The sequence below is a fragment of the Paenibacillus sp. FSL P4-0338 genome (assembly GCF_038002365.1).
Classification (GTDB): domain Bacteria; phylum Bacillota; class Bacilli; order Paenibacillales; family Paenibacillaceae; genus Paenibacillus_AQ.
Genome location: NZ_JBBOCG010000002.1, coordinates 1,957,336 through 2,015,006, shown reverse-complemented (window position 1 = coordinate 2,015,006; position 57,671 = coordinate 1,957,336). Strand labels below are relative to the sequence as shown.

40 protein-coding genes and 1 other annotated feature (2 of these 41 only partly in view) are annotated in these 57,671 nt (G+C 54.9%); of the genes, 9 read left to right on the top strand and 31 right to left on the bottom strand.

Features of this window, described 5'->3' with window-relative positions; translation table 11 throughout:
• The 6 genes from MKZ07_RS32700 to pheS form a co-directional block, all read right to left on the bottom strand.
• Positions 1–1,401 carry the 5' portion of a helix-turn-helix domain-containing protein gene (locus MKZ07_RS32700; protein ID WP_341029648.1) on the bottom strand. 180 nt of this gene lie to the left of the window's left edge, so the window shows 1,401 of its 1,581 coding nt (coding positions 1–1,401); it begins with the start codon at positions 1,399–1,401; its stop codon lies beyond the left edge, outside the window.
• A gap of 36 nt (positions 1,402–1,437) precedes the next feature.
• Positions 1,438–2,871, bottom strand: a complete 1,434-nt coding sequence (locus MKZ07_RS32695) for a sensor histidine kinase (protein WP_036696696.1) — start codon at positions 2,869–2,871, stop codon at positions 1,438–1,440.
• Entirely contained in the window at positions 2,868–3,857 is a 990-nt protein-coding gene (locus tag MKZ07_RS32690) for a sugar-binding protein (protein ID WP_036696838.1), read from the bottom strand. The genes MKZ07_RS32695 and MKZ07_RS32690 overlap by 4 nt, the downstream gene beginning before the upstream one ends.
• Before the next feature lie 556 nt (positions 3,858–4,413).
• Entirely contained in the window at positions 4,414–6,879 is a 2,466-nt protein-coding gene (locus MKZ07_RS32685; protein WP_341029647.1) for a hypothetical protein, read from the bottom strand.
• A 204-nt stretch (positions 6,880–7,083) separates the two neighbouring features.
• Positions 7,084–9,528, bottom strand: coding sequence for a phenylalanine--tRNA ligase subunit beta (gene pheT, locus MKZ07_RS32680; protein WP_036696693.1), 2,445 nt, complete (start codon positions 9,526–9,528; stop codon positions 7,084–7,086).
• A 350-nt stretch (positions 9,529–9,878) separates the two neighbouring features.
• On the bottom strand, positions 9,879–10,913 hold the full coding sequence (pheS, locus tag MKZ07_RS32675) for a phenylalanine--tRNA ligase subunit alpha (protein WP_036696692.1): 1,035 nt from the start codon (positions 10,911–10,913) through the stop codon (positions 9,879–9,881).
• Between the two features lie 59 nt (positions 10,914–10,972).
• Positions 10,973–11,261 (bottom strand) — a binding site (T-box leader).
• Between the two features lie 209 nt (positions 11,262–11,470).
• Between pheS and MKZ07_RS32670 the strand changes: the two genes are divergently transcribed.
• From MKZ07_RS32670 to MKZ07_RS32650, 5 genes are all read left to right on the top strand, one after another.
• The gene (locus MKZ07_RS32670) at positions 11,471–14,017 is read left to right on the top strand and encodes a hypothetical protein (RefSeq protein ID WP_341029642.1); all 2,547 of its coding nucleotides are present in this window, start codon (positions 11,471–11,473) and stop codon (positions 14,015–14,017) included.
• On the top strand, positions 14,014–15,498 hold the full coding sequence (locus MKZ07_RS32665; RefSeq protein WP_341029640.1) for an efflux RND transporter periplasmic adaptor subunit: 1,485 nt from the start codon (positions 14,014–14,016) through the stop codon (positions 15,496–15,498). The genes MKZ07_RS32670 and MKZ07_RS32665 overlap by 4 nt, the downstream gene beginning before the upstream one ends.
• The gene (locus MKZ07_RS32660) at positions 15,495–16,196 is read left to right on the top strand and encodes an ABC transporter ATP-binding protein (protein ID WP_036696690.1); all 702 of its coding nucleotides are present in this window, start codon (positions 15,495–15,497) and stop codon (positions 16,194–16,196) included. The genes MKZ07_RS32665 and MKZ07_RS32660 overlap by 4 nt, the downstream gene beginning before the upstream one ends.
• Complete coding sequence (locus MKZ07_RS32655) at positions 16,193–17,365, top strand: ABC transporter permease (protein ID WP_341029638.1); 1,173 nt, start codon at positions 16,193–16,195, stop codon at positions 17,363–17,365. Before MKZ07_RS32660 ends, MKZ07_RS32655 begins: the two co-directional genes overlap by 4 nt.
• 530 nt (positions 17,366–17,895) lie before the next feature.
• Complete coding sequence (locus tag MKZ07_RS32650; protein ID WP_341029636.1) at positions 17,896–19,500, top strand: sensor domain-containing diguanylate cyclase; 1,605 nt, start codon at positions 17,896–17,898, stop codon at positions 19,498–19,500.
• Between the two features lie 110 nt (positions 19,501–19,610).
• Here the strand turns inward: MKZ07_RS32650 and pulA are convergent, their stop codons facing one another.
• The 14 genes from pulA to MKZ07_RS32580 form a co-directional block, all read right to left on the bottom strand.
• Complete coding sequence (pulA, locus tag MKZ07_RS32645) at positions 19,611–22,010, bottom strand: type I pullulanase (protein ID WP_341029635.1); 2,400 nt, start codon at positions 22,008–22,010, stop codon at positions 19,611–19,613.
• A 328-nt stretch (positions 22,011–22,338) separates the two neighbouring features.
• Entirely contained in the window at positions 22,339–23,583 is a 1,245-nt protein-coding gene (locus MKZ07_RS32640) for an MFS transporter (RefSeq protein WP_256706995.1), read from the bottom strand.
• A gap of 201 nt (positions 23,584–23,784) precedes the next feature.
• On the bottom strand, positions 23,785–25,497 hold the full coding sequence (gene ptsP / locus MKZ07_RS32635; protein ID WP_341029632.1) for a phosphoenolpyruvate--protein phosphotransferase: 1,713 nt from the start codon (positions 25,495–25,497) through the stop codon (positions 23,785–23,787).
• Positions 25,490–25,765, bottom strand: a complete 276-nt coding sequence (locus MKZ07_RS32630) for an HPr family phosphocarrier protein (RefSeq protein ID WP_036696683.1) — start codon at positions 25,763–25,765, stop codon at positions 25,490–25,492. Before MKZ07_RS32630 ends, ptsP begins: the two co-directional genes overlap by 8 nt.
• A 101-nt stretch (positions 25,766–25,866) precedes the next feature.
• Entirely contained in the window at positions 25,867–27,924 is a 2,058-nt protein-coding gene (gene ptsG, locus MKZ07_RS32625) for a glucose-specific PTS transporter subunit IIBC (protein ID WP_036696680.1), read from the bottom strand.
• Positions 27,925–28,196: 272 nt separating this feature from the next.
• Entirely contained in the window at positions 28,197–29,072 is an 876-nt protein-coding gene (glcT, locus tag MKZ07_RS32620) for a glucose PTS transporter transcription antiterminator GlcT (protein ID WP_036696835.1), read from the bottom strand.
• A 144-nt stretch (positions 29,073–29,216) separates the two neighbouring features.
• Positions 29,217–30,836 carry a hypothetical protein gene (locus MKZ07_RS32615; RefSeq protein ID WP_036696677.1) on the bottom strand — a complete coding sequence of 540 codons (1,620 nt, stop codon included), beginning with the start codon at positions 30,834–30,836 and terminating at the stop codon, positions 29,217–29,219.
• Positions 30,829–31,536 carry an ABC transporter ATP-binding protein gene (locus MKZ07_RS32610; protein ID WP_036696674.1) on the bottom strand — a complete coding sequence of 236 codons (708 nt, stop codon included), beginning with the start codon at positions 31,534–31,536 and terminating at the stop codon, positions 30,829–30,831. Before MKZ07_RS32610 ends, MKZ07_RS32615 begins: the two co-directional genes overlap by 8 nt.
• A gap of 110 nt (positions 31,537–31,646) precedes the next feature.
• Positions 31,647–33,224 carry a flotillin family protein gene (locus MKZ07_RS32605; protein ID WP_442792455.1) on the bottom strand — a complete coding sequence of 526 codons (1,578 nt, stop codon included), beginning with the start codon at positions 33,222–33,224 and terminating at the stop codon, positions 31,647–31,649.
• A gap of 2 nt (positions 33,225–33,226) precedes the next feature.
• Complete coding sequence (locus tag MKZ07_RS32600) at positions 33,227–33,760, bottom strand: hypothetical protein (RefSeq protein ID WP_036696670.1); 534 nt, start codon at positions 33,758–33,760, stop codon at positions 33,227–33,229.
• A gap of 178 nt (positions 33,761–33,938) precedes the next feature.
• Positions 33,939–35,102 carry an iron-containing alcohol dehydrogenase gene (locus tag MKZ07_RS32595; protein ID WP_341029625.1) on the bottom strand — a complete coding sequence of 388 codons (1,164 nt, stop codon included), beginning with the start codon at positions 35,100–35,102 and terminating at the stop codon, positions 33,939–33,941.
• Positions 35,103–35,525: 423 nt separating this feature from the next.
• Positions 35,526–37,109, bottom strand: coding sequence for a UDP-glucose--hexose-1-phosphate uridylyltransferase (locus tag MKZ07_RS32590; RefSeq protein WP_036696665.1), 1,584 nt, complete (start codon positions 37,107–37,109; stop codon positions 35,526–35,528).
• 81 nt (positions 37,110–37,190) lie between these two features.
• The gene (gene galE / locus MKZ07_RS32585; RefSeq protein ID WP_036696662.1) at positions 37,191–38,177 is read right to left on the bottom strand and encodes a UDP-glucose 4-epimerase GalE; all 987 of its coding nucleotides are present in this window, start codon (positions 38,175–38,177) and stop codon (positions 37,191–37,193) included.
• A gap of 1 nt (position 38,178) precedes the next feature.
• The gene (locus MKZ07_RS32580) at positions 38,179–39,357 is read right to left on the bottom strand and encodes a galactokinase (RefSeq protein ID WP_036696660.1); all 1,179 of its coding nucleotides are present in this window, start codon (positions 39,355–39,357) and stop codon (positions 38,179–38,181) included.
• Positions 39,358–39,592: 235 nt separating this feature from the next.
• On the opposite strand from MKZ07_RS32580, the gene MKZ07_RS32575 reads away from it, so the two are divergent.
• Positions 39,593–40,450, top strand: a complete 858-nt coding sequence (locus MKZ07_RS32575; RefSeq protein ID WP_036696657.1) for an AraC family transcriptional regulator — start codon at positions 39,593–39,595, stop codon at positions 40,448–40,450.
• 103 nt (positions 40,451–40,553) lie between these two features.
• Here MKZ07_RS32575 and mgrA read toward each other — a convergent pair whose 3' ends face one another.
• From mgrA to MKZ07_RS32555, 4 genes are all read right to left on the bottom strand, one after another.
• The gene (mgrA, locus tag MKZ07_RS32570) at positions 40,554–41,558 is read right to left on the bottom strand and encodes an L-glyceraldehyde 3-phosphate reductase (RefSeq protein ID WP_341029621.1); all 1,005 of its coding nucleotides are present in this window, start codon (positions 41,556–41,558) and stop codon (positions 40,554–40,556) included.
• Between the two features lie 61 nt (positions 41,559–41,619).
• Complete coding sequence (locus MKZ07_RS32565; RefSeq protein ID WP_036696652.1) at positions 41,620–42,360, bottom strand: NAD-dependent protein deacylase; 741 nt, start codon at positions 42,358–42,360, stop codon at positions 41,620–41,622.
• A 39-nt stretch (positions 42,361–42,399) separates the two neighbouring features.
• Positions 42,400–43,170 (bottom strand): HAD family hydrolase, encoded by a 771-nt coding sequence (locus MKZ07_RS32560; protein WP_036696649.1) that lies wholly within the window; start codon positions 43,168–43,170, stop codon positions 42,400–42,402.
• Positions 43,171–43,218: 48 nt separating this feature from the next.
• Entirely contained in the window at positions 43,219–43,968 is a 750-nt protein-coding gene (locus MKZ07_RS32555) for an alpha/beta hydrolase (protein WP_341029619.1), read from the bottom strand.
• 210 nt (positions 43,969–44,178) lie between these two features.
• Here MKZ07_RS32555 and MKZ07_RS32550 point away from each other — a divergent pair, with 210 nt between their 5' ends.
• A complete protein-coding gene (locus tag MKZ07_RS32550) occupies positions 44,179–45,219 on the top strand; it encodes an acyltransferase family protein (RefSeq protein WP_036696644.1) in 1,041 nt (346 codons plus the stop codon).
• A 260-nt stretch (positions 45,220–45,479) separates the two neighbouring features.
• Positions 45,480–47,165: a dihydroxy-acid dehydratase gene (gene ilvD / locus MKZ07_RS32545; RefSeq protein ID WP_036696641.1), complete on the top strand. Its 1,686-nt coding sequence runs from the start codon at positions 45,480–45,482 to the stop codon at positions 47,163–47,165.
• A gap of 352 nt (positions 47,166–47,517) precedes the next feature.
• Here ilvD and MKZ07_RS32540 read toward each other — a convergent pair whose 3' ends face one another.
• Entirely contained in the window at positions 47,518–48,888 is a 1,371-nt protein-coding gene (locus MKZ07_RS32540; protein WP_341029616.1) for a polysaccharide deacetylase family protein, read from the bottom strand.
• Between the two features lie 223 nt (positions 48,889–49,111).
• Between MKZ07_RS32540 and MKZ07_RS32535 the strand changes: the two genes are divergently transcribed.
• Positions 49,112–50,359, top strand: coding sequence for an AI-2E family transporter (locus MKZ07_RS32535; RefSeq protein WP_076158738.1), 1,248 nt, complete (start codon positions 49,112–49,114; stop codon positions 50,357–50,359).
• On the opposite strand, the gene MKZ07_RS32530 is transcribed toward MKZ07_RS32535, so the two are convergent.
• The 6 genes from MKZ07_RS32530 to MKZ07_RS32505 all read right to left on the bottom strand — a co-directional run.
• Positions 50,308–52,125 (bottom strand): peptidoglycan D,D-transpeptidase FtsI family protein, encoded by a 1,818-nt coding sequence (locus MKZ07_RS32530; protein ID WP_341029614.1) that lies wholly within the window; start codon positions 52,123–52,125, stop codon positions 50,308–50,310. The genes MKZ07_RS32535 and MKZ07_RS32530 overlap by 52 nt on opposite strands.
• Positions 52,126–52,449: 324 nt before the next feature.
• A complete protein-coding gene (locus tag MKZ07_RS32525) occupies positions 52,450–54,519 on the bottom strand; it encodes a methyl-accepting chemotaxis protein (RefSeq protein WP_084648975.1) in 2,070 nt (689 codons plus the stop codon).
• 45 nt (positions 54,520–54,564) lie between these two features.
• The gene (locus MKZ07_RS32520; RefSeq protein WP_036696635.1) at positions 54,565–55,524 is read right to left on the bottom strand and encodes an acetylxylan esterase; all 960 of its coding nucleotides are present in this window, start codon (positions 55,522–55,524) and stop codon (positions 54,565–54,567) included.
• A 27-nt stretch (positions 55,525–55,551) separates the two neighbouring features.
• Positions 55,552–56,577, bottom strand: coding sequence for a glycoside hydrolase family 130 protein (locus MKZ07_RS32515; RefSeq protein WP_036696632.1), 1,026 nt, complete (start codon positions 56,575–56,577; stop codon positions 55,552–55,554).
• Positions 56,578–56,644: 67 nt separating this feature from the next.
• Positions 56,645–57,478, bottom strand: a complete 834-nt coding sequence (locus tag MKZ07_RS32510; protein ID WP_036696629.1) for a carbohydrate ABC transporter permease — start codon at positions 57,476–57,478, stop codon at positions 56,645–56,647.
• Positions 57,479–57,482: 4 nt separating this feature from the next.
• A protein-coding gene (locus MKZ07_RS32505) for a carbohydrate ABC transporter permease (protein ID WP_036696627.1) crosses the window boundary here: on the bottom strand, positions 57,483–57,671 show its end. 693 nt of this gene lie beyond the right edge of the window; the window shows 189 of its 882 coding nt (coding positions 694–882); its start codon lies off the right edge, out of view; the stop codon is at positions 57,483–57,485.

Here is a 57,671-nt window from a genome sequence, read left to right as displayed (position 1 = left end):
GATGTAGTCAATGAAGGTCTCCCCCTCATGCTGACGGAACAATTTGCTGAAATAATGCGGGCTCAGGTTCACGTATTCGGCCGTCTGTTCCATGGAGATATCCTCTTTATACATCTGGCTGATATAGAGCAGCGCCCGCTGATGCACATGGGACCGGTGATGCTCCTGCTCCTCCTCCAGGCCATCGATCAGCCGCTCCAGCCAGGACTCCGCGCTTAACCGCAGAGTGCGCGGATCTTCCGCTGCGTTCAGCGAAGCCAGCAGCTCCGTACCGGCCGTGGAGTGAACGCCTCTGGCCAGGAACAGCAGCAGGCCGGTTACCTCCCCCCGCACGGCAGACAGCGGCTGCTCCCCTACCTGCTCGAAGGAGTCATACAGCAGGCTGAAGCGCTGGACGGCCTCCTGCTTGCTGCGCTGGAGCAGGGCGGTAAGCAGCTTCTTCTCTTCATCCAGAGAAACCGCCGTCTGCCCCGAGCTCTGGATTATATCATCGTAATGATGCACACCGAACGAATGCTGGTGATCCGCACATACCCGTACAGCTTCGCGGTAAGAACGGCTAAGTCCGTCCCAGCCCTCGCGGATCGAGCCGATGCCGATGCCAAGGGGCAGGCCGAAGCGCTCCCCGGCATAGGTGCGGAGCCGCTCTCCCCAGTCCAGCGAGCTGACACGCTGGGAATATCCGGTCCTCCCCGGCGGCAAGGGAATGAACAGCGCCAGCTGATGCCCGGCCAGCGGTCCGGCGAGGCAGCCCAGTCCTGTTTTGGCAAACTGCTTGATTGCTTCATAGATCTCCCGCTTGGACTGCCGGAACGTCTCCCAGCCGCTCTCCCCGTGCCGGGGGAAAGACAGGACCATCGCGTAGCCCTTGCTGAAGTGCAGCTCCAGCAGCCCGGCCAGCTGCTCTGGCTCCAGATCCTGAACATGCTCCAGCATCAGCATCAGGGTCAGCTCATTCTCGGCCAGCGGCAGCAGATGGGCCAGCTTCTCTTGCAGCTCCAGCTGCTCATTCCTGCGCCGCCGCTCCTCCTCGATGACCACCATCAGCTTCCTCAGCACCTCCGCAACCTCTTCCCTCCGGGCCGGCTTCAGCAGATAGTCGCGCACCCCCAGCAGCAACCCCTCCTTGGCATATGCAAAGTAGTCATGCGCCGTAATCATCACAATCTGCGCCGCCGGAAGCTTCTCCCGAATCTGCCGCACCGCCTCCAGCCCCTGAATACCGGGCATCTTAATATCCATGAAAATCATATCCGGCCGGTGCTCCTCCGCCAGCTGAATCGCCTTCCGCCCGTTCCCGGCATGCAGGAATTCGAACGTGTCCGGGATCAGATGCCGGATCATCAGCTCCAGCCCCTCCCGCTCCAGTGCTTCATCATCTGCGATCAGCAGCTTGTACATCGTTATCTTTTCCCCCTTCACTTCAGGTGAGTGCCTCTAGGCCGAGGTCCGGAAGGGCAGCCGGAACAGCACCGCCGTCCCCTGCCCTTCACTGCTGTTGATCTCGATGAGCTGCTGGCCGTCGAAGAATAAATGCAGTCTTTTAAAAACATTATGTGTCCCAAGCCCGGTAGACTGGCCCTTCCCGCTGGAATGCGGCGCCTCCTGCTGAGTCGAGCCCATCAGCCGGGCTACCGTCTCGCGGTTCATGCCCGCCCCGTTATCACTGATCACAATCTCCACCTGCCCGCTGCGGTAACGGATCGATAGCGTAAGTATAGCCCCCTCCTCCATCTGCTCCAGACCATGAACGAAGGCATTCTCGAAGATCGGCTGCAGCGTCAGACACGGCACCATCCCGTCCATCGCCTCCTCATCAATCTCCATCTCAAAAGCAATCCGGTCCCGGAAGCGGGCCCGCTGGATGTTGATATACTCATTCACATGCTCGACCTCCTCGCGCAGCGGAACGGCCTGGTCCAGCTTTTGCAGATTATAGCGGAGCATACGCGAGACCGACACGGTCAGATCACTGGTTCTCGCCGCCCCTTCCAGATACGCAAGCTTGGCGATGGAATTCAGTGTGTTGAACAGGAAATGCGGATTGATCTGGCTCTGCAGCATTTTCAGCTCCAGCTCCTTGACCAGCCGGTCCTTCTCCGCACTCTGAATGTTCTCCTTCATCAGCTCCTGGATATTATCAATCATCCCGTTAAAAGCGCGGCACAGTATGCTGATCTCATCGTTATTGACGCTCTCCGGCGCCTTGGTATCCATCCGTCCCTTCGAGATCTGCTTGGCCGTTGCCACCAGGCGGCGGATCGGTCCGGTAATGCTGCTGGACAGCCAGACCGCCATACAGATACTAAGCAGCGCCGCAGTAATCACCAGCAGACTGCCCATCCGGTTCAGCTTCGCTGTCGTGGACATGATCTCCGCGTAGATCGGCTTATATTGGTCCAGCTCCAGATCAACCAGCTCCTGAGCCTCCTCGCGGATGAACCGCTGCGTCTGCTCCGCTCCGATATAGGCACCTGCCAGCGAATTCGCATCCTGTCCGTCAATCTCCGTAATCATCTGACCCGCCTGCTCCACAAAAGTATCAATAAGGTGGCTGTAGTTCATCAGCGGAAGGCCGCTGCCCCCGATGGTATTCATTCCGTCCAGCCTGCTGCGCAGCTCCAGCACCGCGCCCAGATGCCTTTCCACCTCCGGGAAGCTGTCCGTATCCACCTGCATAATGAAGCGGTTCAAGGAGCGCATATTCTCGCCGACCTCATAGGATACCTCCTTATACAGCATGATCCGGTTCATCATCAGATGGTAGCTCTCCTGCACATTCTTCCCGCTCTGGAACAGTACGAAGGAGACCGAGCTCATCAGCAGCACCAGCAGCGGAATGCAGATCAGCAGCTTCAATCGGATACTCATAGGCTCTCCCCCTCCTGCACATTGGTCTTATCCAGTACCTTCACACCGGTATAGTACCGGAGCTGTAATTCGGCACCATTAAAATGCTCATGGAGCAGCCGGACTGCCATATTCCCCATCAGGTAGGGCTGCTGTGCCACAGTCGCTGTGATCGCTCCCCGGCTGATGGCATCCAGCGTCTCCGCCTGGTTATCGAAGCCGATGATGGTCAGCGGACCGCGCTTCAGGCTCCTCGATGCCTGCAGAACACCGAGCGCGTCCGTTGAACTGGTGCCGACCATCACATCGATCTCCGGATGGTAGCGCAGCATATCTGCCGCCTGCTGGATTGCCTCCATATGCGAGATGTTGGAGCTGCGGACATCGACAATCTCCATGCCGCTATAGTCCTTCACGATATTCTTCAGCCCGTCCAGGCGCTGAAGCTGGTTCTTGGCCAGCTCGCTGCCGATGATCACACCTATTTTGCCCTTTCCGCCAGTCGTCTTCACTACCATGCGCCCCAGCGTCTCACCAGCAGCTACATTGTCGGTCCCCACATAGGCCAGTCTCCGGCTGGCCGGAGCATCCGTGTCAATCGTGATCACCGGAATCCCCCGGTTCACCGCCTTATCAATCACCGGCGTGAACTTCTCGTCGTTGAGCCCCTGCACGATGATCGCATCCGCCTGGGCGGCAATCGCTTTTTCCAGCAGGCTGATCTGCTCCTCCATGTTGTTGCGCACCGGTCCCGTGAATTCGATCTCTATCCCGTATTTCGCTGCGGCCTCCGCCGCCCCCTTCTCGACCATCTCCCAGTACGGGTGGTACCGCTCCTGCTCGATCAGCACAATATGATATCCGGGCTTGTCCGGAATCGGCTCCCCGCTTAATTCCTTAACGATATTGCCCATCCGGGCAGAATGACGCGCGAAGCCTGTAAACAAATATGACAACAATATAAAAAGCACAACAACCCCAGCGCCGCTGACCCATTTCTTATCCATCCCGTTCACCTCAACCAACATCCTACCCCGGGTTGTAACCGGTTGCAATACTTATTATGTCAAAAGCTCTTGTTCTCTTCATTTGCTCATTTAACTAACTTCTGGCGGATTCAGGGGCACTTGTGCTCTTCATCATGAGCTGTTATCGTCAAGTGTTGCACATTTTGCAGGATTTCTAACGGATTGCAGCTTAAGAACGCCGAATGTTGCACATTTTGCAGGAACGTTACTGGTGGAGGGGTCATTGGCATTGAGATGTTGCATTCTAGGCAGGATTTCCCGCAATTAGCTGCTTCAGAGGTACGAATGTTGTATTTAGTGCAGGATTTGTGCAAGATGGTAGCCTAGCTATCTTCTCCACTCAACCCTTCCCATCGCCAACTTTCCTTCCATTTGAAATTACTTCTATCCATTACTTCACTCCAGCCAACTTTAGAACAGCAGCCCTCCCTTGCAGTCCCACTAAGGATGAATCCGTCCCCCGTCCCTGCACAGCAGAAAAAGCCGTTCTAAGCATTCCTGCTTACAACAGCTCTTCCTGTGATGCAACCGCCATTCAACTATCCTGTTCGATCAGTTGAATCCATTCATTATATTCACTCTGTAGCTTGGCATATTCCCCCTGCAGGCTGCGATGCTCCTGGGACAGCTTCTCCAGCTCTCCCTGCTGCAGCTCGAACTGGGCCTGAACCAGCCGCAGCTGGCCTTGGACCATCTCATAGCTCTCGCCGATCTCATCCAGCCGCTGCTCTGCTTCGGTGCGCGAGCGGCTGACTGATTCCGCCTGAGCCTCGGCTTCCCCGGCCTCCTGCTGCCAGATCTCAATCTCCTCGCGCAGCTGTGCTTCCTGCTCGTTCCATTGCTGCTCACGCTGCAGAAGCTCCTCATATTTCTGCTTCCAGGTAGCTTCATACTCCCGGGTCTCGCGGAGTGCTTCCTGCTGCTCCATCGCCGTAGCCGCAGCTTCACGGCCTGCCTCATACAGCTCTTCCAGACGCCGCGCAGCTTCCTCGCCTTCGGCTTCCAGCAGCTCGCAGCGTTCCTTCAGCTGCTCCCCGTCCTGCAGAATCTCGTCGTACTGGGCGATCAGCTCCTCGTAACGGCCGCGCAGCGCAGCCAGTTCCTTGCGGGCTGCCTGTGCCGCCTCCTGCTGAACGGCAAGCTCCTGCTCCGCTTCGGCACGAAGCCGCGCCTCTTGATCAAGCTGCTGAACCATGCCGTCTGCCTGTCCGCGAAGAGTCTCCACTTCGCGCTGCAAGGCTACCGACTTCTCCCCTTCTTCCAGAAGGTTCATCTCCAGCTCGCTGATATCCTCCATATGCTTGTTCGCACGCTCCTGCCAGGACGCCGCTTCCTCTGCCGTACGGTCGAATTCGACCTGTGTCCGGCTGAGCTGATCTGCTGTCTCCTGCAGCGATGTACGCAGTGCTGCCGCTTCTTCCTGCGTCAGCTCATAACGCTGGCGCAGCCCTCCCAGCTCATCGTTCAGCAGATTGCCCAGCTCCTTAGCCGTGTGCAACTCCTCCTGCGCTTCGCTTAGCTTGCCCTCTAGATCCCGCAGTTCGCTGCGGATCTCTACCGCCTCGCTCTGCGATGCCGCAACCTGCTTACGCAGCTCATCCAACTCTTCGTTTAGCAGGTTGCCCAACTCGCTCGCCGTGTGCAGCTCTTCCAGCGCAGCGCTTAGCTTGCCCTCTGCGTCCCGCAGTTCGCTGCGGAGCGTTTCCGCCTCGCTCTGCGCAGCTGCAACCTGCTGGCGCAGCCCTTCCACCTCTTCGTTCAGCAGGGTGCCCAGCTCGTTCGCCGTGTGCAGCTCTTCCAGCGCAACGCTTAGCTTGTCCTCTGCGTCCCGCAGCTTGCTGCGGAGCGCTTCCGCCTCGCTCTGCGAAGCCGCAGCCTGCTTGCGCACTTCCTCCAGCGCCGCACTCTGCTGCTCTCCTTGCTCAGCGGCAAGCTTAAGCTCCTCGCCGAGCTGCTCCTCCCGCTTCAGCACAGCTTCGTACTGCGCCAGCAGCGTCAGCCGCGCATCGCGTTCGCCCTTCAGCCCGGCCTCTGCCGCCCGCAGCCGGGACTGGAGCTGCCCGGTTCCGCCGCGCAGCTCACCAAGCTGCTTCTCCAGCTCCTGAAGCTGCTGCTTGTGCCGGTGCTCCTGCGTCCCCTGGGACTGCCGCAGCTCCTTGTTCTTGGCCAGCTCCTTCTCAAGCGCTTCCCGTTCCACGGTAAGCTCACTCGTAAGCGCAGCCTTGGTATCAGCCAGCTCCTTGCTAAGCGTGGAGCGGATCTCCACGATCTCGCTGCCCATCGTATCCCGCGTCTCATGCAGTTCCTGTTCCAGAGCAGACAACGTCTCTGTCTTCTCGCGGATCAGTGTCTCTCTCAGCTGCTCCAGTTCCTGCTGATGGGCAGACTTCATCTCTTCCAGCTGCTGCAGCCGTATGGCTTCTGCGGCTTCCAGCTCCTGACGCGCTGCCTCACGGCTTACAGCCTGCTCTGCTTCATGACCCTCACGCAGCGCCTTAAGCTCATCCTCGCGCACCTTCAGCTCCTGCACCAGGTGCTCACGGGCTGCGGCCGCCGCCTGCTTCTCTTCCTCCAGCAGCTGGGCATGCAGCTGCCTCTCCTGCTCCTGCTGCTCCAGATGCCTGGAGCGTTCTTCTTCAGCGGCAGCAATCAGCCGCGCCGCCTCTTCCTTCGTAGCCGCTTCCAGCTTCTCATATTCTTCCTGCTGTTCACGCTGCGCTTCCTGAAGGCGTGACACCTCCACGCGAAGCTCAGTGCGTTCACCGGTCAGCATATTCAGCTCATTCTTGAAATCCTGAACCTGGATTGCCTGCTCTGCCATATGTACAGCTGTAAGCACCGCAATCCGCGGCGTATCCAGTCTGGAATGTGATTTCGATATTGCACGCATATGCTCATCGACATGACGGGCGACCTGTTTCATATATTCTGTGCTGCTTCCGACAAGCTTGTAGGAAGTTCCGTATATCTCCACGGCGACACGGGTCCGGTCCATAGCCACAGTTGTGCCCTCCTTTGTATGTGTGCGGATTCTAAGTTGGTTTCTTTGCTCTTGCTCCTATTGTAGCGTGATTTCCTGACCTTTGGCAAAAGCACGCGTCCATTGCATTTATTTGCATGTTCTTCCGCACTTCACATGGGTACAGAAAAGCCGCAGCGAATCTCTGTTTCTAAATGGATTCGCTGCGGCTTTGCACAATTCCTGCTATTTTCTTAATTCTGCACCAAAAGTTTGTTCAAGCGCAGAGACCACTTTGTCATGCACTTCCACAACTTCTTCATCCGTCAGCGTATGCTCGGTATGGCGGTACAACAGTGACAGGGCAACACTCTTCTTGCCTGCCTCCATCTTGCCTCCTGTGTAGATATCGAATACCTGCACATTCTGCAGCAGAGTGCCGCCATGCTCACGGATCGCTGTGATCAGATCGCCTGCCGGAACTGCATCATCCACTACCACCGCAATGTCCCGTTCCATGCCCGGGAAGCGGTGAAGCTCGCTGTACTGCAGCTGAGCGCGCGCCTCATCATAGAGCGGCTGCAGCAGGACTTCAGATACATAGGTATCCTCCAGATCCATCCGGCGCTGCAGCTCGGGATGAAGCTGTCCCATCGAACCGATCTTCACGCGGCCCTCTGCCTGAAGCAGATAGATGGAAGCGGAGCGTCCCGGATGATAGCCTTCAGGCGCGTCCCCTTCATAGACTACGCGATCCGTAAGACCCAGATGCGCAAATACCGTCTCCAGCGCACCCTTAAGGTCGAAGAAGTCCACCGGCTCGGCAGTCACGTTCCACTGCTTGGCTGCACGCGTACCGCTCAGCAGCAGCCCCAGCACCGGCAGCTCGCTCGGCTGGCGGGTAAGTACTTCTTCCTCCGTGAAGAACACATTGCCGATTTCGAACAACGCCAGATCGCCTTGGCGGCGGTTCGTGTTGTAGAGCGCAATGTCCAGCAGCTGCGGCAGCAGGCTAGTACGCAGCACGCTCCGTTCCTCGCTCATCGGCATCGCCAGCTTCACTGACTGCTTGCCTTCCGCCAGCATAGGGAAGAGGTTGCTCTGCTCCGGCTGGATGAAGGAATAGCCCATAACCTCCTGATATCCGCCCAGCGAGAGCAGGCGGCGCAGCTCGCGGCGCAGAGATTGCTGTCTGGTAAGCGCGCCCGGCGTCGTAGTGCCTTCGATCAGGGTGGTCGGAATATTGTCGTAGCCGTACAAGCGGGCGATCTCTTCAATCAGATCCACATCCTGGGTGATATCGCCGCGCCGCGTCGGTACCTGGACCTCAATGATTCCCTGGGCGGCATCACCGCACTTGAAGTGCAGACGTCCGAACAGGGTTTTCACTTCCAGCAGCGACAGATCCGTGCCGAGATAGCGGTTCAGCTTCTCCAGCGATAATTGCAGCACCTTCTCCTGACCAAAGACGCTGCCGGCCTGAACAATCCCTTCATGCACCGTTCCACCGGCATACCGGGCAATCAGTGCAGCCGCACGGTTAAGCGCAGGGATGACCGCATTCGGATCGACTTCCTTCTCGAACCGCTGGGACGCTTCCGAGCGCAGACCAAGCTGACGCGAGGTCTTGCGTACCGTTCCGCCATCGAATTCGGCTGATTCCAGTACGATATTAACGGTGTCAGCGGTAACCTCTGTAGAGAGTCCGCCCATCACTCCAGCCAGGCCAATTGCGCCTGAACCATCGGCAATAACCAGCATCTGCGGCTCCAGCTTGCGCTCTTGTCCGTCAAGGGTAACGAGTCCTTCACCTTCACGGGCAAACCGTACACCGATGGTTCCGCCCTGGAGCTGCCCGCCGTCAAATGCATGCAGCGGCTGTCCATATTCCAGCATCACATAGTTGGTGATGTCTACGATATTGTTAATCGGACGTACCCCGGCTGCCATCAGGCGGTTCTGAATCCACAGCGGGGACGGCGCGGTCTTCACTCCGGCAATATAACGCACGGCATAATGACTGCAGAAAGCCTCGTCCTCAATTGTAACCGTGATGGAGTCCGCTGCCTTGCCGCCCGTTTCCACGAGCTCTGCCGCCGGATCAGCCAGCTTCAGCTCACGGCCCAGCACCGCGCTTACCTCATAAGCGGCACCGATCATGCTCAGGCAGTCGGAACGGTTCGGCGTCAGGTCGAAATCAAGGATTTCGTCATTCAGTCCGAGCACCTTGAGAATATCCTGGCCCACCTCGGTCTGCTCCGGCAGCACGAGAATGCCTTCCTGCAGCTCTTTGGGCAGCAGCTTGTCGTTCAGGCCCAGCTCTTTGGCCGAGCAGATCATCCCCTGCGACAGCACGCCGCGCAGCTTGGCTTTTTTGATCTCCAGGCCCGGCAGCTTGGCGCCCACCAGCGCGACCGGAACCTTCTGGCCCGCTGCGACATTCTTCGCTCCGCAGACGATCTGCAGATCCTCGCCCTGTCCCGCATCGACGATACAGATATTCAGCTTATCGGCGTCCGGGTGCTTTTCTTTGGATTTCACGTAGCCGGTCACAATCCCGGAAATCCCTTTGTTGCGGCGTTCTACTCCGTCAATCTCGATACCGGCGGTGGTGATTTTGTCCGCCAAGCTATCTGCGGTCACCCCTTCCAGCGATATATAATCGGCCAGCCAGGCGGTTGATACTTTCATAATCGCACACTTCCTTTTTGTTTCAGATGTATTGATCTCCATGCCGGCCTGCGCCGGGGCACGCAGAAGTCGAAGCAAAGGTCTGTGTGCTCCCTAGGTTACTTCGAAGCATCCTGCACTAGCAGAACCTCCAGAGAAGTTTTGGACTTCCGGCCGCTGTTAGGATTGAATTTCCTGATTACACTGCTGGCTGCAGTAGAAATTAAATCCTAAAGGCGGTCGCTACCGCTCCTCCAGTTCCAAAATTCCCCTCCGGCCCTTCTAATACAGTCTTTGATTCAAAGTAAACCAGCACCTCACTACCTTTTCTTACAAGCGTCCCTCGCGCCCCATACACACCCGCCAAATCCCTAAATACCCTTGAACTGCTTCACAAAACCCATATCATTCGTGTAGAAGTAACGGATGTCATCGATGCCGTATTTCAGCATCGCAATCCGTTCAGCGCCCATGCCGAACGCGAAGCCGCTGTAGACCTCAGGATCGTATCCGCCCATCCGCAGCACATTCGGGTGCACCATACCGGCGCCGAGAATCTCCAGCCAGCCGCTCTGCTTGCAGAGCCGGCAGCCTTCGCCGCCGCATTTGAAGCAGCTTACATCCACCTCAACGCTAGGCTCGGTGAACGGGAAGAAGCTTGGGCGCAGGCGGATGCCCGCGCTAGGACCGAACATCTCCTTCATGAACTGCTGCAGGGTACCCTTCAGGTCGCTCATGCGGATATTGCGTCCGATCACCAGACCTTCGATCTGATGGAACTGGAAGGAGTGGGTCGCATCGTCGTCATCACGGCGGAATACCTTGCCCGGACAGATAACCTTGACCGGAGTCTCCCCGTTCATCGCCTGCATGGTGCGGATCTGAACCGGCGAGGTCTGTGTGCGCATCAGAATGTCTTCCGTAATATAGAAGGAATCTTGCATATCGCGGGCTGGATGGTTCTTCGGAAGGTTAAGCGCCTCGAAGTTATAATAATCTGTCTCCACTTCCGGTCCTTCCGCCACCTTGTAGCCCATGCCGATGAAAATATCCTCGATCTCCTGAATCACCCGGCTGAGCGGATGAATCCCGCCCTGGGGCATGCCGCGGCCCGGCAGGGTTACATCGACCTTCTCTGCATTGAGACGGTTCTGCGTCTCCTGCTGCTCGAACAGCTCCTGCTTGGCGCCGATCACCTCTTCAATCGCGCTGCGCACCAGATTGGCCACCTGGCCGATCACCGGACGCTCCTCCGCGCTTAGTCCGCCCATACCGCGCAGAACCTCTGTCAGCTCGCCTTTTTTGCCAAGGTATTTGACGCGCAGGTCATTCAGAATCTGCGGATCGGATACCGCCTGCAGCTTCGTCAGTGCCTCAGCCTTCAGTGCTTCCAATTTGTCTTTCATGGCTTGTACTGCCCCCTCAAATCTCGTATTGTTCAACAAAAAAAGGCCTTTCCTCCCGGTAAAGGGACGAAAAGACCGTGGTACCACCCTTGTTAGACGGCCGTACGCTTCCCTTAAGAGCAATATTCCCTCTTTCGGTGCGGCAAAGACCTGTCTCACTTTATACAGAAATAACGGTCTGCGGCCGGTCCCCCCTACTAGCGCTCTTCAAGGAAGCCTTGAAGCACATTCAGGGAACTGCTCCGGAGTGAACTTCGGCAGCTCTGCTCTCTTAGAAACGCTCTCAATCTGCGGCGCTTCCTCCCTGTAAGCCAGGCACTGCGTACTCTTCTCCATCATTGCATGTATGCGGATTATAACCTCTGCACTTCGATCCTCCGCTTGGGAAGATATGCCCATCTATTATATGCAAAAACAGCCCGTTTGACAAGCCGCGCAAATTCCGCTTATTTTTTTAGCTTCTTTTAAGCTTCAGCGCGGTTTGACGGCTTTTTTTCAGCGGGCATTCAGTCAATGCTGATATTTTGCCTTATGAGATCATTCAAGGAGGAAATTACATGCTCACACGAAAAAAAGCATTTGTTCTGCTGCTGCTCAGCACATTTGCCGCAATTCAAACCGCAGGAAGCCCGGGAACCACGGCCTATGCTGCTTCATCCGGTTCAACGGCTGCCACAGCAGCAAGCGCGGTCACGGAAGTCTCTACACTTAACAGTCTAAGTGCGCTCAAGCTCGGTACCACGCTTCAAGTGAAGCTGAGCCATGTAGGGATTCAGAGCCAAACCGGCGGTAATATTCTCACCTACACGCTAACCTATTCCAATACTGCCGGCAGCAGCGTCAATCTGGCGGACTATTTCTCCAAAATTGTAACTGCGGGCGGCAGCGTAATTAAGGGAATTCCGGTCAGTGCAGACAGTACAGTCAAGAAAATCCCCGCAAAACAGAGCACCAGCCTTACATACTATGCGAATATTGGAACTGCCGCCTCTGTCAAAGGACTTAAAATCAACATATACGGCTGGAATTTCAGCGCCGCTAATTATGAACAGCGGATAGGCACGTTCACGGTCCCATCCAATTATTCTCTGTCCTCGCTTACAGGGGAGACCCGAAAGGTTGAACTCGGCGGTATTACAGCCGGCACCAAAGCCGAATCCGTGCAAATCTACAACTATAACGGCAAAGTCTATGCCAAGGTCGGGCTTAGCTTAACCAATCTGGGTACCAAAGTGCTTACAGATCCGGGCTACACCTTGTACCTGAAATCCTCGGGCGGCTCTGTCTTCACACTTACACTGGATGACAGCAGCTCCGCATTCAAGCTTCAGCCTCAGGAGAAGAAGACGCTCTATTATATGACCGAGATCCCCTCCTACATGAATCTCAGCAAGATGACGCTACAGATCGCTAAGCTGGATGAAGGACTCAAGCTGTACCTGCCTGTCTCTTCCTACGCGCTTCCGGCTGCGGTAACCGCAGATTTCACTGTAGCGGCGGGCTATACCAAAAAGGTCTCCATCGCCAGCAATATGGTGGACATGCAGCTGCTGAAGGCAACTGTGCATGCGGATAACGGGAACGGTGTGTGGAGCTATCAGTTCCGGGTGAAGAATACCGGCAGCACAGCGGTTACTTTGCCTGCTTATGAGCTTAACGTCCAGTCGGCGGAAGGCTATAGCTTCCCGGTGACGTCCACAGCCTTGAGCAGCCTGACCCTGAAGCCGCTGGAAGACAAGCTGATTGAGCTGAGTGCCAGTGTTCCGCTGGAGCTGGCTCAGGATTCGCTGGAGCTGCGCATGATTGCTCCTGCAACCAGCGCGGATAAGGTAACGCTGCCTGTGGCCTATTTCCGCATCCCTTATACGCCGGAGAGCCAGATTCATCTCGCCGCCGAGACCAGCGTAACCAATACCTACGGCACCTTCGCTGTCTCTCTGGACTCCCTGCTGCGTCTGCCTTGGGGCAGCGAGGATCTGGTACAGGCCAGAATGACGATACGCAATGCAACGTCCAAGACCATTACTTTGCCTGCTTTTACCGGAATACTCCTGGTGGATCAGAAGGATCTCAGTTCCTCTGCCCAGACTTATACGAACAACAGCTCTTCGGTCCTTGCCCCTGGTGCCAGCACTCAGATATCGGTTCAAGGTCGTATTCCATACACCCTGGATTTCAGACAAGTCAAGCTCATTCTCCAGGAGACCAAGGGTACAGAAGTATCGCAGTTCCTCTCTCTCAGCACAAGCGACAGTGCCGTTAAGAGTGTAGCTCCGCTAGCTGCAGGGGAAGCCTTCAAGATCACGGCCACCGGCAAACAAGCCACCGTGAAGGAACGCCTCACCCTCCTGTATAGAGGAACCGGCTCGAGCCTTGTGTACAGCGAAGTGGAAATGAACAGCGACGAAGTCCGGCAGGCAGATCTGGCCCGTCTGTACGCACAGTTCAGGACTGCTGACGGGCAATATTTTGAAGCAACCGCCAACCAGTCCGAGCTGTCAACCAGCCCTGAGGGCAAAACACTCGTCACCTTCTGGGCAAAAGTTCCGTCCGCTCTGGACACCGCAGATCTTCAGCTGTATATCAGCCAAGCAATTGCGGATGGCAAACTGACTGCCGCAGGAACGGCTGCGACGGGATACGTGAATACGGCAGCGCTGACACTGACACCGGCTGAGGTTACGCCTCTGATCACTCTGGCCTCCGTTCCGTTTTTCCCTTATACACTGGCAGTTACCAGCTCTACAGGGGAACTCACCAAGGGCGCAAGCAGCGTTGCTGTGACGTTCAATTACAATCTCAATCAGGATACTACCTACCAGACAGGCGCTTACCAGCATAAGCTCATCCTTCAGGTTATCGATCCTTATGGACAGTCTCATGAGAAAACTCTGACGCTTGGCACCGACTTGACTCTGGGAACAAACAACTCTTATTCTACGACCCTTACCAGCGTCCTGTTCAAAAATCTCAGCTCCGGCACCTACGCCCTTAAATTCTACGATGAATTCCAGGGAATACGGACGGAGCTCGCCAGCCAGGCCTATTCCCTTGAGGTTACCGCCAAAGCAGCCACATCTTCCACTGAAGGAGCCGCACAATGAACAAGAAGAAGATCATCATTATCGCTTCAGCCATAGTCCTCGTTGCTATTGCAGGGATCGCGGGCTATACGTTCTGGCCGGATCAGAACCGGCAGATCACTGCCGCTCCTCTGAACACGGCAGTTGCCAGTAAGGGAGATATCCTGGTGGGTGTCTCGGGTTCAGGTGCCGTATCGGCGATCAACAGCGAGAGCATCCGCACCAAAGAAGCCGGGAAGGTCGATACGGTCATGGTTAAGAAAGGCGATGTCGTTAAAAAAGGCGATGTGCTGATCACATTTGTCGCGGGCGATCTGGACGATAAGCTGAAGGAAGCCACGAAGTCACTGGAGAATCTCAAGACAGAGCTTGCGAATAAACAGGAGAGCTACAAGACGCTGGCTATGAATAACGCGACAGAGGAAGAGCTGGAGTCGGCAAAAAAAGCCATTGATAAGGCCAATAGCGATATCGTAGACCAGCAGGAATCCATCACTGCTATCCATGAAGATATGGCTCCGCCTGATCCGCTGACCGCTCCGATCGATGGAACGATCACTGCCGTGAATATTACGGCCGGCGAACAGGCCCAGAATGGTACAGAGCTGTTCACCATGACCGACTACGTGAACCTAAGTGTAACCGTTCAGGTAGACGAGCTGGATATCCCCAAAATCAAGCTGAATCAAGCCTCGACCATTACACTGGATGCCCTTGAGGATAAGTCTTTTACTGGTAAAGTTATAGATATCGCCAAAGAAGGAACCTCCTCTAATGGCGTCTCCTTGTTCAACGTCACTGTAGGATTAAATAACTCGGAGGGCGTGCTTATCGGCATGTCTGCGGAGGTGGCGGTTACGATCGAAGAGAAGAAAGATATTCTGACCGTTCCCATCGAAGCTGTCACGAAGATAAACGGGAAATCCTTCGTCAATGTGCCGGTGACCGGCGGAAATGAATCAGGCACCAAAACTTCTGGTAACGGAGCGGCTGGCTCCAAGTCTGCTGAGAGTGTCGCGGCTGACGGACAGGCTCCCGGCGGCCAAGGCGAAATCAGGCCGGAAGGAGAAGAAGGCCAGACCGGCGGCAGAGCTGCCCGCGGAAGCGGTCAAGGCGGCGGATACCCTCAAGGCGGCAGAGAAGCCCGGGGCGGAGCGTTTCCCGGCGGTGAATTCCCGGCCGGCGCCGGGTTCTCCGGCAGGGCAGCCGGAAGCCGGAGTGCCTCGGGCAATGCCGCCGGCACGCAGCGGGTGGCTGTGGAGACCGGTATCCACAATGAGAGCAGCATCGAAATCGTCAGCGGCTTAAGTGAAGGGGATGAAGTGATCCTCCCAACCGTGATTTCCTCAGGCCATACCACCTCTCCGCAGCAAGGCGGTATGGGCGGCGGAGGAATGACCGGAGGGAGCGGAGGCTTTCCCGGCGGGAGCGGTGGCGGCTTCTCCGGCGGAGGCAGCGGAGGCAGCAGGGGCGGTTTCTCCGGGGGCGGTGGCGGACGATGATCTCACCAGAACCGCTGATCCGGGTTGAGAATATGCAGCACAGCTTCACGATGGCCGGAGAATCGATGACGGTTCTGAGGAGCCTGAGCTTCACCATTGATCACGGTGAATTCGTTGCGATCATTGGCCCCTCAGGGTCAGGCAAGTCCACCCTGATGAACATGCTGGGCTGCCTCGATGTGGCGAATGAAGGCGATTATTTCCTGGACGGCCAGGAGATCCGCAGGCTGTCTGACAATAAGCTGGCTCAGATCCGCAACGAGAAGATCGGCTTCATATTTCAGAACTTCAATCTGCTGCCGAAATTATCAGCGGTAGAGAATGTGGAGCTGCCCTTGATCTACCGTGGAATGTCCCACAGGGAGCGAAGAGAAATTGCCCGCAATGCCCTGGTCCGGGTAGGCCTGGAGAGCAGAATGAATCACCGTCCCTCCGAGCTGTCCGGAGGCCAGCAGCAGCGAGTGGCTATTGCCCGTGCACTTGCCGGAACCCCCCCTATTCTGCTTGCCGATGAGCCAACCGGAGCCCTGGACTCTAAGACAGGCAAGGAGGTTCTGCAGATGATTAAGGAGCTTAACGAACAGGGACATACCATTATTCTGATCACGCATGACCTGGAGATTGCCGAGCAGGCCAAACGGGTGATCCGGATTCAAGACGGGGATCTTGTAGAGGATCGGAAGGTGGCACATTCATGATGCTGTACCAGAGTATGAAAATGGCCTTCAAAAGTATCCTGAGCAGCAAAATAAGAGCCTTTCTTACCATGCTGGGCATCATTATCGGGGTCTCCTCCGTCATTGCACTTGTCGCTGTGGGTCAGGGCACCACCTCACAGATTACAGAGTCCCTAAGCTCCCTGGGAACCAACCAGCTGACCGTCAACATTACGGGCCGCGGAGCCACCACTTCGCTAACCTACGAGGAGGCCCTGGCCTTGGGTGAGATTGAAGGGGTGGATAATGTATCCCCGATAATCTCCGGGAACGTTACCGCCAAGCACGGTACAGAGAACGTTTCCGTATCCGTTGAAGGCATTACACCTGCCTACGAAGAGGTCCAGGATTTCCATGTGCAATCCGGAAGATTCCTGCTTGAGATGGACACAGAATACCGGCAGAAGGTAGCGTTAATCGGATCAGATACAGCGGAGGATCTATTCGGTACAGATAATCCTGTAGGCCAAAAGGTACAGATCAACGGAAGCAGCTTCAAGATCGTCGGGCTGCTGGAGAGTAAAGGCTCCACCAGCGTCGGTTCGAGCGACGAGAAGCTGCTGATCCCCATCTCTACAGCCGAACGGTTCCTGCAGAGCAAGGGAGTCCGCTCCATTACGCTCACAACCACTTCCAATGACAATGTGGATAAGGTCAAAACCAAGCTGGAGGCCAGCCTTACAGCCAAATTCAGTGCAGCCGAGAATGCCTACTCTGTCTTTGATTCCCGTGAGATGCTGGAAACGGTGAATGAAACCAGCGCCACTCTGTCCATGGCCCTTGGCGGTATCGCCGGTATTTCGTTATTTGTAGGCGGAATAGGGATTATGAACATTATGATTGTCTCGGTCAATGAGCGAACCAGAGAGATAGGCATCCGCAAGGCCATTGGAGCCAAAAAAAAGAACATTATGATGCAGTTCATGATCGAGTCCATAGTCTTAAGCGGAACCGGGGGCCTGATCGGAGTCGCACTGGGACTTGGCGCCAGCTGGGCTGTCGGTAATTATACCTCCTTGAATGTGGCGCCCTCCTGGAATATGGTGCTGATCTCCTTTTCATTCTCCTTGATCATCGGCGTCCTCTTCGGAATGATTCCTGCAAGCAAGGCTGCAAGAATGCGCCCTATCTATGCGCTGCGCAACGAGTAGCATCCTCCTAGACGCTGCAGTTTGTAATCTGCTGTTCCATCCGCTAGTCTCAGATCCCTGGGCTGGCGGATTTTTCTATTATATTTTTAATGCACAATTGATACCATAGGGGTATCGTTTGCAGTAAAAGTGGGTAATAGGACTCAAAGGTGAGAATATCTTTACATAGTAGTTAAGAATACATAATAGTTCTTTGTATCGGCTGTAACGGATATGTCTCCACTGTTTCCACTCCGGCTCCACGGTCCGCTTCACGGCCTGTACATCCGCAGCGGAAGCTGACGGGGCTTATTATTTTTTCAGCAATTGCTCTGCTTAAGGGATGTCCTATATACTGGTGAAAAGAAACCGCGATCTAATCGGAAGTTATTCTTTCTGTTGCCTCTTTCTTCCCCTGCTCTCTAGGACTCGCTAACATATACTCTCTTAAATGCCTGCATGAAGCCATATTCCGCATAAGGATAAGTTTCGCATGCACCAAAGCTACACCCATGAGATTTGCAAAAGTTCTGTGCGGGGAGAGGATGACAGTGGCAGTTTTTTCGGAAAACACAAGTACACACAGACTGATTATATTATTCACGTCGATCACCGTTCTTCTGGTTGGGATCAGTGTGGCCTCCCTGCTGATTCTGAATCATACGATGAACAAATTATCCGATTCCTTATACAGTGACGTCTACCAGAATTCCGAGCTCATTCTGAATGCCGACCGCGATCTGTATCAGGCAGCCCTTGCGCTTCAGACCACAGTCGGCGGGGCGCTGACCAGCGCGCAGCGCAGTACGCTGTCGCAGGAATTCGAGGACAATAATGCCCAGGCGCTGCAGCGGGTCAATACCGCCCGCTACAATCTGGATGCCGTGAAGAGCCCGTTCAATGGAATGAAGCAGAGCGAGCTGCTGCTGGACGAGCTGAGGAATGAGCTGGATCACTTCGGAACCACGCTCACCGCGTGGAGGGATAACGGCCGGGAGCTGATCTCGCAGCGGGTCCAGAGCGGCTGGAACCCTGCCTCTTATTCTGCCCTCACCATACATACGGAGCTGAATGAAGTACGGGAAAGCCTGAATCTGGCCGAGGATAAGATTGATAGCTTTGCCAGCCAGGTGATGACGGAGTTCAATAATCTCAAAAGCTCTCTGTTCGCCGTCTATTCCGTATTTCTGTTCCTGCTTGTTCTGGTCATCTTCTATCTCAGCCGCAGACTCATCTCCCTGCAGAACGAAATGCAGGATGAGAAATCACTCTACCAGCTGATCGGTGAGACGATGTCTGACTTCATTGTGCTGACAGATCCGAACGGTCTGATCTTGTATGCCTCGCCTTCCCATGCAACTGCACTTGGCTATGTGCCAAGCAAAGGAGCACCGCTCTCCAACTATATCCGTGAAGCCGAAATCTCCTGGGCCAAGCTCAAGAGCGTGGTGCAGTCTTCACCGAGAATATCCGAGCTGCGCATGCGTTCGGCCGAAGGGCATTGGGTGTGGCTGGAGACCAAGGTTACCCCGATTGCGGGCAGCCGCAATTTCCCGGCGCAGTTCATGCTGGTCTCGCGTGAGATTACCCAGCGCAAGCAATATGAGGAGCGGCTGCACAAGCTGGCCTTCTATGATCATCTGACTGCCATTCCCAACCGTGCCCATTTCAAAATGTACATGGAGAACCTGATCAACCAGCCCGAGGAGCGCCGGCAGGAGATCGCCGTGGCGCTGCTGGACTGCGACCGGTTCAAGCAGCTGAATGATACACTCGGCCATCTGGCCGGAGATGAATTCCTGCAGCTCCTCTCCCGGGAGCTGCAGCAGACCGTGAAGGGCTCCGGCCAGGCCTTCCGGATCGGCGGGGACGAATTCGCCGTGGTGCTGCACCGGTTCACCAGCCCGCAAATGCTGGACGAGCTGCTGAACCGTCTGCTCCAGCTATTCAACAAATCCTGGTCCATCAACCAGGGCTCCAGCTTCCACACCTCTGCCAGCATTGGCGTGGCTCTGTACCCGCAGCACGGCAGCAGCATCAACGAGTTGCTCCGTGCCGCCGATCTTGCGATGTACCGCTCCAAGAACCATGGCGGCAATGAGGCTAACCTGTACAGCGAGCATGTGGATAAGAAGTACAGTGATCAGCGGAACTAGCGCCAGCAGATGCTGACTCCTATACTAAGGCTACTTTAATAATTCATAGCCAAAAAGAGCTGATCGGCTCCTTCCCCCAGGGGATGGAACGAATCAGCTCTTCTAATGTTCTAGCTGGTCTGGTGCAACGGATCAGCCAGCTCTGTCCTATGTTCTGGACTACGCTCCCGAACGGTCACTTTGATAACCTGCTCCCCGCTGCCTGAGCAGTCGATGAAGCGGTCAGCGGTGCCGTCCTTCTCCTCCCAATCGTTCAGCCGGAGGATGTAGCCTATTGTGGATGTCCCCGGCAGCACTTCAATCCGTGCTACGGCATGACCTTCCTCCATGTGCTGGAAGTCCTGTTGTCCATCCTGAATGCCTGTACCCCACACCCAAAGATTCCAGCCCCGGTAATCGCCGTCCGGGCGGTCATAATGAACTTCTACAATCTTCGATCTCGGCTCAGGCTCCCCGTATTTATCATAGAGTACCATCATCGACAGTCCGGCGACCTCTACACTGCCGTTCTCCGTCTGCCGGAAGGCTTCCAGTCCGGCATGGGTATGATCGACTATGATGTTCCAGCAGCCGGAGGTCTCCGGGAGGCACTGGGTGACCGGCTCCATATTGGCATTATAGATCACCACAATATTATTCCATGTATCTCCGCCGGCGTGATCCTTCAGTCTATAGGCAACGACTCCGCCGTCACAGCGCAGGAACTCCAGACTGCGCTCAATCTCCTGGCGCCCGTGCAGGCGGAAGGCCGGATGTGTCCGGCGCAGTTCAATCAGACCTTTGTAATATTGAAATACTGCAATGAATTTGCTTTTGTTCTCCCAGCGGATCGCATTGATACAGTCCGGGCTGCGATAGCTGTTATGATCTCCGTATTTGCTGCGCAGCAGCTCATCCCCGGCATGGAGGAACGGAATTCCCTGCGAGGTCAGAATGATTCCGTTAGCCAGCAATGAACGGCGTACCGTCTCATGGTCCAGCACATTCTCGGGATCTACTCCCACATACGGATTCGCCTGCTCTAATGCGGCCTTCAGATCCCCGCCGCCCCGCAACTTGCCGCCCTCAAGCTCCGGCAGTCCGGCTTCCCCGCGAAGTCCCCGGGTAGCCAGAATTTTGTCCCACAGGTTGAGATTATCATGTGCGGTTACATAGTTCACAGTCTCTGTAGGCGCATCGGTGAATTCATGAATCGCCCCGCTCACCCCGGACGCGATCGCGCCTTCTTTGCCGTATTCCCCGGTCACGAAGCCTTTGCCCCAGCCGTCGCTGTCTCCCTTGATGGCTGCGCGAAAGTTGTCGTTGAAGACGGCGTAGCCTTTGCCGCGCTGCACGCCCTTCAGCGTCTTGGCAGCAAGCGGCGAGTCGCCGCCTGTCCACGGCTCACCGTAGAGCAGCAGCCCCGGATTAATCTCCAGCCGCAGCTCCTCGGTAATCTCGCGCATGGTCACGCTGTCCATCAGCCCCATCAGATCGAAGCGGAACCCGTCAATATGGTACTCCTTAGCCCAGTAGGACAGGGAATCCTTGATATACTTGCGGACCATCGGCCGCTCTGTAGCCAGCTCATTGCCGACGCCCGAGCCGTTAGAGAGCCGGCCGCTCTGATCATGACGGTAGTAATAGTCCGGCACCAGCGGCTGGAAGGGACCCTTCTGGAAGCCATAGGTATGATTGTAGACCACATCCATAATCACCGAGATGCCGCGGCTGTGCAGCGCCTGGACCATCTCCTTGAATTCCCGGATACGGGTTAGCGGGTTAGCCGGGTCTGTGCTGTAAGAGCCTTCCGGCACATTATAGTGCTGGGGATCATAGCCCCAGTTGTAGTCTGTGAAGATGGAGGATGCCGGTTCTTCCCCTGCCTTGCCCAGCTCATCCACCGTCTGGTAATCGAACACCGGCAGCAGATGAACATGCGTGATGCCCAGCTCAGCCAGATGATCAATGCCCAGCAGATGACCTGCCTCATCACGCAGGCCAGTCTCGGTGAAGGCCTTGAACTTCCCCTTATACGTCAGACCAGAGCTAGGGTCTGACGAGAAATCGCGCACATGCAGCTCATAGATTACAGCATCTGCCGGATGCGGCAGCACCGGAGAAGCATCGTTCTCCCAGCCATCCGGGTGTGTCTCGGACAAATCCACGATGGCCGTCCGAGTTCCATTGGCCGACACAGCCGTAGCGTAAGGATCGGCCGCTTCATTAATCGACCCGTCCGCAAATACGGCGCGGTACATATAATATTTCCCCTTGAGATTACCGGGAACCTGGATCGTCCATACCCCGCCCTCAGTGCGCTCCATACTAAGAATTTTGCCGCTGTCCTTGTAATCTGTGGTCTGCGGGGTCAGCCCGTTTCCGCCTGTTGCATATAATACGAGCGACACTGTGAAGGCTGTTGGCGCCCAGACTTTGAATACACAACATTCCGCTGTGTAGATTAACCCGAGGTCATTGCCTTGATAGGTATCGATTTCTTGTTCTGCTTGTATATAATTGCTGCTCATTGCTATTCACCATCCCTACGCTCATCCGTAATACTCCCGGAGAACTATCATTCTATTACTATCAAGCTATGTCCATATTCTCTTGAACTAATACTTTGTACTTGCACAGCTCTGCAAGCGGATGACGCCGGAATTGCTACATAGGGTTCTTTATATAATATGTAACACTATGTTCACAGGTCTGGGTTAAGGGTTGAATTGTGTCACCGGATATATCCTATATCGGCATGGATCGCCGGGGATTTAAGCTAATGAAGTTATAGGTGCTAGTTAATCGAAAGTATACTTGTCCAGCGGTTCCATGACAATTGTAAAATAATCCAAAACATCAGGGCCGCTTCCGCAGCACCCTGCCGTATAACGCGATTACAGGTACCAGCAGGAAGCCCGCCGACAGCAGCGAAGCTCTGATAGAGATCCGGCTGCCGATATAACCCACAACCGGACCGCCTGCGCTCTGGCCCAGAGCATCGGACTGGCTGATCATCGACAAGAGTGTAGCCCGGTTCCGGGATGGCAGCTTCGTGTTCAGCCAGGTGGTATAGATCGGATCACTGACCGAAGCGACCACCCCCAGGAGCAGTACCGCCCCGATCGCCCAGTAGAAATTAGGCGCAAGTGCCACCATGATAATGCAGCCGGCACGTACGGATGTCAGAAGGAACAAAGCCGCCGCTACTTGACGTTCCTTTTGCAAATCAATGATTCTCCCGGCTATATAGACAGCCAGCACACCCAGCAGAGTCGTCGCCGCACTGATCAGCCCGAAGCCAGCCGCCATCGAGACTCCTATCTCTGGAAACCCGACTTCATTCATAAGAAAGACTTGCCACAGACGGTCATATCCTTCAGACGCAGCACCGCTAAATAAAGTTACAACTGTCAGCAGCAGGAGCAGCGGATGATGCCTCAGGATAGAGGCGCCGCTGACCCAGGTCTTGCCCAGCTCACGGATAGCAGAGGATTGCGGCTCACGCTTCCGGCGTATGAACCCCGTCTCCTTCATGTACCGGATCAATAGGAACCCCAGGACGAAATAGATGACTCCACCCGCCAGAAAAGGGAGATTAGACGCAACATGGGATAATCCTACGCTGACCGCGATGCCCAGCAGGGAAGCGCTTAAGCCGAATATTTTGGAGCGCATGAAGAGTCTTCCCGTCTGCTCTTCTCCAAGCTCGTCCACAATCCATGCGGTATCCGCTCCGCTCAGGAAGGTCCAGCCGATCCCGTACAGCATCTGGGAGATCAGCAGCCAGCCGAAGGCAGGCAACAGGGAAGCCGGTTGCATGATCCAGACAATGCTTCCTTCAAGGACAAAAGCACTCCCCACAACGAACATAGCAATTATGACTGACAGCCTGCGGCTGTAGGTATCGGCGACCACCCCTGTTATTCCCTCGAACACAAGCACCGTTATCTCCAGCACCGTTCCAATCAGCACAAGCTGAAGCGGATTCAGCTTAAGGTCGACTACATAATAAATACTGTAGGTTGTAAATATCGTACTGGCCGCAAGCGACAACATAAACACATGGAACAAATAAATCTGTGAAGCACTGAATCTCTGCACAATGGTTCCACCCTCCGAAAGTAATGGACTCATTATATAAAATAACGCCCGAACGGGCGGTTCCAGATTTGCTGAAATTCAAATCACTTCACAAAAAAAAGCCCCCTGTAAAGGAGGCCGGAAAGTAGTTGGAGTTATAACCAATGCTCCTCTGACGGGGAGCAGCTAACTGCGGAATGCAGTTAACCAGAGTAGAACGAATTAATTCACGCGGGATTGCACCAGTGCGGCTACTTCCTCGGCCGTGCCGAGTTGCAGGGCCTGGGCAGCCATTTCCTTCATGTCGGCCGCAGACAGCTTGGAGATCTGACTGCGTGCTGGCAGAATAGAGGTAGCGCTCATGCTGAATTCATCGAGGCCAAGACCAAGCAGCAGAGGAATAGCCGTGGCATCCCCCGCCATTTCTCCACACATACCGGTCCATTTGCCTTCGGCGTGTGCAGCATCGATGACGATTTTGACCAGTCGCAGAATTGCCGGGTTGTATGGCTGATACAGGTAGGATACCTGTTCATTCATACGGTCCGCAGCCATTGTATATTGGATAAGGTCGTTGGTTCCGATACTGAAGAAATCCACTTCCTTGGCGAACTGATCCGCCAGTACAGCCGTTGAAGGAATCTCTACCATGATGCCCAGCTGGATGCTGCCCGATACTTCTTTGCCTTCTTCACGCAGCTTAGCCTTCTCATCCAGCAACAGATCACGGGCTGCACGGAATTCACCAAGGGTTGCAATCATCGGGAACATAATGCGCAGGTCGCCGTGGACGCTTGCTCTGAGCAAGGCACGCAGCTGGGTGCGGAAGATATCCTGACGGTCCAGACAGAGACGAATCGCACGATAGCCGAGGAACGGGTTCATTTCCTTCGGGAGCTCCAGATAAGGCAGCTCCTTATCTCCGCCGATATCCAGCGTACGTACTACTACCGGCTTGCCTTGCATATTCTCAAGCACGGTCTTGTAGGCGTTATACTGGATTTCTTCGGAAGGCAGTTTATCGCGGCCCATATAGAGGAACTCGGTGCGGTACAGACCTACACCTTCGCCGCCGTTCTCAATAACGCCAGTCACATCATTCGGAGTCCCGATGTTGGCTGCCAGCTCTACATGCTTGCCGTCGGCAGATACCGTTGGCTCGTCGCGGAGCTTTTTCCATTCAGCAATCTGAATATCGTAAGCTTCCTGCTTCGCAGTATACTCGGCAACCTCAGCTTCCGAAGGGTTGATCAGCACATCGCCGCTCAGACCATCCACGATGACCAGGTCGCCTGCTTTGACCAGGGACATCACGTTCTTCGTGCCTACAACCGCCGGAATTTCCAAGGAACGGGCCATAATGGCCGAATGAGAAGTCCGTCCGCCGATATTGGTGGTGAAGCCTTTGACGAAATTGCGGTTAAGCTGTGCTGTATCTGATGGGGTCAGATCCAGTGCAATAACGATAACCTCTTCACTGATCTCAGCCGGGCTCACATAGTGAATACCAAGCAGATGGTTCAGTACACGCTTGGTTACGTCACGCATATCTGCTGCACGTTCCTGCAGGTAAGCGCTCTTCATGTTCTGGAACATTTCCACGAATTGAGTAGCTATTTCATTCAGTGCGTAGTCCGCATTTACCGATTCCTCACGGATTTTGTCCATTACAGGGGTAATGAGCTCAGGGTCATCAAGGATCAGCAGATGCGATTCAAAAATCTCTGCCTTCTTCTCGCCAAGCTCAGCCAAGGTGCGCTCTTTGATGGTCTGAAGTTCGCCTCTGGATTTATCCAGGGCATCATTCAGCTTCGCAAGCTCAGCGTCCACATCAGTGACCGCTGTTTTGGTAATGGTATAGTCCGGGTGTTCCAGGATAAAGGCACGGGCTACTGCAATACCTGCGGAAGCCGCGATTCCTGAAATCTTATTCATGAACTTCTCCCAGCCCTTCTTTAACCATAACCTCCTGCAGCGCGTTCAGTGCTTCTGCTTCTTCACTGCCCTCAGTAATAAGGGTCAGGGTATCTCCTGCTTCAAGGCCCAGGGACAGAACGCCCAGGATGGATTTAAGGGTAACTTTTTTGCCTTTAGCTTCTGCAAAAGCTTCAGTGCCTTTAAATTTTGTAGCTGTATTTACCAGCGCTGTTGCCGGGCGTGCGTGAATTCCGTCTTCGTCAATAATTCTGAAAGTTGTTTGCATAATAGTATCCAACTCGCTTTCTGTTCATTTTGGGGTGGTGAATTATAGTGAAGGCTTGCGCTCCCCTTCATTATAATGGAAGCGCTTCGCCATTGCACATTTTACTGAATGGTGATGATATCCTTGTCGCCGATGCTGACTCTGCCCGGCTTCTTCAAGGTCACGGAGGAGCCTTCCGGCAGGTTGGAGAAGATGACCGGAGAGATGACAGAAGGTGCATTCGCCTTCACATACTCCAGATCTACTTCCATAATCGGCTGTCCGGCAGCTACCAGATCGCCTTCCTCCACCAGAACCGTGAAGCCCTGGCCCTTAAGCTTAACGGTGTTGACCCCGATATGCACAAGGACTTCCTTGCCGCCGTCCGACATGATGCCAATGGCATGCTTACTAGGGAACACGTTGAATACCTTGCCGTATACCGGCGAAGCAATCTTGCCGTCTTCGGACAGGAAGGCGAAGCCGTCACCGGTCATTTTCTGCGAGAAGACCGCATCGGGAACCTCTGTAATATCCATCAGCTGGCCGTTTACCGGAGATACGATATCCTCAGGTATAATAGCATCACCCTGCTCGCCCGCCTGTTGTTCAAGCTCCGGCTTCGGAGCAGCAGGGGCTGCAGCCGGTGTTCTGCCGTTCATGACATCCTGAATCTGTGACTTGATCGTGTCCGAACGTGTGCCGAAGATCGCTTGTACGTTGTTACCCACTTCAAGAACACCAGAAGCACCAAGCTTCTTCAGACGGTTCTTGTCTACGCCCGCTTTGTCCTTCACTTCGACCCGCAGACGCGTGATACAAGCATCCAGATGGGTGATGTTCTCTTTGCCGCCTAGGGCGGACAAAATGTTGCGCGGAAGATCGTCGCCTGTCTTGGACACACTCTCCAAGCTAACCTCATCCTCATCCTCGGAGGCATCCTCACGGCCAGGCGTCTTCAGGTTGAACTTACGGATAACGAAGCGGAATCCGAAGTAATAAATCACGGCCAATACCAGACCTACCGGGATAACCAGCCACCAGGCGGTACGGTTCGGAATGACGCCGAACAGCACATAGTCGATGAACCCGCCGGAGAAGGTCATGCCGATTTTGACATTCAAGAGGTGCATGGTCATGAAGGAGAGTCCTGCGAATACAGCATGGACTGCGAACAGCAGCGGAGCCACGAACAGGAAGGAGAATTCCAGCGGCTCGGTGATCCCCGTCAGGAACGAGGTCAGCGCTGCGGAAACCATCAAGCTTCCGACAACCCGTCTGTTCTCAGGCTTCGACTCATGGTAGATCGCAAGAGCCGCTGCCGGAAGACCGAACATCATGAACGGATATTTACCGGTAGTAAATGTACCCGCTGTGAACTCCACACCGTCACGAAGCTGCTGCATGAAGATGCGCTGGTCACCGCGGACCAGATCGCCCGCCTTGTCAATATAGCTTCCGAATTCATACCAGAACGGTGAATAGAAGATATGGTGCAAGCCGAACGGAATCAGAGAACGCTCGATGACCCCGAAGATAAAGGCAGACAGCGTCAGGTTGGTATTAATCATACTCTGTGACACATAGTTCAGACCGTGCTGGATCGGCGGCCACACAATCGTAAGCGCAAGACCGAGCATCAGGGAGGTCACTGCCGTCATAATCGGTACGAAACGTTTACCCGCGAAGAAGCCCAGGTACGACGGCAATTCTATACGGAAGAACCTTTTGTACATGGATGCAGCCAGGATCCCGACCAGGATACCACCGAATACCCCAGTCTGCAATGTGGGAATCCCCAGCACACTGGAATACGAGAAATCCTTCCAAGTCAGCACGTAAGCATTGACGCCAACTACCGTACCCATGGTTACATTCATCACCAGGAAGCCGATAATCGCTGCAAGCCCGGCTACGCCCTCTCCTCCGGCCAGCCCGATGGCTACGCCGACTGCAAAGAGCAGAGATAGGTTATCAAATACGATTTGCCCGGAGTTCATCAGTACTGTGGCTATCGCCTGAACAATATGATTCTCCAGTGCAGGCACATATTGCAGGAAGTCCGGGTTAACCAGCATATTCCCGATTCCAAGCAGCAGGCCCGCCGCAGGCAGAATGGCAACTGGCAGCATAAGCGCCTTACCGACTCTCTGCAGAACGCCAAATAATTTTTTAAACATTCGGGTCACTTCCTAATCGTTAATTTCTGTCAACAGAAGCCAAAAAAGGCATGAGCAATACAGTACGCAGTTTGCCCGGCTAACGCTAACGTTAGAGTACCCCGAGATGGGGCTGGACAACCATAATACTGTAAATCACTCATGCCTGATCGTATCAGTTACACGTTTGTATTCTGTTGTATTTCATAACAGGGATTATTGTAGCACCATTGATTTGAAGTTGCAACCCCTAAAATCGGCCATATAGCATGAAACATATATATTCTTATATCTTAAAGCTTCTCCGGCGGTTCCAGCTCCGTCTCATCTTCTTTCTTCTGGGCAATACGCTGCAGATGAATCGTCAGATAGCTGACCTCGGCCGGATATACCGGGATACGCACACGCTGCTCAATTACCTTCGTGAGCTTCCAGGCAAGCATGTACATCTCGGGGTACTCCCGCTTCATTAGTCCATCCAGGGATGAGGTCTCGCGCACAGTCTCTCCCCGGCGCAGACGTTCCAGAACGAACCGCAAATGGGTCACCAGCCTTGAATAGTCCAGCGAATCCCGCGGAATACGGTATTCCAGATTATCCTCCACCAGCCCCACCAGATCCCCAATTAGCTGGGAATGCTGCTTCACCTCGGAGATATGGCGATTGCTAAGCGCACTGACAATATGCAGAGCTACGAAGCCGATCTCATCCGGCGGCAGCGTCACCTTCATCGCCTCATTGATCCGCTCCACCGCATATTCCGCCAGACTGTATTCCTCCGGATAAATCTCCCGGGTCTCGTACAGAAACGGATTATGAATAGCCATATGCTGCTCGCTTCTGCGGATCGCGAAGGATATATGGTCGGTAAGGGCAATATGGATATGCTCATTCAGCGTCTGTCGGCTGCTCTGCATAATGTGCAGCACAATCTCCTGAACCACCTCAATCAGCTTCTCGTCTACCTGCGGCACCAGCTGCTTGTATTGCTCCTGCTCCTCCTGGCTGCGCAGGATGAACATCTTCTCTACAGAGGACAGATTGATCCGGTCCCGCGTTTTACGGTTGAAGCCGATCCCCTTGCCGATCACCACAACCTCGGCATACTGGGGATGCTCGGCAATGATCACGTTATTATTAAGCACCTTGCCCACGGTAATGCTGCTCACTGACGACACCTCTTTTAATTCCGAATCCTGATCCATTCCAGCAGCACGATACATGGTTCAACGTGTGATTCGTTACTTAAGCTCCTATCATAACATCAAGAATCTCAAATTAGAAGTGTGTTGCAAGCGGACTCAAGGCTCATTTCATTTCACCCGAAACGTCCGGCCTGAGAACCTGTACACCATAATCAGGGCAGCCAGCATATACACCACAGCAGAGAGTACTACAATCATAGCAAACATTCCAAGCTCACTCTTGAACTGCATCGCGATGAATCCTACCCCCAGCACCACACTGTTCACAATCGTGAAGAACGGATTCTTCACATTGAGCTCTGTGCTATAGGGCTGGAAGATATAGTACATGAACAAATGATGCACCGAGAAGAACAGTGACAGCGCCACAATCGTCACGCAAAAGAGTACAGCATCCCCCGCGCCCCAGCTCTCTGCTGACAGCAGCAGCAGCAAGTTCACCGCCAGGCAGATCGCAGCAGCCGGGATCAGATTAAGCATGCTGATACGCAGCAGCCTGATGCGGAAGTTGCTTAGAATCGCCGATTGTTCACGGTAGAATCCGTAGCGCAGCAGGCTGAGATCACAGTTATAGAACATCGCCTTGCAGAGGCGTTCGCCAATGGACGTATAGTTCATAATGATCAGGAAGGTCGGCAATGCGGTAATCAGATAATGAGTCAGTTTGGTAAAAGCGGTCTGGGACAACAGCATCGTCAGCAAAGCAGCTACAAAGAGCGAGCCAATGATAACCAGCCTGCGCTCTATCGGACTGGTGATCAGCCGGCGGTGACGCGAGAAAAAGATGGCATTCAGGTAAGCATACCCGCTTTTCCCCTCGAATTGGCCATGATTCAGTTGTTCCGCCGAGTAGTGCTGATCTTGGGTGGCCACATCCTTAACCCTTGCCTCTTTCATCATCCGGCCCATGTCGAGCAGCGGATCATCGATTTTGGTGACGGCATCGACGGCATTCGTATAGTCCTTATAACGGGCGATATAGACCGCGCTTAAGGTTCCCAGCACCAATACGCTTAGCACCACAGGCAAATTGAACAGCATTCCTCTCTCTACTACCGCAAATCCGGGGAGCAGCGGAAGATAGGCCAGCAGATATCCAGCGCCGATGGCGGTCCAGATCCAGCTTGTTTTTTTGACAATAACAATGCCGTAGCGGTCAAACACCCACAGATGCAGCGCCTCGCAAGCCGTACGCCAGAACGTCAGCAGCAGCGTAAGAACCGCCCCATGCCACAGCGGAGCACCGAGAAGACTCCCGAAGACCAGCATCGCCGGAATAAAAGTAACCAGAAAGCTGATCCCGCGTAAGGTCAGTGTGGTCCGCATATACCGCTCTGCCGGCAGCCTCATCAGCTTCACGAATATGTATTTATCCCGCTTCGGCTCCAGAATAACTGCGCTGGAAACTCCGGACGTGAAGAAGCTAATACACAGCAGCATCTGCAAATAAAGCTGGTATTGTACCGAAAGGGTTAAGGATATATCTTGTCCTATCAGCTTCACTGGAAGAAAGATCATTATGCCCAGATAAGTGAACTTCGTCACAAAGGCCATAAGGACCTTCAAGATATGCACGATAACAGATAAGGTCTGCTTCAGCTTGGTCTCCGAATAGACCGTGGCCGGGATCAGCTTGCCCAGCACTGGGAGCTTACGGATATAGAACATCAGCCGGTTGGCGCCGGACATCCCCCGTACTTCCAGAATCGCCTTCAGCGTCCTAATCATGATCCTCATCCTTCAACAGGGCAATAATCTGCTCTTCAAATTCCGGACTGTGCAGGGTCTCCGCCGGAATCTCGCGCAGCGTGCCATTATTCAGAATAACCAGCTCATCGCAGAGATCGGCTGCCAGCTGCAGAATATGAGTGGAGAAAATAATGATATGATCCCGCTTCATCTCCCGCAGCAGCTTCTTGATCTCCAGCGCCACTACCACATCGAAAGAGGTTAACGGCTCATCGAGCAGGATCAGCGGCGGGCGGGAAATGATAAAGCACAGCATCTGAATTTTGTTCTTCATCCCGTGGGAATAGCCTTTGATCAGACGGTGTCTGTCCGCCTCCTCGAAACGGATGATATCGAAATACTCCTCGATGGTCCGGTCCGCTTGTATCTTCCCCTTATTGATGTCCATGTAGAATTTCACAAACTCATAACCGGTCAGGAAGTCAGGCAGAATCGGCAAGGAGAATACGTAGCCGATCTCTTCCTCAAGCAGCGGAAGACTCACCTCATCTCTGCGCAGAAAAGCGCCGCCGCTATCCATTTGGATCTCCCCGCTAAGGCAGTTGAATAACGAGGTCTTTCCCGCACCGTTGCGGCCGAGCAAGCCGTATATCTTGCCCTGCTCAAAGGTAAAATCAATCCCCTTCAGCACCTCCCTGCCGTCAAAGCTCTTGCGTATATTATCCAGTATAAGCTCCATACCTGCCTCCGTTTCAGCGCGAATGATAGGGAAATCTCTGTTGCGCGGCTCATATTAAAAAAGGTACGGCCGGCGGTTATTGCTGCCTGCCATACCTTGGTGATTTGCTCTTATCCTTCAGGATGTTCCGAAGGTTGTACCGGAGTGACCGGTGCAGCCGGTGCTGGTCTGGTGACGACAGAGGTTATGGGTGCTGCTGTGTGTTTGACAACCTCATTCTTATCAGACTTGCCCTTGGTCAGCCCTTTGATCAGCGCCTCGACATCAATTCCGGACACGCTCTTCAGCATCTCAGGGGCTGTGGACATCAGTTGGGTCACATAATTACTGACACGTGCAGCTCCTTCACCGTTGCCGGTATCCACCACAGTCAGCTTGTCGATAGACGCCAGCGGCTCGGCAATCTTCCCGGCCAGCTCAGGCAGCATTTTGACGATAATATCGAGAACCGCCGCTTCCCCGAATTTCTGGAAGGCTTCTGCCAGCTTCTCCTTGGCTTCCGCTTCGGCCAGACCGCGCAGACGGATAACCTCGGACTCTGCTTTACCTTTGGCCAGCTCTGCATCCGCAATTGCCTGACCTTCCAGACGCTTCTGCTCGGAGGTTGCCTTAGCCTGAGTCTCAATACTGTACTGCACGGCATCGGCTTCACGCATGCGCTTGGCCTTGTCGGCTTCCGCCGCCTGCTCTACCGCATAACGGTCTGCTTCCGCTTTCTTCTTCACTTCAGCGTCATACTGCTTCTCGCGTACCTGGATTTCCTTGGCCTGGATATCGATTTCGCGTTCCTTGCGGACCAGCTCAACCTTCATCTGCTCTTCCACCACGGTCTGCTTGGCACGCGCCTCCTGAATGTGGTACGCCTGGTCGGCTTCCGCCTTGGCGGTATCCTGGTCACGCTTGAACGCGGCTACCTTGAGCTGATTCTCCTTCGAAGCTTCGGCAATATTGGTATCACGCAGCAGCTCCGCCTTCTGCCCCTGCTCCTCGGCATTGGCCTTCTGAATCCGCGCGTCACGGACAGCTTCCGCTTCGGCAATCTCCGCATCACGCTTCACTGCGGCAATCCGCGGTTTACCCAGCGCTTCCAGGTATCCGTGCTTATCACGTACATCCTTGATGGTAAAAGAGACAATCTGGAGTCCCATCTTCTTGAGGTCACGGGCGGCAACACCCTGAACCTCCTGGGCGAAACGGTCGCGGTTACGGTAGACCTCTTCTACGGTCATCGTACCGAGGATCGCCCGCAGATGTCCTTCCAGCACTTCCTGCGCTTCACTCTTCAGGGATTCAATCGGCTTGCCCATGAACTGCTCGGCTGCCGTTGCCACATCTTCCGTGGAGCTGCCTACCTTGATGATGGCGACCCCGTCGGCAATGACCGGCACGCCTTGCTCCGTATAGACCTCCGGGGTCGTCACATCGAGCTTGTGGGAGAGCAGAGACATGAACTCCGCCTTCTGGAAGACGGGCAAAATGAATGCACCGCCGCCGCGGACGATTTTGATTTTGCGGCCGGAGCCGTCATCTGATATATGATTGTTGCCCAGGAAGGAACCGGTGACAATCATGCCTTCATCCGGGCCAACCGTCTTGTAACGCGCCCAGAAGGCGAGTCCGAGAACAAGCAGTACAGCGATTACTATCGCAGGTATAAATAGGGATTCAGGAATATTTTCTAGATTCATCATCAATCCACTCCTTTTCTCTCTTCGAATTCAGACACAAGTGCTACACCTTCACGTACCTCAACTACTACAACCTTGATCCCGGCCGGCAGTGCATGCTGCTCGAAGCTGGCCGCCGTATGCAGGCTGTTGCCTGCACCGAACTTCACCATAATCTCACCGTAGCCCACGCCGGGGACCGGGACGGTAACCTCACCGATTCTCCCCGGCAGTTCACTCATGGAGAAGCCGTTCGACATTTCGCTGTTCCTCATTGGCTTCACCACCACCAAATGCATCAATACGCCCATGAATGCCGCAACCAGCAGGGACAAGGCAAGAATCACGCCATCTTCCAGTCTGCTGTAGCGGTTAAGCAGCATACCTGCTCCACCGAATACAGTTATCCCTCCTGCCAATAGGGTAGGATTCAGGAAATCAAAGGATACGATGTCAAAAATCCCGTCCAGAGCACTCCCAATCAGGTCGCCTACCACTACACTGACTACAGCAAAAAGAATGCCCAGCGCCAAACAGCCCAAATACAGCGTTTGCATGTTAGTCTCCTCCCGTCATTACTTCCGGACTGTCATACTAGGTTAAACGCAACTGCCATGCCCTTGGTTTCACAAAGTTGGGTATTGCTCTCATTAATGTATGCCGGGAGCGGGAAAATTAACAGACAAAAGAAGCCGCCCCCGTAGATGGGGAGCGGCTTTACTATCGATGGCTAGCTTACAAAGCCAGCTTATAAATTTCAACAACGTCCTGACGCTCCAGCTTGCGGAAGTTGCCGAACGGGCCGAAGCGGACCGCCTTGTCAGCCATACTGCCGATTTCGCTGTCGTCGATATCATAATCGCCGAGAGTCTTCGGAGCACCAATGGAATCCCAGAAGCTGCGGAGCGCTTCAATGCCTTCGAGGCCGGTCTGCTCATCGGTCTTGCCGGCAGGGTCAATACCGAACACGTTCACAGCCAGCTGGCGGAAGCGGGCAGGATTCGTGCTGAGGTTATATCTCATCCACTGCGGGAAGAGAATCGCCAGGCCGCCGCCGTGGGGAATATCATACACAGCGGATACGGCATGCTCAATGTTGTGCGTAGCCCAGTCACCGGCAAAGCCCATACTGACCATTCCATTCAGCGCCATCGTCCCGCAATACATAATGGTCTCGCGCAGCTCGTAGTTGTTCAGATCCTCAATCAGCTTAGGAGCCGTCTCAATCACGGTGCGAAGCAGACTCTCCAGGAAGCCGTCCTGTAAAGGCGTATTGCTGTCAGTATGGAAATAATGCTCCAGCGTATGGGACATGATGTCCACCATACCGTACACTGTCTGGTCGCGCGGCAGAGAGAAGGTGTTCTCCGGGTCAAGGATCGAGAAGGCCGGATAGGCATGGATGCTGCCCCAGCCCATTTTCTCCTTGGTCACTTCATTGGTGATCACCGAGCCGTTGTTCATTTCCGAGCCGGTCGCTGCCATTGTCAGTACGGTTCCCAGCGGAAGTGCACCTTGAGGAGCGGCCTTGCGTTCTACAAAGTCCCACATATCCCCTTCATATTTTGCCCCGACAGCCACTGCCTTGGCACAATCCAGCACGCTGCCGCCGCCGACGGCAAGAATCAGGTCAATGTGATGCTCATGGCACAACGCTACACCTTTATGTACCGTCGAGAGACGCGGATTCGGCTCCACTCCGGCAAGCTCGGTAACTACGGCACCAACCGCAGCCAGCTCAGCAATGACGTTGTCGTACAGGCCGCTGCGCTTAATACTGCCGCCGCCGTACATCAGCAGTACGTTCTTACCGTATTTCGGCACCTCGGTACGGAGTGACTGCAATGTTCCCTGTCCGAAAATAAGCTTGGTAGGGTTATAAAATTCAAACTTGCGCATATGGGTAAACCTCCATGAGTATGTGAATGTGAAGCACTTGTCTATTATAGTCCTACTGCTTGGCGCATTCAAATCGAGCCGGACCGAGACAGCAAACCTTACTCCTCTACCCGTAAGTTGGACTGAGATTCCGTTATGTTGGCAAATTTGATCAAATGACAGGATATACGGACTGAGATTCCGTTAAGCGTCCTGATATCCGTCATTTTGCGCTCAAATGAACAAGATTAGCGCTTCTCACTCCGCTTCATCATTATTTATTAGTTTCTGAGGGATACAACGTCTTCTCAGTCCGTTTCACCCGCAGGCTTCAGTAATTAACCCACAATAGAGAGGAATATCCTCATTTCCCAATGATAAAAAATGCCCCCGCCAGATCCGGCAGGGACAGTACATTTTGCAAACATTAAGTTAAGTAAGGTCTCAGTTAAAACCGCTGCTGTTCAAGAACCGGCGGAAGGCCGCCTGCCCTTCCGGCGTGCGTTTGTAGACTCCGGCATGTTCCAGAATGTGAGTGAACTTCGTACCCACTTCATTCTGAATGGTCTTTACCGCTTCTTCGCGGTTCAGGGAGGTGCCGAAGCGGCTTACCAGTTCGGTAATCCAGGAAGTGTGCAGCGCCAGCGGATGCTCCTGGCCCTTGCTCTGGACATCTCCGAGAAGCGCGGTATCTCCTGCCAATATGCCAGCGATGGCGTCAAGCTCTTCCTTGAGCCGTCCCGGCAGAATCGCCAGACCCATCACCTCAATGAGGCCGATGTTCTCCTTCTTGATATGGTGCATCTCCCGGTGCGGGTGGAAGATCCCTTCGGGATATTCTTCGCTGGTCCGGTTGTTGCGCAGCACCAGATCCATCTCGTAGCCGCCGTCCTCTGCCCGGCGCACGATAGGGGTGACGGTATTATGCGGCACGCGCTCTCCATCCTCTTCACTGAATGCCAGCACTTCGGCGGAGGGATCGCTGTACGTCTTCCAGGATTCGTAGATATGGTTGCCTGCCTCCAGCAGCACCGCCGGATCTTCGGCATGCATCCGCAGCACGGACATCGGCCACTTCACAGTGCTTAAGCTGACACCGGGATATGAGGCATGTGTGAAGGTATCCTCTTTGGGTGCCTTCTGGATCGGGAACGTATGCCGTCCGCCCTGGAAGTGGTCATGCGTCAGAATGGAGCCGCCGACAATCGGCAGATCGGCATTCGAGCCAATGAAATAATGCGGGAAGGCTTCCACGAAGCTAAGCAGACGCTTCAGCGTATCCTTCGTCAGCTTCATCGGCACATGATCATGGTGGAACACGATGCAATGCTCGTTATAGTAGACATAAGGCGAGTACTGGAAGAACCACTTCTCGCTGTTCATCGTGAGCGGGATCACGCGCAGGTTCTGACGCGGCGGGTGATTGACCCGTCCGGCATAGCCGACGTTCTCGCGGCAGAGCTGGCACTTCGGATAGACCGGAGGAGGAAGCAGCCGGGCCATGGCGATTTCCTTCGGGCTTTTCTCCGGCTTGGAGAGGTTGATCGTCATCTCAATATCCCCGTACGGCGACTCCTGAAGCCAATACACATTCTTCGCTACACGGTCCATACGGATATAGTTAGAATCAATGCTCAGCTTATAAAAGCGGTCCGTTGCCGCCTGCACGCCCTGCTCCGCCCGGATCGCGGCGAACTCCGCATTCACCTCAGACGGGCGGGCCATGAGCAGGCCCATAATCTTGGCATCCAGCAGGTCGCGGTACGTATCCGTATTCTCCGGGATCAGCCCAAGACTGAACCCGTAATCAATCAGCTGGTCCAGCGGGGCCTGCGGGCTGTCCAGCGGACCTTCAGTGAACTCACCGGGATACGGCTCGCTGAAGCCGAACTGGTCCAGTAGTTCATTACGGCTGTAATCCACATCTGCGGGCTGGATAAGTCCCGTATGTCCGGCAAACAGAACCAGCTGTTCAATCGCATACAGCGCCTTCTCAGCGGCAGCAGCCGTACTATTATCGTTCTGCATTTCATTTCTCCTTCTATGGTGCCTTATGCGGCGCTTTACATTCTGTCTATTTCACCTTCGGGCAATAATTAGCCCTGCTGCTTACTCCCCGTACCCTTGCGGATTGGCGGAGTGCCAGCTCCAAGCGCTCTGAATAATGCCTTCCAGATCGGCATGCTGCGGGTCCCAGCCCAGAACCTTCCGGGCTTTGTCAGAGGAAGCGACGAGCACTGCCGGATCTCCGGCGCGGCGGTCCTGAACCACAACCGGAATATCCAGGCCGGTAACCTTCTTCGCAGTCTCAATGACCTGCTTCACAGAGAAGCCCAGGCCGTTGCCAAGGTTGAAGATATTGCTCGCACTGCCGCTGCGCAGATAAGTTACTGCACGGACATGCGCATCCGCCAGATCGCTGACATGGATGTAGTCGCGTACGCAGGTTCCGTCCTCTGTCGGATAGTCTTCCCCGAACACAGCGATATTCTCGCGCTGCTTCAGCGCAGCCTGGAGCACCAGCGGAATCAGGTGGCTCTCCGGACGGTGGTCTTCGCCGATCTTGCCGCTGGCGTGTGCGCCTGCAGCATTGAAGTAGCGCAGCGCTACGTATTTGATGCCGAGCACTTTGTCGAACCAGGCCATCATGCGTTCCATGGTCAGCTTGGTCTCGCCGTAGACATTCGCAGGCTCGGTACGGTCGGTCTCTTCGATAGGCACCTTTTCCGGTTCGCCGTAGGTGGCGGCAGTGGAGGAGAAGACGATTTTATCCACACCGGCATGCTGCATGGCTTCGAGAAGACACTGCGTTCCATAGACATTGTTATCGTAGTATTTAACCGGGTCCTTCATGCTCTCGCCCACCAGGGAGCTGGCTGCGAAGTGAATTACCGCTTCGATCTCATTCTCGGAGAACAGCTTCGCCAGCAGCGCCTTGTCGCGCAGGTCACCCTCGTACAGCTTGCCGCCCAGCAGCGCCTCCCGGTGCCCTGTCAGCAGATTGTCAATCACCACAACCTCTTCCCCGCGGTCCAGCAGCTCTGCTACTGTGTGTGAACCGATGTATCCTGCGCCGCCCGTTACCAGAATCGCCATCTTATTTCACTCCTTTCAATTCTTCCACGCCGTTGCCGATGCCGCATACATAGAATTCGCCGGTCAGACCGGTTCTGTTCTTGTAGGCTTCCCCAACTTCCGTTATGAACCGCTGCACATCATCCTCGTGTACCAGCGATACCGTACATCCCCCGAATCCTGCGCCGGTCATCCGTGAGCCCAGTGTGCCCGGAATGCGCTGCGCTTCTTCCACCATCACATCCAGCTCCTCGCAGCTGACTTCATAGAGGTCGCGGAGGGAGACATGGGAGTCATTCATGTACAGGCCGAACTGCTTCAGATCATTGTTCTTCAGCACCTCCACGGAGTCAAGCACACGCTGATTCTCCTCTACCACATGGCGGGCCCGGCGCTTTACAGTTTCATCCGTAATTTTGTCCTGCAAAAGCTCGAACTGCTCTGGCTTCACCTCAGCCAGATAGGACAGGGATGGAACCTCCTGCTTCAGAATAGCGAGCGCCTCTTCACATTGGCTGCGGCGCTCATTATACTTCGAGTCCACCAGGCCGCGCTTCTTGTTCGTGTTGCCGATGACCAGCTTATAGCTGCCCGTCACGAAAGGTACGAGGCTGTATTCCAGCGTATCGCACATCAGCAGGATGGCCTGGTCGCGCTTGCCGTTGGCCACAGCGAACTGGTCCATGATCCCGGAGTTCACGCCGACATACTGGTTCTCCGCGCGCTGGGACAGCAGAGCGATCTCCACCGTATCTGTGTCACCGCCAAGCAGCGTCAGGAAGGCGAAGCCGGTCACTACCTCAATCGAAGCGGAAGAGGACAAGCCCGAGCCGTTAGGAATCTCACCATGGAACAAAAGATCGTAGCCCCCGGATACCGGGTGACCCTTCTTAGCCAGCTCCACCATTACGCCGACCGGATAGTCCACCCATTCGCCGGTCTTGGCTGCACCGATGTCACTGAAATCGATGGAAGCTTCATAAGGGAAATTCGTGGATGCGAATTGAACCTTGCCGTCTGTACGCGGGCGCACGATCAGGGTGGTTCCGAAGTCCAGGGCTGCCGGGAAAACATAACCTCCGTTGTAATCCAGATGCTCTCCGATCAGATTCACGCGGCCCGGTGCGTAGAATACCCGCGCGGCTTCCCCGCTCTCCCCGTACTTCTTGATAAATGTACTGTTAAGTTCCTGTATGCTCATTATTGACACTCCATCCTTTCGCTGCTTGTGCTGGGACTTTGGATTATAGCTTGCGTCCTTCATGCTTACATTATAATAAAATCAGACTTGCCCTGATAATGCAATCATGTGTGCAATATATGGACAAATGTGACTTTCGTCTCTGAAGAGACTATACTCGGTAAGAAGAAAAGTGAACGGGCGCTCCCTATGCACTTAGCTATGGAAGCGTTCTGCTCAGGAAAGGCGGCTTGCAGTGCAACATACCTATTCAGTAGGATCAAATCCTGTATATTACGATAAGCAGCTGCTGCATGTACTTTTTGCGGGAGAGAGCCAGACCCTCCCGCTGCATCAGGCGGGTCCCAAGATCTACGATTACTATCTGCTCCATTATATTGAATCAGGCTCCGGGGTCTTCCGGACTGAGCAGCACACATACGAGCTGGGGGCCGGGGACTGCTTCCTGATCCACCCGGGCCAGCTGGTCAGCTATATTTCAGATCAGCTGGAGCCCTGGCGTTACCGCTGGGCCGCCTTCACCGGCGCTGATGCCGGGCAGCTTGCGCAGCAGGCGGGCTTCGCTCCGCTCGCCCCGGTGCTGTCTACCGCAGGCGGCAGTGTAATTCCCGGAGCGCTTGCCGGGATGATGTCCGCCTTCTATGCCAATAAGGAGAGCGCCGCCCTAACCTCTCTGGGTTACCTGTACCTCATCGCAGGAGAAGCGGCGGAGCTGCTGGTCTCCTCCTCCCGGCTGCCGGGTGCGGAATCACAGATCAAGCGGACAGTGAAGCAGATGATTCATTACATGGCTTCTCAGTATGCCCATCCGGTCTCAATTGAACAGATGTGCGGCAGTCTGGGCTATAACCGCGCTTATCTCTCCCGCATCTTCAAGCAGGAGACGGGGCTCTCTCCGGTCACTTACCTGCTGAAGCTGCGGGTGGAGAAGTCGCGCCAGCTGCTGCGTGAACGCCCCGAGCTGTCCGTAGAGCAGGTAGCGGCATCGGTCGGACTGACCGATGCCCTGTATTTCTCCCGGCAGTTCAAGCGCTTCTACCGCCAGTCCCCCACCGCTTACCGCCAGGCTACAGTGAACCCTGGAGAGAAATAGCCATATCGCCTAGAGCAACAGCCCGTCTCCTGAACAGGAAGCGGGCTGCTTGCGTTGTAATCTGTGGAAGCTGGACCTTAAGGCAACTCTTAGGTTGAGCGCCTTAGGCTTCACCCTCTGTCTTAAGGATCGTCTCGATCCGTTCCAGCTCCTCCTGCGTGAAGTCACTATGGGACAGCGCGGCGATATTCTCTTCGATCTGGCTGACCCGGCTGGCGCCGATCAGCGCCGAGGTGATCCGGCCGCCGCGCAGCGTCCAGAGCAGGGCGAACTGGGCCAGACTCTGCCCGCGCGCTACCGCCATCTGATTCAGCGCGTGGATTCTGCGCAGCACCTCCGGCGTAATCCGGCTCTCATTCAGCGCAGCCGAAGGTCCGGCTGCCCGGGAATCTCCAGGGATGCCGTTCAGATATTTATTCGTCAGCAGACCCTGCGCCAGCGGCGTGAAGGCAATACTGCCTACCCCATGCTCCTCCAGCACCTCCTGAAGCCCGCCTTCAATCCAGCGGTCCAGCATGGAATACCTCAGCTGGTGAATCAGCAGCGGAGTGCCCAGGTCTTTCAGAATCGCAATAGCCTGCCGGGTCTGCTCCGCCGAATAGTTCGATAAGCCAATGTACAGCGCCTTGCCTGAGCGGACAGCATGATCCAGCGCTCCCATCGTTTCCTCCATAGGTGTCTCCGGGTCCGGGCGGTGGGAGTAGAAGATATCCACATAATCCAGTCCCAGCCGCTTCAGGCTCTGGTCCAGACTGGACAGGATATATTTACGTGACCCCCAGTCCCCATAAGGGCCGGGCCACATCGTATATCCCGCCTTGGTCGAGATTACCAGCTCGTCACGGTACGGCGCGAGATCCCGGGCCAGCACCTTGCCGAACAGCTCTTCCGCCGATCCGGCCGGAGGCCCGTAGTTATTCGCCAGGTCAAAGTGGGTAATCCCGAGATCAAAAGCGCGGGTAATCATCTCACGGCCGTTCTCATAAGCATCAATGCCGCCAAAATTATGCCACAGGCCGAGTGAGATGGCCGGAAGCTTGAGGCCGGACCTGCCGGTGCGGTTGTAACGCATCCCTTCATACCGTTCATCACTAGCCACATATACCATGTTAATCCCTGCCTCTCGTTTCTCTTTTGTGAATACCCTTCTTTTAAAAAAAGACTGGGCGTTAGCCCAGCAGTCCCTGCACTCTACCCAGCACCTCTCCGATCCGCTCTGTAATAATCAGATCTGCATGATCGTCATACGGGGTAGGCTCGCCGTTAAGCAGTACAGTATTCTGCCCCCTGAAGTAAGTGACCAGGCTTGCAGCAGGCTGAACGGTAAGCGAGGTACCGCCGATAATCAGCAGATCCGCCGCTGCAATGGCATCCACGGCTTCAACCAGCACTTCATGATCAAGCGCTTCCTCATAGAGCACCACATCCGGCTTGATGATGCCCCCGCAGTCCTCACAGCGCGGCACAGAGCCTTCCTGCCCCAGCCATTCCTCCAGACCGTAGTAGCGCTGGCAGCCCATGCAGTGATTGCGGTGGATAGAGCCGTGCAGCTCCAGAACCCGGCGGCTGCCCGCAATCTGATGAAGGCCGTCGATATTTTGCGTAATGACCGCCTTCAGCCTGCCGCTCTCCTCCAGCTCCGCAAGCAGACGGTGGGCCCCGTTCGGCTTCGCTCCGGGATGAATCATCTTGCTGCGGTAGAAATCAAAAAAAATGTCCGGCGAGGACATAAAAAAGCTGCGGCTGAGCATCACCTCAGGCGGATAGGGAGAGTTGTGCTGTGTCTGGTACAGGCCGGCTGCCGAACGGAAGTCCGGGATGCCGCTCTCCGTCGATGTTCCGGCACCGCCGAAAAAGACGATATTATTGCTTTTTTGAATCCAGGAAGCCAGTAGCTGTAATTGTTCCATGATCTACACCTGTCCTCTCTGTACCTATTCGTCATGCATTCAGATCGTTATGCGGAGCGCCGGATAGCCGGATACCACAATGTCCGCATCCAGCAGATGGTCTGCCCCTCCGTCCGGTGAGATTCCGACCGCAAGCCGCAGGCCCGCCCCCCGGCCCAGCTGCATATCCGCATTGCTGTCACCGATAATAACCGCCTCTTCGGGCAGCAGCCCGAGCTCCCGGCAGGCCTTCTCGGCCATTTCCGGTGCAGGCTTGCCGTATTTCACCTGGTCTCGGGTAACCAACACCCCGAAGTATTCTGAAATACCAAGCCATTCCAGATGCTCGCGGGTGGTGGACAGATTGTCTGAGGTCACAACGCCAAGCTTCAGGGAAGCAGCGGCACACTGCTCCAGGAATGGCAATAATTCCGGCATAGGTACAGCCGTACGGCGGCGGCGAAGCTCATTCATGGCCTCCTTGGAGATGGCATTCACGCGCGTCACCGCTTCATTCCAGGGTACACCCGCTGTATAGAGCTGCCAGGCCAGAATCCCGGTGGATTCCTCAGCCGTTGCCATGGACAGCGGACCGGCGGGATCATAACCGGTAATTCGTCCAGAAGCATCATGCGTCGTCCCCAGCACCGAAGCCAGATTGGCTCCCGTTACGGGCCTGCTGCCAATCAGAGTCAGCTGGCTGCCCAGCCCCTCAAGCACCAGCTCAGCCCAGCTGCCCCAGGTAGCCAGGAGATCAAGCAGCGTGCCGTCCTTATCGAACAGGATGCCGCTTACGGGAACGGAGAGTTCATTGATGTGCAATACAGGCATTCCAGCGCTCCTTCCGCATACGTTATATTACTTCAGGTATTCGTTAGTTCATTTGCTCTGGCGGAGATTCCCCAGCCAGTCCAGCATCGCCCGGACAGTCCGTGTCTGTTGTTCTTCTTCAGTAATCGTAGCGGTTCCGTCACCCTTTTGCGCGCCATAGCTGCCGAATTGGGCATGGTTACCGCCGTCAACCGACACATATACGGTATTGCCCGGCAAATAGGAACGTCCTTTGTTATAGCTCTTCTGGTCGACGACTTCATCCTGCGTACCAAGCACAGACAAGACGGACAACGTAGTGTCCTTCAGACTGCCTTTCTCATCGGGATACGAGGCCAGAAAAAAAACGCCTTCCAGTTGGCCGGCATGATCCGCAGCGAAGCGTGAAGCCATTACGCCGCCAAGCGAATGTCCGCCCAGGACGAAGGACTGCTTCGGATGCACGCGGATAATATCTTCGGCGGCACCCCCTTTGATTACAGCCAGATTAAGCGGCATTCTGGCAATGTAGAACGGGTGACCGGCTGCGGCAACTTTACGGGCCAGCGGCGCATATGCTTCCGCCTTGACCAGTGCTCCCGGATAAAAGATCACGGCGGTGCCGAGCACCACTGAGGGGTCGAACGAGATCCAATTGTCATTCTGTTCAACAGTGACTCCCCCGGCAGAGATCAGGGCGGTTTCAGCCCGTGCCTCCGGCTTATACGGGGTCAGATACCTCCATATAAACACTCCCGCCACCAGTAGAACCAACACCACTCCAATAAGCACACGGCGTCTGATTATATTCTTTTTCATTAGTGTTCACTCCCGATTCCTGCATACTGAAAATTATACGGGAATCGGTGAATTCAAACAACCTTCAAGACTTCGCCACATCTGGCCCCAGACATTTCCAATGATAGGCTTGCTATTGTGATGTATTTCACAATTTATTGTCCGGAAATCATGTATTTTAAAATTAAAGTATCAACCCCCTGCAAACCTAATTTCATTGGAGGTTACGTCATGACCCGGGAAAGCCCGTTTGACACGCGCGGAGAGACTTTCTTTCTTAACCTGCGCTTCATGCTCATTGTAACTGTCTTTGTGGCCAATGCGATCGAACCCCTGATTCAAGAAATGAGCGGACTTCACACGCTTTACCAGTGGATCTTCAGTTTTCACATGCCGCTGTTTGTACTGGTGACCGGATACTTTGCCCGTTCAAGCTTACATGGAGCGCCTGGACGCAAGGTACTCCTGCAGATTGCCCTGCAATATGTTATTTTTCAGAGCCTCTACTCCCTACTTGACGCCTCCCTGTTTCATGTCAATAATATACAGCATTCGTTCTTCGCTCCTTATCTGCTGCTCTGGTTCCTGGCCAGCCACATCTGCTGGCGCCTGCTGATGCTGGGCATGAGCCGCTGGACCCGCAGCGCCCAACTGGCCTTCGCTGTTACCGCAGGGGTGGCCGTAGGTTATCTGCAACTGGTCGGGATCTGGTTCAGTATCAGCCGTACCTTTGTCTATCTGCCCTTTTTTGTGATCGGGTATCATTTCTCCTTCGGGGCTTTCGTGAAGCTGTATCAGCGGTATGTCAAAAGCATTGCCGCCGCCGCTTCGCTCCTGCTGCTCCTTGCTATCGGCCTGCTTGGCGGCGATCTCCCTATGGGCTGGCTATACGGCAGTATGACCTATATGCAGCTTGGCGCCCATGAATGGTATGCAGGTCTGTTCCGGCTGGCGGTTTATGGCCTGCAATTCATCGCCTCCCTGGCATTTTTGGGCCTGGTGCCTTACGGGTTAAGCCGCATGACCGGTCTGGGACGCCGCACTCTCTATGTTTTTCTACTACATGGCTTTGTGGTCCGCACGGCGGTGATTTCCGGCCTGTATGCCTATATCGGCAACCCCGCCGGAGCAGCTCTGCTGCTCGCCGGTGCAGTAGGATGTACGGTTCTGCTCGCCCAGCCTGCGGTCAGACGTCTGTTGAACCCGCTCGTGGAGCCGTCCGTAGACTGGATGATCTCCCTGCAACGTGCCGCCATCCGGCGCTCTCTATAAGAATGAAGCTGCTACGCTATATCAATTTGCCGAAGTCTATCCTATACGAAATAGGCTTCTTTCTGTATATTAGCCCAGACTTTACATGCGTGACCCGCCGACAAACTTCACATTGTCCGGTAGAAAAAAGAGCTTTTTTGTGATAGACTCTCTATTAACGTTCGTAACCAATCACCGCAGGCTACGTATATTTCGGGATTGCAATGCGTTAATGCGGCACTATATTCGCTTCACCAATACCGTTAGGGGGAAAAGTCATCATGGCAAACAAGAAAATGCGATCAGATATGATCAAAAAAGGCTTCGACCGCGCTCCTCACCGCAGCCTTCTGCGGGCAGCAGGCGTTAAAGAAGAGGATTTCGGCAAACCGTTCATCGCGGTCTGCAATTCCTATATCGATATTGTTCCGGGTCACGTGCATCTGCAGGAATTCGGCAAAATCGTGAAGGAAGCCATCCGTGAAGCCGGCGGGGTTCCGTTTGAATTCAATACAATCGGCGTAGATGACGGTATTGCCATGGGTCATATCGGTATGCGTTATTCGCTGCCAAGCCGCGAGATCATTGCCGACTCTCTGGAAACGGTAGTATCCGCGCACTGGTTCGACGGTATGGTGTGCATTCCCAACTGTGATAAAATCACCCCGGGCATGATGATGGGCGCGCTGCGCGTCAATATCCCGACGATCTTCGTCAGCGGCGGGCCGATGAAGGCCGGCGTAGACAGCAAAGGCAAGAAGCTCTCCCTCACTTCCGTATTTGAAGGCGTTGGCGCCCATCAGGTCGGCAAGATCAATGACGCTGAGCTGCTTGAACTGGAACAATTCGGCTGTCCTACCTGCGGATCATGCTCCGGTATGTTCACTGCCAACTCCATGAACTGTCTGGCCGAAGCTATGGGCCTTGCGCTTCCGGGCAACGGCACGATCCTGGCCGTAGCCGAAGAACGCAGAGACTTCGTCCGCAAATCAGCAACCCAGCTCATGGAGCTGATCAAGCTGGACCTGAAGCCGCGTGATATCGTAACCCAGGAATCGCTGGACAATGCCTTCGCACTCGATATGGCTATGGGCGGTTCGACCAATACAGTGCTGCATACCCTGGCACTGGCTCAGGAAGCCGAAATCGATTATCCGCTGGAACGCATCAACGAAGTAGCCAACCGGGTTCCTTACCTGGCCAAGCTGGCTCCGGCCTCCGATATCTTCATCGAAGATGTGGACCGGGCGGGCGGCGTAAGCGCCGTGCTGAACGAATTACTGAAGAAGCCGGGTGCAATCTTCGGTGATTGCATGACGGTTACCGGCAAGACATTGGCCGAGAATGTAACCGGTCATGAGATCCAGGATACCTCTGTTATTCATACCATCGACAACCCCTATTCCCAGGTAGGCGGACTGGCTGTACTCTATGGTAACCTGGCGCCGGAAGGCTCCATCATCAAAGTCGGTGCCGTGGATGCTTCTGTTGGCGGCTATCATAAAGGACCTGCCATCTGCTTCGACTCCCAGGAGCAGGCACTGGAAGGCATCGCGAACGGCAAGGTCAAAGAAGGCCATGTAGTCGTTATCCGTTATGAAGGTCCGAAGGGCGGACCGGGCATGCCGGAAATGCTGGCTCCGACTTCGCAGATCGTCGGCATGGGTCTTGGCGCCAAGGTCGGCCTGATCACGGACGGACGCTTCTCAGGTGCCTCCCGCGGAATCAGTATCGGCCATATCTCGCCGGAAGCGGCTGAGGGCGGCCCGATCGCTTTTGTAGAGGATGGCGACATCATCGAGCTGGACCTCAATAACCGCAAGATCGAGCTGCTGGTTGACGAGGAAGTGCTGGCGGTCCGCCGCCAGGGCTGGAAAGAATTCGAGCCGAAGGTGAAGACTGGTTATCTGGCCCGTTACTCCAAGCTGGTTACCAATGCAAGCAAAGGCGGCGTGCTGAAGATCTAATCGTTAGAGCCGCAGTTTCAGCCCGGGGCCTAAGCGGGAGAGATAAGTAATGAGGATAACAGCAGTTCCAATCGCGAATGCGGCCGGGGCTGCTGTTTTTTGTTGCAGGAATTACAACCTTGGGCGCAAGTGGACCAGGTATCTGGAGGAATTGTTGTATGAACTACATCAATGATCACGCTAAGAAGTGAATTGGTAGAGGAATACTGTCTTTTGTGCAACAATTGCGCGTTGTTGCCCCTTTGAGGAGTAAAATGTTGCATAATGTGCAGGAACTAAAAAACCGCCAGCCCAGATAGGCCAGCGGAGATCTGTAATCAATATAAGTGCTGTATACTGCTTATGCTCGTCTTCAATGAACTGCCGTTGCTCCAGGCAGCTCAGCTTCAAGCGTCAGCTCCTCTTCGTGTACCCGCTCCACCGGCTTCTGCGGCCGCCGCTGGTTCATCTGGTTCAGCAGCTGCGACACCGGCATCAGCATCATCTTGGGCACCAGCACCTCACTGCGCACCTTGAGCCTTGCCCCGCCTGAGGGGTGGATGACGCTCAGCAGAACACTGAGATAGAATTTGGTTGAGCGGGCGAACAGGCCGCTGGGCAGGTCTACCACCATGAAGCCGAATTTCTCCGGCCCGCGGTTGATCATGCTCACGCCGTAGAGCGCCTTGGCCTCGGCCAGCTCGAGTTCACCGGCAATATGCACTGCAAGCAGCGGCAGATCCTTCTCCATCCGGCGGATCATGCGGATCGCCAGCTGTGCCGGAGAACGGGAATGAACCCCCAGCTCGAATAGCTGCCTGTTGTCGATATGCAGCTCAATGACCTTGTCGCCTTTGCTCAAGGTCTCGCCGTTGTCCATCAGCACCGTATTGCCCTGATACTTGCGCAGACGGTAATGCAGGAACGGATCTGCCGGCGTGATCGTCTTGAGCTGGAACATTAGCTGGAACAACTTCTCCCACGCCAGCCACAATCCGACAAGCAGCCGCTTGCCGAAGGACAAATGCGTGATCGGAGAGCGCTGCACCGCCTTGATCATCTCGTCAATCCGGACGCTGCTCAGTCCGCGACGCTCGGCTTCGGCGAGCATCCGCTCCAGCGCAATCAGCATATGCTCCGGTGCATTCGGATCGGCGCCCATCGTCGTCCCGCAGTCATGCAGCAGCAGCACCTCACCCGGACCGAGCTTCGCAATGAGCTTCTCGGTCAGCTTTTCCGCTCCAAGCTTCTCCTTCCAGTCGCCGAACATCGCCGACCACAATACAATCTGCACCTGACGGCGCTTGGAGAAGTCGAACAGGTTCACGATCCCCCAAGGAGGACGGTAATAGGTGCTGCGCTCGCCGGTAATGGAGAAGATGATCTCGTCTGTCTGGTCAATCTGCTTCCTCACCGTGGCGGGACGCATGAGCCAGTTCGTCTTGTGCACATAATTATGAATTCCGATCAAATGCCCTTCGTCATGCATTCGCTTGATGATCTCGGGATGCTGCTCCGCGTGGGAGCCAACGACAAAGAATGTCGCCTTCGCATCGTAGCGTTTAAGCAGATCGAGCAGCAGAGGTGTGTAATGCGGGTCAGGCCCGTCATCAAAGGTTAGACCATAATCCGTACGCCCAATCCCTTTGCGGAAGACACGATATCCAAATAAACGGCTGATCATTCCGGGAATAAAAGCATAAAAAGTAGAGATATAAAATAGCCAGAGCAGCAAAGTCTGCATGTACAATCACCGCTTTTCCAGAGTTGACTTTGGCTCGCCCTACGTCTGATAGGAGATAGATGTGATACGGCCAAGTAGAGTAAGTAGAAGCGACAGCTTTAAAAAACATCACCTCCTAGTTTAACACAGCTGTCAAAGAAATAGACGTTTTTTATTAAAATCGTGTACAATGAGTTGAAGTGTCGGTTACAAATTTTTCTTCACAAAGGGGTCGTTTAAATCTATGCTGCCGCTGTACAAAAAATATTGGCGCACCTTTTTCGACATTGGACTGCTTGTTCTAACTGTATATTTAGTGATGCTCGGCTTCAGCAAATTGTACCAGCTGGCTGCGCCGGTGTTCCTGTCGTTTTTTGTGTTTCTGCTGATTGAGCCGCTGGCCCGCTTCCTGAACCGCAAGGGTATGGCTAAGCCCTTCGCCTCCGCGATCTCTGTAGTCCTCTTCCTGGTCATCCTGCTAGGCGTACTATTCGGTGCCGGACTGCTGATTACGACCCAGGCGATTCACCTCCAGAATAATCTGCCCAAATATACATACGTGGTCCAGCAGCATTTCACAGAGACTACGACCTATCTTCAGCACAAAATCGATTCGCTTCCATCAGATGTGACGGATAAGCTGAACGGTTATTTCACAGATGCCACTAATATTCTCTCGAAGTGGATGGTCGCCTTCTTCAAATATATGGTCGGAGTGCTTGGCTCTTTCTCTTCCTTTATGGCTAATTTCGGGATTGCGATTATTCTCGCCTTTTTCCTCAGTATGGAGATCAAGGACTGGCGCAGAATTGCTCACGAGAAGCTGCCGAAGACGTTCAAGACAGCCTACGCCTTCCTGCAAGGGAATGTGTTCAAGGCGATCGGTTCTTATATCAAAGCACAGATGATCCTGATCAGCATCACCTTCGTCATCATTCTGGCTGGTCTGCTGATTCTCCAGACGGGCAATGTGCTCACCATAGCGCTGGTCTGCGCCGTGGTCGATCTGCTGCCGCTGCTCGGGGTACCTGCGGTGCTGATCCCTTGGATCATCTACCTGTTCATTGTCGGCAATACGTCACTGGCCATCGGGCTCATCGTTCTGCTCGCGGTGGTAATGGTAGTAAGACAGCTGCTGGAGCCCAAAATCACAGGGAATTCGATCGGTGTCTCCTCGGCCTTCCTGATGCTCTCCTTCGTGATTCTGTCCTCCTCCCTGTTCGGCATAGCAGGACTCATTCTGTCGCCGATTCTGCTGATTCTGCTCAAGGAGCTGCTCCAGCAGGGATATCTCCAGCAGTGGATCTATCTGCCGCAGGAGGAGTTCGTCGTCTCGCCCTTCGCGGCCTCGGGGACACCTACGGCAGGCGCTCCCGTAAGCAGCGGAGACGGTCCGGCCGGGAATGCCGGGTCTAATGCAGAGCCTGCCGGTCCAGGCCCTCAGGCGCCGGTTGATCTGCCTTCCAGACCCGACAACAGGTCGAACACCTGACCGAATAGGCGGGTGGCAGCCTGCGGACTGTCTGGAGCCACATTCTCTATCGCCACAGACACCGCATATTTCGGCTGGTCCACCGGACCATAGCCGATGAACCATTGGTTATTGCGCGGTGTGCCATGTACCAGCGTCTGAGCCGTGCCTGATTTGCCGGCGAGCGGCCAAGCGGAAGGCTTCAGCATGCGGCCTGTGCCCTCTGTGACTACGCTGCGCATCATGCCCAGCAGCACTCGGGCAGTGGCCGGAGAGATCCGGCCCTCCGGCGCAGGCGCCAGATGTCCCGGAAGCTCCTTAAGCGTCTGTCCATTAGCAAATGCAACCCGCTCCAGAATTCGCGGCGCTCTCACCTCGCCGCCATGCAGCAGTGTGACGACCAGATTCGCCGCCTGCAGCGGAGTGATCCGTACATCGCGCTGGCCGATCGCCGTCTGGACTCTCGCCCCGCCGTCATCCGGCAGGAGCGTGGTGAAGATGGTTCCAGGCTGCTCCCCGGCCAGCGGCCGGAGCAATGGCAGACCGAGCGTATTCTCCGACTGCCACCCGATGCTCCGGCCCAGTCCCAGGGCAAGCGCAGTAGCTTGGAGCTTCACACCGCTCAAGCGCTCGGCCAGCGTAGCAAATACAGTATTACAGGACACGGCGAACCCTTGCTTAAGCGAGAGGGCGCCGTGTCCTTTGCCGTGCGGACAGGACAATCCGTATTTCGCATACGCTCCTGCACAGAAGAAGGGCTCCTCCGGTGTGGTCAGCCCGGCTTCAAGCGCCGCAGCGGCCGTAACTATTTTGAAGATGGAGCCTGGGGCTGCCGCTTGAAGAGCACGGTTGTTCCATTCTCCGCCGTGCGGTGAGACCTGCTGCGGATTGTAGAACGGTAAGGAGACCATCGCTGCGATATCACCGCTCCGGCTGTCCATGACCACAATCGCCCCTTCCTTCACCCCTGCTTCCGCCGCCAGCTTCTCAATACTCTCCTGAAGCTTCAGATCAATTGTGGTATATAAAGACAGCGGATAATAGGGGTTGCCCGGCGCTTTGACTGTGATCGGGCTGCCCGGAACCCGTTTGCCGCGTGCATCAACCTGGGCAACGGCCTCCGTGTGCCCCACCCCCTGAAGCAGCGGCTCCAGCGTCTTCTCCAGCCCGTCTGTGCCGGTTCTTGGAATTCTCAGTCCTGTGGGGGATTGGGTGATAGCTTCCCCCGAAGCTTCAGACAGATAACCGAGCCACTGGCGGCCGGAGGCAGCCCCGTTATATCTGCGGGCAAAAGGCAGCGCCTTGACGCCTTCGATCGCAAGCGCCTCTACTTCTCTAGCCTGCGGCAGAGTCAGGGCCAACGGACCGGTGCCTTGGCCGGAAGGCCAGAGCAGCGGCTCCTTCAGCCCTAGCCGTCTTGCTTGCAGCTGACTGTAGCTGACGCCGAGAATCTCCGCCAGCCGGTGAAGCTGCTGGTCATCGTTATATTCACCGGCACCATGATGCCGGTGAAGCTCCTCCTCCGGCGGGAACAGCGCAGCCGTCCAGACCGTCTCTCCGGCCAGCGCTTCCCCGTTCTTCGCATACAGCCGCCCTCTTCCGCTATCCAGCACGGTTTCCCGCTCACTTTGCAGCTCTGCCATCTGAGCTACTGTGTAGCGGGTGCCGCTTACTACGCTGTCCTTCAACAGCAGCTGTACCCAGGCCAGCCTGATCATCAGGCCCGCCAGCAGCATGCACAGGATCAGGCAACCCCAAAATATACGTTTATGAATTAGCTTGTGCAATTGCTATTCCTCCATCAAGTGGGCTGCAGAACCATGGCTAATATTATACCCACCTAATGAAGCAAAATAACCCTAACGGGTGAACGATGCTGATGCCTCATACCACGTACTGGCAGCGCTTCACGTTTCTCCGTCTGCTTTCATCCTGGCGGGCGTCAGCGTTAACCAGAGGGAGCGTGGATATCACACGCCCCGCACCTGTCCAATGTGATCGATTTTTCGATTACATTGGGTCCGCGCACTCCCGACCCGCCCAATATGTTCGTTTTTTCGCATACAAAAAAACCGCCCTCCATGTAGAAAGGCGGTTTAAATAAGTTAGGCTCACACGTTGAACTTGGATAATCGCTCCCGCAGTCTGGAGGAAGCATTCTCCAGCTTACTGGAGAGGGTAACCAGATACTCGCTTACATTCTCCTGTTCACCGGTCAGGGAGGCTACCTCTTCAGAGGCGGCCGAGGATTCTTCGGCGAAGGAGCTGACATTGCCTATAGTCTCTGACAAGACTTGCTGCGAGTGGTTCAGGCCATCAATCGAAGAAGTTACCGAATCCAGCCTGGTGATCAGCTGATGCATCTGCCCCTGTACACTAATGAAGATCTCACTGGTGTTCTGAACATAGTCCATCTGCTCCCCGAACAGCGGCGCAACCCCGGATAAGGCGTCTACCGTCTCATGCATATCCCGCATGATCCGGTCCGTAATCTCGCCCACAACGGCAATGGAACGCTTGGACTGCTCCGCCAGCTGGCGGATTTCATCGGCGACCACCGTGAAGCCCTTGCCCGCTTCGCCTGCCCGCGCCGCTTCAATAGTAGCGTTCAGCGACAGAATATTGGTCTGCTGGGTGATGCTCTGCATGACCTCCAGCACCTGAATGACCGATGAGGCGGTATCCTTAAGTTCATTCACCTTAAGAACCAGCTTGCCTGTCCTGTCGCCAGTCTCTTGTGTTCTGCCCAGCAGCTCCTGCAGCTTGATTACCCCTTCTGCACTGGCTTGCTCCACGCTGTGCGCGGTTCCGCCAATCTCATGTGCCACTGCAATGACGGCTTCCATCTGCTCCGAGATCTGAGCAGTCATCTCATTCCCCCGGTCCGCTTCCAGCGAGAGACTGCCTGCACCTCCGGCAATCTCTTCCGTGGCTGCGGCAATATCCTTCGCTGCCACCGCTGTGTCCCGGGAGGCGTTGCCAAGGGCTTCCGCTGCTTCCGTAACTTCACGCGCGGTCTCATTGGTGTGGACGACCAGCTCTGTAATCTGCTCCATCATCAGGTTGAAGGAGCCGGACAGCTGGCCTATCTCATCACGGGTGACGACATCAGTGCGTACGCGCAGATCCCCGTCTGCCCCCTTGACCATCAGATCCCGCAGCCGTGACAGCGGACGCGAGACCATCCGTACCATCCAGAGTCCAATCAGCACGGCAACAGCGGCAGCGGCTGCCACTGCTATGTAGGTCGTGTTAAGAATACGTTCCGCATCCTTGGTCAGATTGCCGGAAGGCACCACACCAAGCAGTCTCCAGCCGGAGGTATGCAGCGTGCCGTAGACGGCAAGTATGGATTTGCCCTTCTCATCCTTGGTCGGCAGAGAGCCGGAGGTATCACTTAAGCCCTTGAACAGAGTGCCGCCCAGGCGCAGATAGGTGTCCGTCTCCTCTTGCTGGGAAGAGGCGATCAGCTCATCTGTGGCCGTCAGCAGCTGGATATAGGAACCCGGACCCAGATCAACCATTTTCAGCTGGCTGTCAAGCTCTGTAGTCTTAATATCGCAGACTGCCAGATAACCGGAGTGACCCGCTTCCGCCGCTACAGACTTAGCGAAACGCACCACTCCTGCGGCCTCTCCCTGCTTCAACGCTTCGGTAATCCACTGGCTCTGCGGCTTCTCCTGCAACTGCTTGTACCATGCTGCATCACGGATCGCCGCCAGGAAATCATTATCCACTTCACCAGCTCCGGCCGCGGGCAAGACTTCATTCAGCGGAACCAGATACACTGCCTGCACCCCGGGTACAGCCGTGAGCCATTGATTGAGCTCCCCGTTAATCGTCTTGGACAGCTCTGTGCGCTTCGCTGAATCTGAGGCAGCAAGACCTTCCAAGGCAATTGCCTGTTGAATATCATCATTGTAGAACAGCTGACCCAGATTATCTTCATAGCGCAGCAGGATCACATCCAGCTTCTCTGCCGCCTGCTCCACGGTCTGCTGATTAGCGGACAATGCATTGTTCTCAATCGTATGTCTGGCCACAGAGTAAGAAATATACCCCAGAGACAGCACAATTCCCATCGTCGCGATGAAAAACACCAGAAAGAGCCGCATCCCCAGCGACTTGGAGGGATGCAGCCGAGTAAGAATAGATGTACTGCGAACTGTTGACTTGCTCAAAAAATCACCGCCAGATTCTATGTATTCTTGAACGGAAGGAACCCGTTACAAGGTCATGAACATCTGAAGCGTCCGATCAGAAAGATAGGGAAGATATTCATGACCATACTCATGATATACTAACAGATCTTTTACGGCTGTGATTTTGTTGTATGCGGCGAATTGTGTAGATGGCGGACAGACCGTATCGATAAGACCGGTTACCCATAATACCCTGCCCTGTATACGTCCGGCTAAATTCTGGATGTCAATATAACCGAGCCGGTTAAAAATCTCTTCCTCCCGCAGATGATGCGGATCAAAGAAGCGGAAGTAATAGTTAATCTCCTCATAAGCAGAGGTTGTAATATCCAGCGCCCAGGCTCCTTTGTAATCAGAGAGGAACGGATAGACCGGAATGGCCAGCCTGATCCTTGGCTCCAGGGCAGCGCAGGCAACCGTGAGTGCACCGCCTTGGGAACAGCCGAACGCACCCACCCGCTCGGGGTCCACCTCCGGCATAGTCATCAGAATCCGCGCCGTCTGGACCGTATCCAGAAACACGTTGCGGTAATACAGCTTGTCGGGGTCCGGATCATCGATGCCCCGAATGATATGGCCGCGGACAGTCGTTCCCCGGACGGTCAGATTATCCTCGGACAAGCCGCCCTGCCCCCGGCAATCCATGGCCAGCACGCTGATTCCGTGAGCAGCGTAAGCCACCTTCTCCATCCAGTCCCCGCTGTCGCAGGAATAGCCGTGGAACATTACAACTCCGGCACCTTGGCCTGCTCCTGCCTTCTTCGGTCTTGCATATTTACAGTGCACTCTGGCACCGCCCACTCCGGTAAAATGCAAATGAAAACACTCAGCAAGCTCACTGGTAAATTCAGCAGGTACAAGTTCATAAGCCAGTGTCTGGTCATCCAGCTCTTGAAGTGCACGCTCCCAATAAGCATCAAAGTCACCGGGCTTCGGGCTGCTGCCCTGATAATCCAGCAATTGCGGTAGTGCTCTTTGGTTCATCTGAGCGTCTCCTCTCCGGTTGTCACCCTATATTCTGCCGGGACCGGCATCATCGCCAACCTCTTCATGAGTCTCAATGACGTAGTTAACGATATCCTGGACAGTGGTGTAGGCAACACCAACATAGGTGTCCGCAGCCCCGTAATAGATGGCAATCCGGCCGGTATCCGCATCGCTCAGCGCTGCACAAGGGAAGAGTACATTGTTGACGAAGCCTCTTTCTTCATACCATTCCTCCGGTGTCAGCACGAAGTTCCGGGAGCGGTATTTCACTCTCGAAGGCTCATCCGCATCCAGAATCACAGCGCCCATGCTGTAGACAAGGCCGTTACAGGTCCCTGTAACCCCATGGTAGAACATCAGCCAGCCTTCCGAGGTCTCAATGGGCGCAGGACCGCCGCCGATCTTGGTGCTCTGCCACCAGCCTTGTCCGCCCTTGGTCATGACATGGCGGTGCTTGCCCCAGTACACGAAGTCAGGGCTCTCGCTGAGGAAGACATCACCGAACGGAGTATGTCCGCTGTCGCTTGGACGGGAGAGCATAACGAAATTGCCGCCTATTTTCTTCGGGAACAGCACGCCGTTGCGGTTGAACGGCAGGAACGGATTCTCCAGACTGACGAAGCTCTTGAAATCGTGTGTCTTGGCAACGCCGATCGCCGCACCGTAGAAATCCGTGCACCAGATGATGTAATAGGTATCCTCCACCTTCACCAGACGGGGATCATACGCGTAACGCGGCATGTACGGTTGGCCAGCTTCGTCTATGAATTGGATCGGCTGCTCATCAATGACCCAATCCAGGCCGTCCGTGCTGCGGCCCATCCGCAGATGGGGGCGGGTTGTGTGATCTTCCACGCGGAAGACTCCAAGGAAGCTGCCCTCGTAAGCGATTACCGCGCTGTTGAAGATACGGGCGACGCCTTTGGCCGGATTGCGCTTGATCACCGGGTTGTCGCTATGTCTCCAGACCGGATTGTCATTCCCGGCAGGTCTGTCCTGCCAAGGCATATTTGGCAGACTCTGGCTGCCAGTCAGCTTTACTTCTCTCATAATACAATCCCTCCAATAATAGTTGCAGCAGCCGCTGCGATAGTGTGTTGCTCCCCGGCTTGCCGCTTTATTTGACAGACCCTTGGGCGAAGCCGTTATAGATGTATTTCTGCAGTGCTACGAACGCGATCAGCGTCGGAATGATGGCGATCATAATTGCGGCGCAGATGACTTCCCACTGGGAGCCGTAAGGCCCTTTGAATTTGAACAGTGCGGTGGACACGACCTGCAGGCTGCTTTTGGGCATATACAGGAACGGGGTGTAGAAATCATTGTAGATATTAACGCCCTTCACGATGATCACCGTCACAATGGCCGGACTCAGAAGTGGAAGAATGATTCTCCAGTAGATCGTCCAGTAGGAGGCGCCATCCAGCATTGCCGATTCATCCAGCGATTCAGAGATCGAGTCCAGGAACTGCATGAAGATATAGACAGCGATAATATCCGTCCCCAGATACATCAGAATCGGCGCCCAGCGGGTATTGAACAAGTCCAGGGCATTGATGATCTGAAAAGTTGCCACTTGCGTCGTTACTCCGGGAATCAGCGTAGCCAGCAGAAAAGCCCCCATCAGCGCCTTGCTGCCTCTGAATTTAAAGCGGGCCAGAATGTAAGCCATCATCGAACCGGTAAGCGTAGCGCCCGCAATGGAAATAAGGACGATAATAAGCGTGTTCATGAAGCCGAGCAGCATGTTCCCATCTACGAAGGCTTTAGTATAGTTGGCGAAATTCAGCCAGTTCTCCGGCAGTGTTAGGGGACCGGTTGAGGCGTACTCCGCATTGGTTTTCAGGGAAGCGAAGAAGACCACCACAATCGGTATCAATGCCATCAGCGCGCCCAGCACCAGGGAGATATATTTCAACACAGCGGCCAGGTTGTATTTGAAGGTATGCATCGCTCTATTTCTCCTCCTTGATCAGAATGCGCTGCAGGATGGTGACCAGCACCACAATACCAAGCAGGATCACAGCCATTGCCGAAGCCAGCCCCAGCTTGCTGTATTTGAAGGCCACATCGACGGTCTGGATGACAAAAGTGCCGCTGCCGTTGGAGCCGCCGGTCATGACGTACGGAATCTCAAAAACACC

What these genes read in the sequence shown, in the direction of transcription:
- MKZ07_RS32590 (WP_036696665.1), bottom strand. Translation starts at nt 37,109, where the DNA reads ATGCAGAACGATAATAGTACGGCTGCTGCCGCTGAGAAGGCGCTGTAT.
- MKZ07_RS32655 (WP_341029638.1), top strand. Translation starts at nt 16,193, where the DNA reads ATGATGCTGTACCAGAGTATGAAAATGGCCTTCAAAAGTATCCTGAGC.
- MKZ07_RS32565 (WP_036696652.1), bottom strand. Translation starts at nt 42,360, where the DNA reads ATGGAACAATTACAGCTACTGGCTTCCTGGATTCAAAAAAGCAATAAT.
- MKZ07_RS32615 (WP_036696677.1), bottom strand. Translation starts at nt 30,836, where the DNA reads ATGATTAGGACGCTGAAGGCGATTCTGGAAGTACGGGGGATGTCCGGC.
- galE (WP_036696662.1), bottom strand. Translation starts at nt 38,177, where the DNA reads ATGGCGATTCTGGTAACGGGCGGCGCAGGATACATCGGTTCACACACA.
- MKZ07_RS32670 (WP_341029642.1), top strand. Translation starts at nt 11,471, where the DNA reads ATGCTCACACGAAAAAAAGCATTTGTTCTGCTGCTGCTCAGCACATTT.
- MKZ07_RS32630 (WP_036696683.1), bottom strand. Translation starts at nt 25,765, where the DNA reads ATGCAAACAACTTTCAGAATTATTGACGAAGACGGAATTCACGCACGC.
- MKZ07_RS32515 (WP_036696632.1), bottom strand. Translation starts at nt 56,577, where the DNA reads ATGAGAGAAGTAAAGCTGACTGGCAGCCAGAGTCTGCCAAATATGCCT.
- MKZ07_RS32610 (WP_036696674.1), bottom strand. Translation starts at nt 31,536, where the DNA reads ATGGAGCTTATACTGGATAATATACGCAAGAGCTTTGACGGCAGGGAG.
- MKZ07_RS32555 (WP_341029619.1), bottom strand. Translation starts at nt 43,968, where the DNA reads ATGAAAAAGAATATAATCAGACGCCGTGTGCTTATTGGAGTGGTGTTG.
- MKZ07_RS32600 (WP_036696670.1), bottom strand. Translation starts at nt 33,760, where the DNA reads ATGCAAACGCTGTATTTGGGCTGTTTGGCGCTGGGCATTCTTTTTGCT.
- ilvD (WP_036696641.1), top strand. Translation starts at nt 45,480, where the DNA reads ATGGCAAACAAGAAAATGCGATCAGATATGATCAAAAAAGGCTTCGAC.
- ptsP (WP_341029632.1), bottom strand. Translation starts at nt 25,497, where the DNA reads ATGAATAAGATTTCAGGAATCGCGGCTTCCGCAGGTATTGCAGTAGCC.
- MKZ07_RS32595 (WP_341029625.1), bottom strand. Translation starts at nt 35,102, where the DNA reads ATGCGCAAGTTTGAATTTTATAACCCTACCAAGCTTATTTTCGGACAG.
- MKZ07_RS32605 (WP_442792455.1), bottom strand. Translation starts at nt 33,224, where the DNA reads ATGAATCTAGAAAATATTCCTGAATCCCTATTTATACCTGCGATAGTA.
- MKZ07_RS32550 (WP_036696644.1), top strand. Translation starts at nt 44,179, where the DNA reads ATGACCCGGGAAAGCCCGTTTGACACGCGCGGAGAGACTTTCTTTCTT.
- MKZ07_RS32660 (WP_036696690.1), top strand. Translation starts at nt 15,495, where the DNA reads ATGATCTCACCAGAACCGCTGATCCGGGTTGAGAATATGCAGCACAGC.
- pheT (WP_036696693.1), bottom strand. Translation starts at nt 9,528, where the DNA reads ATGAAAGTATCAACCGCCTGGCTGGCCGATTATATATCGCTGGAAGGG.
- MKZ07_RS32535 (WP_076158738.1), top strand. Translation starts at nt 49,112, where the DNA reads ATGCTGCCGCTGTACAAAAAATATTGGCGCACCTTTTTCGACATTGGA.
- MKZ07_RS32580 (WP_036696660.1), bottom strand. Translation starts at nt 39,357, where the DNA reads ATGAGCATACAGGAACTTAACAGTACATTTATCAAGAAGTACGGGGAG.
- MKZ07_RS32665 (WP_341029640.1), top strand. Translation starts at nt 14,014, where the DNA reads ATGAACAAGAAGAAGATCATCATTATCGCTTCAGCCATAGTCCTCGTT.
- MKZ07_RS32560 (WP_036696649.1), bottom strand. Translation starts at nt 43,170, where the DNA reads ATGCCTGTATTGCACATCAATGAACTCTCCGTTCCCGTAAGCGGCATC.
- pheS (WP_036696692.1), bottom strand. Translation starts at nt 10,913, where the DNA reads ATGAAAGACAAATTGGAAGCACTGAAGGCTGAGGCACTGACGAAGCTG.
- ptsG (WP_036696680.1), bottom strand. Translation starts at nt 27,924, where the DNA reads ATGTTTAAAAAATTATTTGGCGTTCTGCAGAGAGTCGGTAAGGCGCTT.
- MKZ07_RS32540 (WP_341029616.1), bottom strand. Translation starts at nt 48,888, where the DNA reads ATGCAGACTTTGCTGCTCTGGCTATTTTATATCTCTACTTTTTATGCT.
- MKZ07_RS32510 (WP_036696629.1), bottom strand. Translation starts at nt 57,478, where the DNA reads ATGCATACCTTCAAATACAACCTGGCCGCTGTGTTGAAATATATCTCC.
- mgrA (WP_341029621.1), bottom strand. Translation starts at nt 41,558, where the DNA reads ATGGTATATGTGGCTAGTGATGAACGGTATGAAGGGATGCGTTACAAC.
- MKZ07_RS32690 (WP_036696838.1), bottom strand. Translation starts at nt 3,857, where the DNA reads ATGGATAAGAAATGGGTCAGCGGCGCTGGGGTTGTTGTGCTTTTTATA.
- pulA (WP_341029635.1), bottom strand. Translation starts at nt 22,010, where the DNA reads ATGAGCAGCAATTATATACAAGCAGAACAAGAAATCGATACCTATCAA.
- MKZ07_RS32695 (WP_036696696.1), bottom strand. Translation starts at nt 2,871, where the DNA reads ATGAGTATCCGATTGAAGCTGCTGATCTGCATTCCGCTGCTGGTGCTG.
- MKZ07_RS32520 (WP_036696635.1), bottom strand. Translation starts at nt 55,524, where the DNA reads ATGAACCAAAGAGCACTACCGCAATTGCTGGATTATCAGGGCAGCAGC.